The following is a 57,671-nucleotide window of genomic DNA, read 5'->3' on the forward strand; positions in this document are numbered from 1 at the left end:
TGCTGGTGCAGATTTATCTTATCTACTACGGTCTACCGATCCTGGTTCCGGCAACTGGCCGCTGGAGCGAACTGACCCTCGGTATCATGGCGTTGTCGCTGCACAATGCCGCCTATATGAGCGAGATCGTGCGCGGCGGCATCGCGTCGGTTTCGCGGGGGCAGATCGAAGGCGGCAAGGCAGTTGGCATGTCCTATCTGCAGCGGCTGCGGTACATCGTCCTGCCGCAGGCGTTCGCCAATACCCTGCCTCCCCTGCTTGGTCAGACCGCGGTGCTGATCAAGGACACCTCGCTTCTTTCGATCATCGCGGTTTTTGATTTCCTCAGTGCCGGCCTGTTGCTGAATAGCGAAAGGGTGCGGCCCAACGAGAGCTTCCTCACCATAGCCGCCGGCTATCTCGCCATCTACGCCGTGATGCTGGGTTTGTCATGGACGGTCAAGCGCTGGCTCGCCGGCCCCGCATGGAACACCGGGAGGTAGCAATGCAGCATTATCTCGACATAGTCGTCGCGATCCTGCCTTTCCTGTGGACCGGTTTCGTGCAGACGTTCTGGGTCTCGCTCATCGCAATCGTCGTCGGCTCCGTGCTGGGCTTCCTAATCGGCGTCGTGCGAAGCCAGCGGGTGCCGGTGTTCCACCAGCTTTTCGGCCTCTATATCCACATGCTGCGCGGGACACCGTTCCTGGTGCAGCTCTACGTCTTCTATTTCGTGCTGCCCAACACTGGCATTGACCCGCTGCAATGGAGTTCCGAGATGGCGGCGTTCGTCTCGCTCTCGGTCTATACCTCCAGTTATGTCGCCGAGATCGTGATGGGGGCTATCGACGCTGTTCCAAAGGGGCAGTGGGAGGCTGCCACCTCCTTGGGCTTAAGACGTGTCCCGATACTCTGCCTGGTCGTCCTGCCGCAGGCCTTGAAGTTGACAGTGCCGCCGATGAGCGGCGTCTATGTCAACATCATCAAGAACACAGCCATCCTTTCGGTGATCGGCATCTCGGAGCTGACGCGCCAGGGTGAGATTTCGATCATGCGGTTTCCGCGCGACGTGCTTTTCATCTACGGCGTGATCGCACTGGTTTATTTCGCCTACTGCTACCCGGTCCTGCGTTTCACGCGCTGGGCGGAGCGTAAGGTCGGCGGCACCCGTTTCATCAACCTCGATTGAGCCAGCGTGGCCGGCGGATCCAATGACCCCCTATGTCGACACCTACTACAGACGCACGCTGACGTCAGAGGCTTCGTACCCCGTGCTGTCTGGCCGGCATGATGCGAACGTCTGTATTGTCGGCGGCGGCCTCGCGGGATTGACGACTGCGCTCGAGCTTGCCCGGCGCGGGCTTTCGGTGACGGTCCTTGAGGCGCGCCGCGTCGCTTGGGGTGCGTCGGGCCGCAACGGAGGTTTCGTGTCTCCGGGGTGGGCGGCGCGCGGCGACCAGATCCGTAAGCGCGTCGGTACCGACCATGCCAGGGCCCTGTTTCGCCTTTCGATGGAGGGCGTCGCCATGGTCTCCGACGCCATCCGCGACCTGGCCATCACCGATGCGCAGGTCATTCACGGCATCTTGCGGGTATCGCGTTACGAAAATAGCGAGGCACTGAAGGCTCAGCGTGACCAACAGGAGACTGAGTTCGGCCGCCAGTTGCGCTTGCTTTCCCGCGAGGAAGTGCAAAGCCTGCTGCTATCGAGGAAGTACCATCAAGGGCTCCTGGACGACGCCTCGTTCCATTTCCACCCGCTGAATTATGCCCGCGCGCTGGCGCGCGAAATTGTTCGGCTCGGCGGATCCGTCCACGAGGATACGCCCGCGGTTTCTGCCGATCTCGCCGGCGCGGAAAAAAGAATACGCACGCCCGAAGGCGAAGTAAGCGCCGCGAGCGTCGTCTTTGCCGGCGGCGGCTATACCGACCGCGTCCTGCCGGCTCTGCGCCGCGCCTTGCTGCCGATCGCCACATACGTCGTGCTGAGTGAACTGGCGCCCGAACTGATTGCAACCGCGATCCGCACGCAATCGGGGATCAGCGATGGCCGGCGCGCCGGCGACTATTACCGCGTGGTTGACGGCAAGCTGCTATGGGGTGGGCGCATAACTACGCGCACCACCGATCCGCGCGACATCGCTGCCGTGATCCGGCGAGAAATGATCGCGACCTACCCCCAACTAGAGAGCTTGAAGGTCGCCGTGGCATGGTCGGGACTGATGGCTTACGCAAGACATTTAATGCCGCTGATCGGACCGGTTATGCTGGGCGTGTGGGCCTGTACCGGCTTCGGCGGCCATGGTCTCAACACCACCGCGATCGGTGCCCGGGTGGTCGCCGAGGCAATTGCGGGCGAGAGCGACCGCTATCGCGCGTTTGCGCCATTCGGTTTTTTGTGGAACGGCGGCCTTTTCGGCACTGCCGCTGTCCAAATGACTTACTGGGCCTATCAAGGCATGGACCTCGTCCGCGAACGCCGCTCAATGCGCGTTGCTTAGGCGTTTCAGAAGCGGTCAGGCGAATATGGGGCGGGGTCGATATGGGGCCGACTGGCGGTGACGAGTTCGGCGATCAGCCGTCCCGTCGAGCCGCCGCCGATCATACCCGTATGACCGTGGCCCGTCGCGACGAAGAGCGAGCTATGTCCCCGCACCTGGCCAATCGCCGGCACGCTGTCAGGCAGGGATGGGCGAAAGCCCATCCAGATCGTCGGCTCTCCGCCCTTCAGATCGGGAAACAGCGCTCGAGCGTGGGTGAGCAGGATTTCGGAACGCCGTTCGTCAGGTGGGGCTTCCAGGCCGGCAATCTCGACCGTGCCGGCGAGACGGAGGCCGTGTTCCATCGGCGACAGCGCGAAAGCCCGGTTCTTCATCTGGACCGGCATCGGCAATTCGATCGACGGGGAGGGGATCATCAGGTGGTAACCACGTTCCGTCTCGAGCGGCAATTCGGCACCGAGCGGCTCGAGCAAGCGGTTCGACCAGGCGCCAGCGGCGATGATCACGGCGTCCGCCTTTCGGTTGGCCGTGTTCGTCATAAGCGTGTAGCCACCTGCTTCGCGAGGGATGATCTTCAGCACGCGTTCCGCTTCGAACACACCGCCGGCTTGCCGCACCCCGTCAGCAATGGCCATGACCAAGCTATGTGGATCGATCGTATGGGCGTTGTGGGGATAGAGGAGCCCGCGTTTTGCAATGTTTGAAATACCCGGCAACAAGCGCTCCAAATCCGAGCGAGACAACGGTTCGGTGACGACGCCTTGCCGCTCGTTGATTTCAGCAGTGATGCGGTCGGAGAGACCAAGGGCCTCGCTTTCCCAGATCTGGATACCGCCTACCTCGCGGATCAGGGCTGCGAACGTTGGACCGCCGATCAAATCACGATAGCATTCGAGGTTGCCCCTATGAAGGTTGCATAGGGCGTCTGCTGCCCTATTCACGCGGTCCATCCGTCCGGCCCGAATCCATCTGAGCAGCCAAGGCGCTGCCTTCAACGCGTAGCGAGGCCTCAAAACCAGTGGTCCCAACGGATCGGTGAGCCAGCCTGGCACTTGCCGCAGCATTCCAGGGATGGCCACAGGCACGTTGCAATCGTGCCTGACCATTCCGGCATTGCCGAAAGACGTCGCGGTGCCGGGGGGCAACGGGTCAAGGACCGTGACGTTCAGACCTGCCCGCTTCAAATAAAGAGCTGCGCTGACGCCGACGATGCCCGCTCCAATAATTGCCACTTCCTTGACCAATTCCGGCATGTAGACGTTCACCCAATTTTTGAATTTCAAGCGCACGAACGTAAATTCAGGGCCGGTTGTCAAGCATGGACGGCAGGTCCGCCGCCTTCAGGACAGCAATAGCGGAAGCGACAGGGCGCTTCGCAAAGGGCGAGAAGTTTCAGACCGATTGTCGTACCGATGTTTGTCCACGTCCCGAACGCCCCAAAGGCAGAATGCGTCCGCCGCGGCGAAGAGTTCAAAATTGCAAACCGGAGCGGAACATCAGAGCTCTCTAACGGTTCTATCTTGGTCGATTTCCAAGGTAGGGGCGGCCGTGTCAGCGTTTGTGTCGTGTATTTTTCTGGTTTGACGGCGAGTGATCTCTTAGGCGGCGTTGTCTCCTTATTGGCCTGTTGTGTGTTCTACAACGTTATCGCAGAGGGTCGCCCGCACCGGTAGGCGCGGGAGCCGAGCGCCTGGCCCGCTGGCTCCGCTTTTCATGCCGCCGTGCGGGAACCTAGTATCCTTCGGCTGGTTCAAATGGCGACAGCTCCCACGCTGCTGGTCAGATCCCCTTAGACTAGGCCGGCCCGCTTCGCCGTCAGTGAGGCGCCCACTACATGGCAATTCAGGTCTGCCCTAATCGCGAAACCCGCTGCGGAAAGCTGGCGAGCTCACGCCGACGAGGCGCGTTACCTTGCCAAGCAAACCGGGCGAACAGGGTCCTGCTGCACGGATAGAACATAATGAGCTTAGGCCTCTTCGCTTTGCGCGGTGATGGCGTCACGATTTGAGCGCCCAAACGAAACTCTGCATTGGCCGCCTCTTCACTAAACGCGCGATCCTCCCAGAAACAAATTGGAACGGAACTACTCTTTTTCTCATTACAGATGCTGGGCAATGGAAGGGAACCGTGTGATGGAAATCCAGGGTATTTATGCCGCTCTCGCGACAGCAAGCATTGCCAGTGCAGAGAAGTTTTATACCCAACTGTTCGGCCGGGAGCCTGATGATCGCCCCATGAATGGACTGATCCAATGGCGCGGCGTCGCAGGGGCGAACATTCAAATCTTCCAGGACGAGGAAAATGCCGGGTCCGGTAGACTGACCGTCGTCGTGCCGGAAATGTCTAAGGCCCGCATGGCGCTTGAGCAGATTGGTGTGACGTTAGAGGATGAATTACAGGGCGACTACGGCAGGATCGCCCAAATTGTGGACCCTGATGGGAATCGCATCACTCTTGCGGAGCCACCCTCAAAACCCTTCAAAACATAACACCGAAAGCTCAGCCAGCCAAAAATATTTTTGCCGGAGCCGCGTTTCGACGACCGGTCTAGCGCTTGAGCGTTCCGTATCGCATGCTGGACCTTATGTCGCAGCGTTCTATAATTAGTGACCCAGCCTTCTCGTGCTCACTATAGTTGCCGTTAGGGTGGGTAATGTAAGGAATGTCGCGGGCGACAGACGAGTTCGGGGCAATGGTCATGTTGATTCCCGGTTCACTTGTGGCGGGGCAGTAAGGTCAGCTCTTCACGCGTTCGCCATTTGGATCATACCAGGGGGAGATCTGGGCTGATGCGGGATAACGCTTTAGGGCTACTTCGATCTCGACTGGTTTGTCTCTAAGGAAGGCCAGATCCACTCCATCCGCCGATGTCACGTAACCCATAGCTAGCGATGCACCCACGCGGTGGCCATAAGCCCCCGAAGTTATCGCACCTATAATTTTCCCATCGCGCAAAATCGGCTCTTGGTGATAGACTAGGGGCGCATCAGAGTTATCGAGCTTCAGCTGAATCAGCCTGCGCTTCGTCGTTCCTTTCTCTTTCTGCTGGAGAAGGGCATCTCGACCTATAAACCCGTTGGTCTTGTTCCAATCGACCGCAAATCCCAGTCCCGCCTCGAGGGGAGTGTCCTCATCGCCAATATCGTGACCCCAGTGCCGGTACCCCTTCTCCATGCGTAGCGAGTTAATGGCAAAATAGCCGCCATGGCGCAGTCTAAACTCCTCGCCCGCTGTGACCAGACAATCGAATACATGAGTGGCGAACTCGGTTGGCATGTAAAGCTCCCAGCCAAGCTCGCCAACAAATGTTAGGCGGGTGGCGCGCACACGCGCGTAACCGAGTTCGATTTCTCGGCTGGTGCCAAAGGGGAACCCTTCTGCCGAGAAATCGTCGGGAGAAACAGCCTTCAGCAAGTTTCGCGAGTTGGGGCCCATTAGAGCCAGCATCGACAGCCCTGAAGTGACATCTTGTACGAAGACGTGGGCATCTGGAGCGATATGTTTGATAAGCCACGCAAAGTCGCGCCGTTGCGACGTACCCGATGTGGCGACAATGAATTCGATTTCCGAAATTCGAGTCACCGTGACGTCAGCTTCAATGCCGCCATGGGCATTGAGCCATTGTGTGTAAACGACTTTGCCAGAAGGGACATCAATCTCATTTGCGCACAGGTAGTTGAGGGCCTTGCAGGCATCCCTACCGCGTACCAGGAATTTGACTAGGCTAGAGTGATCGAAAAGCGTGACGTTCGCCGCCGTATTACGACACTCCTCACCGCAGAGTTCAAACCAGTTCTGGCGCCCGAAGGAGTAGTCTATTGTTGGCGTGGTGCCCGGTGCTCCAAAAAAGCCGGGCCGTTCGAACCCAGCAGCCTCAGTCATGCATGCACCTGCCGCTAAAAGCCTGTCATGAAACGGGCCGCGCCGGATATCACGTGCAGTGTTATATTGACGATATGGCCAGTGCATCTGAAGCAAGAGACCGAGACTTTCTACGGTTCGGTCATGGAGATACTTTCTATTGGACTGGAAGGACATCGTGCGGCTCACATCAACGTCGATAAGATCCATCGGGGGGCGGCCGTCGCGGATCCATTGAGCAAGCGCCTTGCCTACGCCACCCGATGCGCCGATGCCTAAAGAGTTGAACCCGGTAGCACAAAAAAGACCGGGCACCTCCACCGTCTCGCCAACGTAGTATCGATGATCGGGCGTGAAGCTCTCTGGTCCGTTGAAGAAAAGCCTAATTCCAGCTTCCTTCAGCAAGGGGACTCGCTTTGTCGCTAAATCCAATACTGGTTCAAAATGATCAAAATCAGCTGGCAGTGAATCAAAGCAGAAATCAGGGGATATACCATTATGCCCCCATGGTTTTGCTTTTGGCTCAAAGCAGCCAAGGAGAAGCTTGCCGGCATCTTCTTTATAGTACGCATACTCGTCGCTTAAGATCATTATCGGTAGATTGCGCGGCAGATCAGGGATGGGTTCGGTCACAATGTAGAAATGCTCCGCCGCGTGCAATGGAAGCGTTACACCGACCTGCATCGCGAGATCGCGTGACCACATTCCGCCGCAGATCACGACCGTCTTCGCTCGGATCCTTCCTCTGGTTGTCTCCACGCCCGAGGTTCGACCGTTGTCAACGAGGATGCGGACGACCGGTGTGTTTTCTAGGATCCGAGCGCCGCGGTTGCGGGCGCCCTTTGCATAAGCTTGGGTCAAATCGGTCGGATTGCCTTGCCCGTCGTTTGGCATCCAGATGCCGCCTACAATTCCGTCGATGTTTATCGGCGACCAGCGTTCTTTGATTTCGCCTGGGCTCACATGATCGACCACCAAGCCGAAGTTCCGCCCCATCGAAGCGCCGCGATCCAATTCTTCCATACGTGCGTCCGATGTAGCAATACGCAAACAACCCTTTTGGACAAAGCCCGTCGCCTGGCCCGTTTCCTCCTCCAGCGTAGCGAACAATTCGCTTGTGTATTTTGCAAGCTCAGTCAGTTGTCTTGTCGCGCGCATTTGCGTGACCTGCCCCGCTGCGTGCCATGTCGTTCCACAGGCCAGTTGTTTGCGTTCACAAAGAACGACGTCGTTAATTCCGATTTTGGTCAGATGATACGCGATTGAACACCCCGCTACGCCGCCACCAATAATCACAACCTCGGCCTGCTCTGGAACGTCTGACATCTTTGTCTCTTCAGATACACTGGCGCGATGCGCCGTGAGGGCAATTTGTTCGATTTCACCAGTCTGGCGCGAGTTAATCAATGCACAAACGATTGTTCTTGTCAATGACAGGGCCTTTATCAACCAAAGACAGCTACGGCTGATTAGACGATGATGCCGCCATCTGGGCTTCGGCGCATCTGACGAGCATTACGCGCCGTATCTTTGCAATCGTCTCCATGGCCAACATCCAAAACACAAATGCCTCCGATCAAACCGGAGGCATCTTGATGCCCCCATCGTTAAGGGGTCCAGTTTGGACGAAAATCACCCCTCAAACAGGGTCCTCATTCCACGAAAAATCACAGTATTGGCTGTTTCAAGCGTGATGATGAGTGGTGCCCGTCCTCGCGCAAGCTCGCCGAAACCATCCGCCACGTCCGGCATAGTAGACCTTCCCGGCTTGTTGACGGTCCAGACAGAGCGAGGCTATCCGGCGTGGTTTGGCACCATCCACTCGACAATACCATCGGAGCCCTGCTGGTCCATTTCCGCAGAAGCCCCTGGAATGCACGAGAACAATCGTTTGTGCTTGCTCAAATCCTGCGCTATAGGGAGGTTGTGGCCGTCAGCCGCGGCCGCCACCGCAGGAGAGTTCATGGCGGAACGATTTCTGGGAATCGACCTGGGCTCGGGCAGCCTCAAGGCGACGGTCATCGATGGGCGTGGCGAAGTGATCGACGCTGCCTCCGCCAGCCTTATGACGAGCTATCGCCATCCGGGCTGGGCAGAGCAGGATCCGAAGGAATGGATCGCCGCAATGTCCTCCGCCCTGAAGTGCCTTGCCGAGAAAGGCAGCCTGCAGGGCGTTACCGCGGCGGCGGTCTCTTCCGGAACTCATATCGTGGTGCTCGTCGACGAGAAGGGTGAGATTCTCCGCCCCGCCATCCTCTGGAGCGATCAGCGCAGCGCCGCGGAATCGGCTGAGTTGGTCCGGCTGTACGGCGAGCGCATCCTGCAGGTCGGCTATCAGAAGGCGAATCCGACGTGGACCCTGCCGCAGCTTCTGTGGCTGCGCCGACATGAGCCCCAGATCGTCTCGCGTGTCCACCGGGTCTATCCCGCCAAGGATTATCTGCGCTTCTTCCTCACCGGGCGCTGGGAGACAGACTACGTGGACGCCGCCGGCACGCTAATGCTGGACATGGCGGCAAACGCGTGGTCGCCCGAACTGGCAGAGATGATCGGCTGGGATCTGTCGACCATGCCGCCGATCGGCAGTCCGTTCGCTCTTGCCGGCACGGTAACGCCGCAGGCGGCGACGATGACTGGCCTTGCCGAGGGAACTCCCGTCGTCATGGGGGCTTCGGACAGCTCGGTGGAGATGTTGACCGCGGGCGCGGCCGAACCCGGCCTGGCCGCGATCAAGCTCGCGACTGCGGGTGTCGTCGCCGTGGTGTCAGAGAAGGCGCATCCGCATGCGGACCTGCTGAACTATCGCCATATCGATCCCGACTACTGGTACGTGGTGGCGGCGACCAATTCCTGTGCGTCAGCGCATCGCTGGCTCCAGGAGAATCTGGTCACTGGCCATGATGGCTTCGTCGAGCTCGACCGGCTTGCTGCGTCGGTGGAGCCGGGCGCTGAGGGCCTGATTTTCCACCCGTTCCTGAACGGGGAACGTTCGCCCTACTGGGACACGCAATTGCGCGCCGGCTTCCTTGGCATGTCGATGCGGCACGGCCATGCCCACTTTGTGCGCGCGCTCTATGAGGGGATCGGGTTCTCCCTGCTCGACTGCCTCAACTCCCTGCCGAAGGAGCTCGGGGCCCTGCGCGAGGCGAGGATCATCGGGGGAGGCGCGCGCAGCCCTGTCTGGCGCCAGATCATTGCCGACATCTTCCGCATTCGGGTCGTCTGGCCAGAGAACGACGATGCTTCCTTCGGCACCGCGCTGCTCGCCGCCGTGGGGATCGGCCAGTTTCCTTTCGTGCGGGATGCGGTGCGGACTTGCGTGCGGTTCAGAAAGGTCTGCGAGCCGAATGATGCTGCGGCGGAAGTATACGCAAGTCGGTATCCTTTTTATTGCGAGACAGTGAAAGCACTGCAGCCTTTATACCGAAAATATACGGTGGCGTAGAGTTAGGAGTGGACTATGCTTAAGTCAAAATTGCTTGATATGATGATCCTGAACGAGATCATCGGTATCGTGGGGCGCGACCATACGTTCACATCCGCGTCGGATCGCCTGTCCTACAGCCTGGATACCTACTGGGCCCCGCGCGCGCTGCTCGATCTGGGCGCCGAGCCAGACCTGCCGGATGTCGTCGTGGCGCCTGGGTCTGTGGAAGAGGTGGTGGAGTTGATCAAACTCGCCAACATCTACCGCATTCCCGTGATCCCGTTCGGCGGCGGGTCCGGATCGCAAGGCGCCATACTGCCTGTCTATGGCGGTATGGTCATCGATTTGAAGCGCCTCAAGCGGATCATCAACATCGACGAGGTGTCGGGCACGGTCACCGTGCAGGCCGGAATTGTCGGCTATGACCTGGAGGCCGCGTTGAATGCGCGCGGCTGGACCTTTCCGCACTATCCCGCCTCGGTTCATGCCGCGACGATCGGCGGCAGCCTTGCTTGCCGTGGCTCCGGCACGGTGTCCACGAAATACGGGAAGGCAGAAGATCTCGTGCTTTCGGTCGAGGTGGTGCTGCCCAACGGCGACGTGATGCGGACTCTGCCGGTGCCGAACCATGCGGCGGGTCCGGGCATCCTGCAAAATTTTGTGGGGGCGGAGGGCATCTTCGGCATTGTCACAGAGGCAACGCTGCGGATCACCCCGTTGCCGCAAACGCGTCGCTTCACGGCTTTCCTGTTCCCGGACCTTGCCTCGGGCATGGAGGCAGGCCGACGGATCATGCATGCCGACCTGCGCCCCTGCGTGATGCGTCTCTACGACGAAGTCTCGACGGTCAAGACCGTCAAGAATGTGCTCGATCTCGACGTCAGCAAGGGGGCCTACCTCGTGATCGGCTTCGACGGCTTCGAGGACATCGTCGACGTCTGCGAACGCAGGGCCATCGAAATCTGCAGGGAATTCTCAGCTGCGCCGCTCGGTGCAGAGGCCGGGATGAAATGGTGGGACAACCGCTACAACTTCTATTATCCGCCCAAGGCGCTCGATGTTCCGTGGATGTTCGGAACACTCGATACCGTTACGACCTACAACAACATCATGAAATTATACACGAATAAGCGAGAGCGGCTCACCCAGGCCTTCGCCGAGTACGACCTCTACTATTACGCGCATTTCTCGCACTGGTTTCCTTGGGGCGTCATGGTCTACGACCGCTTTGTCATCGAGAAGCCGCCACAAGACAAGGAAGAGGCCATTCGCCTTCACGACGCTGTGTGGAACATGTCCACCGCGATCAACCTCGAATTTGGCGGGGTCCTCAATGAGCACCATGGCGTCGGACTCAAGCTGGCGCGCCATGTGCGCAGACAATACGGCGCCGGGTTCCAGGTCATCGAGGCAATCAAGGATGCGGTTGACCCGCATCACCTCATGAACCCTGGCAAGATGGGATTTGGGCCGACGCAATGAAGGATCATGCAATGCTGCTGTCTGATTTTCGGTCACAAGTGGCCGCTCTGAGATTTTGTCCGATGCTCGCTCCAGCTGGTGAAGTGGCTGCAGTGTCCGAATGCGACGGACATACGCTTCGTGCGCGAAGTGTGATGCTGTGGCGCGCCCTCGAGCGGGGATGCGCTCTGGACGGCCGCTCGACGGAGCTGCTGTTCCAGTCGACGCTGGACAGCATCAGCCAAGCTTACGACCCGTACCACGCACCGGTCTGGCAAATAATGCGAGCGGCCAGGGCCGATGCGGTCTTGACTGGCGGCGTGCCGGAACCTGTAGCGGCAGCGCTGGCCGAGCTCGCGAAGTTCGCGGCGCCATCCGTGCCGCAGGCGAAGCGAATCATGCTGCTGGGCGAGATAGTCTTGTTCGGCGGTGACGCCTCGCATGGGAAATCATTGGCGGAAGCCCTGCGTGTAGCGGGACATGGGGACGTGGAGCCCTGGCCTGCCCTGACGGGCGCGACGGCCCTTGCGTTCGGAGATCGCGAGCTGGCCCGCCGGCAAGCCGAAGCGATCGCCGGCGGACTCGCGAATTCGGTGGTCGAGGAGGTTATCTGCGACAGTCCCGAGACCTTTTGGGCGCTCAGTTCCATGTTCGCGGATCTGGAAGTGAAGCTTCCCGACACGATACAGGTCAGCCTTTTTTCCCGGCTGCTGGCGGACTCAGGGGTCGCGCCGAAGAAAAGCAACCGCACTGTCTACGTGCATGACTCGCGAGCGTCATATCTGCTGCGCGAGGGTGAGGCCGATTCGGTCACGCTCAAGCCTGGCTTCCGTTGGGAGCCTGAGGCAAGAGAGGAGTTGTGCGGCTCTGGCGCCGTTTATGAGCATGTTCGCGTGGTGGCCGATACTGCCTACGACCGGCGGGAATGGGACCTGTGGACGCGCGGGCTGGCGAAGTCCTGTGGTTCTGACGACGGGCTCTGGATGAGCTATCCGGAGACCGCAAGAAAGTTGGCCCTTGCCCGGCTGGATGATGCCGTGGAATTGCAGGCCGACGTGATCGTCACCGATTCGCCGCTTGCGGCCTGGTGGCTTGCGAAGAACCGTCAGCCGAGACATCCTGCGGTCGCGTGGCTGCCCGAACTGTTCGGGAACTAGACTGGCCGTGTAAGCAGATTGGAGTGAAGAATGAGGAGAGCCACGCTCGCAGATGTCGCGCAACATGCGAGGGTGGACATGTCAACCGCTTCACGGGTGCTACGTGGCGACTCGGAGCAGCGTGTTTCCCAGGAGACACGCGCCCGCATCCTCGCGTCGGCCGAGGCGCTTGAATATGTGCCCAATATGCTGGCACGGGGATTGAAGAATGCCAGAAGCTACACGATCGGCATCACCATTCCCCAGCTCGACAATCCCGTTTTCTATGACGCCATCCAGGGCGCGGCAGCGGCGCTGAAAAATCGGGGTTATTCGCTCGTCATCAACTATGTGAACCCATCGGAGAAAGACGAGAACCTCTACAAGAAGCTCGTACAGCGCCGCATGGTCGACGGGCTGCTCGTCAGCGGGTTCGACACCGGCGAGGACCTGGAAAAGGAGCTGAACGACCTCGGCTTTCCGCATGTGACACTCAACCGCGATGTGCCGGGCGCGCGCTTTTCGGTCTCTCACGACAACCAGACCGCTGCCATGATGGCGGTGGATCATCTCCTGGAACTTGGCCATCGCCGCATTGTGCACCTTGCCGGGCATCAGGGTGGTGTCAACGCCATGGCGCGGCTCGCCGGCTACAAGCGCGCGCTGGAACGCGCTGGCGTCGCCTACGACGAGTCCCTGGTGGAGCTTGCCGGCTATACGGCGGCCGGTGGCGCGACTGCGATGAAACGAATCCTCGAGCGCGTCTCGCCACGGCCCACGGCCATTTTCGCGGCGACCCTGATGAGCGCCGCGGGGGCCTTGCAGGTGATGCACGAGAAGGGAATCGACATACCCGGCGAGATGTCCATGATCAGTCTGCACGACGCTCCATTCGCCAGCCTGGTCTATCCACCCCTGACGACCGTTGCCCTGGCCAATGAGGAGATGGGGCGCGCCGCCGCCGAACTGCTCCTTGAGGTCATCGAGGGCAGCCACAACGTTCCCAGACGAATTGTCCTGTCCCCAGTTTGCTTGACGAGGCGTGCATCGACCGCCGCCGCAAAGGCCTGACGCGTCCCACTGTAGGCGCACGGCTTCCGACGTTTGCTCGACGCCTTTCCGAATACTTCGCTTCCTTTCCACGCAATCGCCGGCCCTGCGCGCTTGACATGGCTCAATATCCACGAATAGGATGAGCCATCGTTTGTTCAAAGCGTTTTTTGCCGCATCTCGAGGGTTCAACAACCGGCGGTAGGCAGAAGTTGACTACGGAGAACCGGTATGGACGGCACACTGCTGGAGTACAGGGGCATCTCCAAGAGCCATGATGGCTCTACGATGGCCGTCCGCGATATCGACCTTCGGGTTCGGCGTGGGGAGTTCCTCACGCTGCTCGGCCCGTCCGGTTCGGGCAAGAGCACGCTGCTCATGATGACGGCTGGCTTCGACGAGCCGACCCGCGGCGAAATCTTCTACGACGGGGCATCAATGCGCAATGTTTCGCCCGGCAGGCGGAACATGGGCGTGATCTTTCAGAGCTATGCGCTGTTTCCGCATATGACGGTGGCGCAAAACATAGCCTTTCCGCTGCGCGTCCGCGGCAACGCGAAGGAGGAGATCCGTCGGCGAATTGAGAGGCAGCTGGCGCTGGTGCACCTCTCTGGCTATGGCGACCGCAAGCCCGGCCAGCTTTCCGGTGGGCAACAGCAGCGCGTTGCCTTGGCGCGCGCCCTGGTGTTCAGCCCGAACCTTGTCCTGATGGACGAGCCGCTCAGCGCACTGGACAAGAAGCTGCGCGAGCACATGCAGGTTGAAATCAAGCGAATCCAGCAAGAGACGGGCGTCACCGTCCTGTTTGTCACTCATGACCAGGGCGAGGCTCTGGCGATGTCGGACCGGATCGCCGTGTTCAATGCCGGCAGGCTGGAACAGGTCGGGACTCCGGAGGAAATCTATCGGAACCCCGCGACGGAATTCGTTTCCACCTTCATCGGCAGCAACGGCACGACCCAGGGAACCGTGCGTGAACGCCGGGGAGACCGCTACGTGGTTCAGATCCATGGCGGCGAACAGATCGAGGTCCGGGACAACTCGCATATCGAGACCGGCAGCCGCGTGAAGGTCATGGTCCGGCCCGAAGATGTCATGCTGGGAAACGAAGAAACGGTGAACCGGCTGACTGCGGTCGTCGACGGCATCAGCTTCCAGGGCGACCACTACAAGGTTCAGCTGCGGGTGGGAAATTCCGACATCCTGTACGGCAAGGTCTCTCCGGAGGACCGGGGCCGGGTTGCTTTTGGGAAGAACGTGCCGATCGCGATCTCGCGTGAGGTTAGAATGTTTCGTCACGACTAGCGCTAAAAAGGGGAGTAAAATGAAACACAGCAGAAAGATGTGCCTGGCCGCCGTGGTTGCATTGGCGGTTTGGAGTACGGGAGCCGTCGCGGAGACTCTTACGGTAACCGCGGGGGGAGGAGCCTTCCAGGACACGCTCAGGGAGGTCTACTTCGAGCCATTCAAGAAGAAGTTCAACGTCGATCTGGTCGAGGATCAGTACAGCTATGAGCTGTCCAAGATCAAGGCGATGGTGGACTCTAACAACGTGACCTGGGATGTCGTGAACACCGACTCCAATATGGTCATCATCGGCTGCGAGCAGGGGCTGTTCGAAAAGCTGGACTATTCGCAGATCGGTCCGAAGGATGACTTCATCAAGTTCGGGGCCATGGACTGCGGCGCGGGCAATGTCGTTGCGTCGACGATCTTCTTCTATGACAAGGAGAAGTTTACGGGCGAAACGCCCAAGACCCTGCAGGACTTCTTCGATCTCCAGAAGTTCCCGGGCAAGCGCGGGATGTGGAAGCGTCCCTACGTGAATCTGGAATGGGCGCTGATGGCTGACGGAGTTCCGAAGTCAGAAGTCTATAAGGTTCTGGCGACCGAGGAAGGCCTGGAGCGAGCCTTCAAGAAGCTGGACACCATCAAGTCGGAGGTCATCTGGTGGGAGGCCGGCGCACAGCCAGCGCAGCTGGTCGGCGCGGGCGAGGCGGTGATGTCCACGGGCTGGAACGGCCGCATCGACAATGCCATCAAGGAAGGCCGGACCTTCCAGATCGTCTGGGACGGGCATGCGATCGACCTGAATTACTGGAGCATCGTCAAGGGCAGCCCGAACAAGGATCTGGCGATGAAGTTCATCCAGTTCGCCTCCGAGCCCGAGGTGATGAAGAACCATTCGAGCGTCGCCTCCTATGGCCCGAGCCGCAAGTCGGTCGGCGAGATGATCGATCCGGACCAGGCCGAGAAAATCCCGACCTCGAGCAAGAACATCGATCTCGGCTACTCCTATGACCCCGAGTTCTGGGCGGAGCACGGCGAGGAGCTTGTCCAGCGCTTCAACAACTGGTTGGCACAGTGATCCAGCAGAAGCCTGATTGGGTTGGTGTATCGCCTCCCCGGATTTCCGGGGAGGCGACCTGTCCGAGCGTGCGTGCATGATGCGCCGTCTCAGGCCGATCTTGCTGTTATCGCCGGCCGCCGGTTTGCTGCTTGCGGCATTCATCCTGCCGATAGCGATGATGCTGACGGCAAGCGTCGATAATTCGGAGAACGTCTCGCGGCTTCCAAGGCTGTCGGAGGTGCTCCGGTCCTGGGACGGCAACGCGCTTCCCGGGCCCCCGGCCTATGTGGCGTTAGCCGAAGACCTCCTTGACTCTTCGCGGACCAACCAGATTTTGCGCCTGTCGGACGACCTGGGTAAGGAGTTTCGGCCTCTGAAACGCCTTGTCCGGCAGACTGCCTCCCAACTGGAAGAGAGCCCGACTGGGGATCCGGTCGAAATCCTGCATGCCATCGACGACAGGTGGGGGGAGGTCGAAACCTGGAAGCAGCTTCAGGTTGCCACCCGTCCCTATACCGACCGGTATCTGCTGACTGCGCTTGATCTCCGCAGGAACGACGCGGTGGAGATCGCCCGGGTCAGCGAAAGCCAGCGGACCTTCGTCACTGTCGCGCTGCGCACGGTTTCCGTCGCGCTGATAGTCACGCTGGCGAGCCTGCTGATTGCTTTCCCGCTTGCCTATTTCATGGTCACCCGATCAGACCGGGTAAGGAAGATCGTCTTTCTGCTGGTGCTGATCCCGTTCTGGACGTCGGTCCTGGTCCGGACCGTGGCCTGGATGGTGATCCTCGGCAACAATGGCCTGCTAAAGACGGTGATCGGCCCACTCTGGCCCGGCGTTGGCGATGTTCCGCTGATCTACACGCGCCTGGGAGCGCTGTTGGCGATGATTCATATCCAGGTGCCTTTCACCCTGCTTCCTATCTATGGAGTCATGGCGGGCATCTCTCCCGCTTACATGCGCTCGGCGCTTTCGCTGGGCGCATCCCGTACCTATTCATTCTGGCGGGTTTATGCACCGCTGACGATCCCCGGCGTGGTTGCAGGCTGCTTCATCTCCTTCATCGTGTCGTTGGGCTATTACATCACTCCAGCCCTGGTCGGCGGACCGCGTGATCAGATGCTGAGCTATTTCATCGCCTACTACATCAATATCGAGCTGAACTGGGGCATGGCTTCGGCCCTCAGCCTTGTGCTCATCGTCATCGCTTCGCTGGCCATGGTTTTCTACGGCCGCTACGCGATGCGTTCCACATTCGATCCGGCGAAGTGATGAGCGCGTCCCTCGAATCCGTGCTGGGTAAGCTGGTGCTTGTCACGAACATTCTGCTGCTGCTGTTCCTTGTCCTTCCGATTTTGGTCATCATCCCCATCTCGTTCAACGACCTGAACCTGGTCGGCTATCCGATCGGAGAGGTTTCGCTGCGATGGTACCGGGGGTTCATTTCCTCCGACCAGTGGCAGCGGGCGCTGAAGAACAGCCTTGTCGTTGGATTGACGACGGTGGCCATCGCGACGCCGCTCGGCTATCTCGCCGCAGTCGGCCTCTATTACATCACCGACAAGCGGCTGCGCTCTCTCGTAAACTTCTTCCTGGTCCTGCCGATCATGGTGCCGGCGGTCGTTTCGGCGGTCGGCATGTACTATGCCTTCAACATGATCGGCATTGCCGGCACGCAGTTCGGCGTGGCGCTTGCGCACACGTCGCTTGCCATCCCCTTCGCGGTGATCGCGTCGACTGCCTCGCTGGTCAATCTCGACCGGAGAATGCTCTATGCCGCCGAGAGCCTTGGCGCGTCGCACCTGCGGACGATCTGGTCGGTCATACTGCCGAATACGATCCCGGGCATTTTCGCCGCGGCGCTGTTCTCCTTCGCGACCTCGTGGGACGAGGTCGTCATCGCGCTGTTCCTGACCGGGCCGGACGGCAAGACGATCCCCGTCCAGATGTACAGCGCGCTACGTGAGGAATTCAGCCCGATGATTGCCGTGGTTGGCACAATCTTGTTCTTCACGACGATCATCGTCGTTGTCGGAATCGAGGTCCTGTCGACGATCCTCCAGCGCCGCGCCCGGGAGGCGAAACCAGTCCCGGCAGAAAAGGACCGTTGAGATGAGCGATGCTAATGGCCAACCCTATGCGAACGGCGCCGCCTATGTCGACGGCCAGTATTACCCGATCGGCGAAGCGAAGATCTCCATCCTCGACTGGGGATACCGCAGATCGGACGTGACGTATGACGTCGTGGGCGTTTGGAACGGAGCCTTTTTTCGGCTGGACGACCACATCCGCCGGTTCCGTGCTTCGATGAACCAGTTGCAGCTGTCGCCACCCGAATCCGACGAGGAGATCAAGCAGGTTCTCACGAAGCTGATCCGCCTGTCTGGATTGCGCCATTCCTATGTCGGCATGGACTGTGTGCGTGGTACGCCCCCCGCGGGCGCGCCGCGGCATCCGAAGTACGCGCGGAACTATCTTGTCTGTCATGCGCTCCCGTGGATCTGGATAGCACCGAAGGAAAAGATCGACGCGGGGCTTTCCCTCTACATCGCTGGCCCACGGAGGATCCCTCCTGAATCCTTCGAGCCGCGGGTCAAGAATTTCCACTGGGGCGACCTGACACGCGGGCAGTTCGAAGCCCTCGAGGCCGGCGCAGACTTCGCAGTGTTGCTGGACGAGGCGGGGAATGTGACCGAGGGCGCGGGCTTCAACATCTTTTGCGTGACGGACGGCGTAGTTGCGACCCCGTCCCGCGGTGGCCTCGACGGCATCACCCGCATGTCAGTCATGGAGCTGTGCCAGGAACTGGGCCTGCCGCTGGGGGTGCGCCCCGTCTCGGCGGAAGAATTCCGCAACGCCGACGAGATTTTTGGATGCACCACGGCCGGCGGAATCCTTCCCGCGACGTGCATCGACGGGCGCATACTCGGCAACGGAAGCCCGGGGCCAATCTCTAGTCTCATCAAGGATCGGTTCTGGAACAAACGCGCCGAAGGCTGGCTTGCCACGCCAATCGATTACGACTCGCCTCTCTAGGGGCGGCATCCGATCAAGCCGCATCGCACCCTGCCGCCTCGCAGCGGTTCGGCGATGCCGCGTGAGTGCAAAGGTCGACCCGGCATCGGACGGCGTCCAGCCTTGAGGTGCTCTGATTTGGCCTTTCTCCGAGGCGACCTGGCGCGAGCGTTACCCCAGGAGCCAACCGGGCCACCCGTCTCGGGGCCCAGCTCGCCAGTCTCAGAGTGTGTGGCCGAACGTCTCGTAGGTATCGTCGAGCGCTCGACACAGGCGCGACACCATATCCTCCACCTGGTCGGCATCGATGATCAGGGGCGGGCTAAGCGCGATGGTGTCGCCGAGGGCACGAAGGATGAGGCGCTGCTCCTGCTGGGCGCGCATCGCCAGATGAGCGCCCACCGCGCCAGCCGGATCGAATGGTCGCTTCGTGGCCTTATCGGCGACGAGTTCGATTCCAGCAATCAGGCCAATCCCTCGTATTTCGCCCACCATGGGATGATCGGCGAACTCGCCAAGGCGCTCGTGCAGCAGGGCCCCCATCCGTCGGGCATTCTCGACCAGGCCGTCTTCCTCGATAATGCGAAGATTGGCCAACGCGGCAGCGGTTGCAACCGGATGCCCGGCCGTCGTGTAGCCGTGCCCGAAACTGCCGGCCCGGTCCGTCTCGTCGGCGACATGCTGGTATATCGCATCGCTGATCAGCAGCGCCGACAGCGGCTGGTATGACGAGGTGATCGCCTTCGACAGCGTCATCATGTCCGGATCGATGTCAAACACATCCGATCCGAACAGCTGCCCCAACCGGCCGAAGCCATTGATCACCTCATCGACCACGACCAGGACGTCATACTTGCGGCAGACCGCCTGGACCTTATCCCAGTAGCCGGTGGGGGGAACGATGACGCCGCCGCCTCCCATCAGTGGCTCTCCCAGAAAGGCTGCGACGGTGCTCGGCCCTTCCCGGAGGATGACCTCTTCCAACTCATTTGCGAGCCTGGTGGAGAATTCCTCCTCGGTCTCTCCGGCTAATGCGTTCCGGTAGTAGTGCGGACAAGTTACATGGATGAAGCCAGGCAAGGGCAGGCCAAAACCGTGATGATTGATGGGGTTGCCGGTCAGACTCGCGGCTGCGACTGTGATGCCGTGGAAGGAAGGAGACCGAGAGATGAACTTCCGCTTCTGGGGCATGCCGCGGGAATGGTTGTAGTACCATGCCACCTTTATGGCAGTGTCGTTGGCCTCCGATCCCGAATTCGCGAACAGCACGTGCTGCAGGCGCCTTGGTGTCATCTGCACCAGCTTTTCTGCGAGATCGATGGCCGGGCCGTGCGACTTGTTCATGAAGGTATGGTAGAAGGGCAACTTCTCCATCTGTTCGGCCATGGCCCGGATCAGGCGTTCGTTCCGGAATCCGACCGCGACGCTCCATAGCCCGGCCAGGCCCTCGATATACTGGTTACCCTGATCGTCGTAGACGTAGATGCCTTCTCCCCGATCGATGACTAGCGGGCCCAAGCTTTCGTGCTCGCGGAAATTGCTGTTGGGGTGGGTAAGGTAGGCGATGTCTCGCGCGGCGGCGGAATTCGGAACGGTGGTCATGACAGGACGCTCGGCCTCGCTTGCTCTTCTTAAGGGAGACGTAGGGAACGAAGGCGATACTACCCTAAAGATAGAGTCTGCACAAACGTTTGTTCGCAGACCGCCAGCGTTCTCAGGCGCGAATTGCGCAGCACAAAATGACGTTTTAGGGTCTCGATGAGGGCGGCGTGAATCGTGCTTGGCATGGGAGGATCCTTTTGGCGAAGAATCCTCTATTCAATCACTCCAAGCCGTCCTCACCCTTGCGTCGTGTACTGTGCTAGAGGCTGGGGGCCGAGGAGCAAGTGCCTGCGCGGCCGTGCTCCGCATGGCCACTGGCGCATGCTGACCTTTCTCGGCTCCTTATGCTGCGACCGGCTTGCTGCGCCATGCGTCTTGGACGGACCGATCAACGGACGGTGCTTCAGAGGCTGTGTCGAGCAGCAGCTCCTGCCCGTGCTCGACCCCGGCGACATCGTCATCGTGGATAATCTCGGCTCGCACAAGGCCGCCGCTACCCGGCAGATGATCCGCGGCACCATTGCCAGGCTCATCCGACCGAAGACTCCAGGGTCTCAGATCACCTGCGCCCTCTGGTTCTCACGTTGGCGGGCGATCGCCTTCTCCAACCAACCAACCTCCATGTTAGGGACCGATGAAAGCAGCAGATCGGTGTATGCATCGAATGGAGGGGTCAGCACCTCGCTATTGGGCCCATAGCGCACGATTTCGCCCCGATACATCACCGCGATCGAGTCCGCGATTGCCTTCACGGTCGCAAGGTCGTGCGTGATGAAAAGGTACGCGGTGTTGTCCTGCTTCTGTAGATTCAAGAGCAACTTCAAGATGCCATCCGCGACCAATTTATCGAGAGCAGAGGTAACTTCGTCGCAGATGATTACCTTGGGTCTGGCCGCGAGCGCTCGAGCTATGCACACACGCTGCTTTTGACCCCCGGAGAGTTCATCAGGGTAGCGGTTTCTGTAGCCTTTCCCGAGTTCGATCTCGTCCAAAAGTTCGATGACGCGCCTGTCGCGTTCAGCACCGCGCATACCGAAATAGAACTCCAGGGGCCGCCCGATGATTGCATCGACGGTGTGGCGTGGATTCATGGCGACATCGGCCATTTGGTGAATCATCTGCAACTGTCGCAGATCCTCCTTCGGGCGGTCGCGCAAATGGGGGACAAGGGCATGTCCGGAGAAGGTCAACCGCCCTTGCTCGGGCGCCAGGAGGCCGGTAATCACGCGCGCCAGTGTAGACTTACCTGAACCCGACTCGCCCACGACGGCGAGCGTCTGACCCTCGAACAGATCAATCGAGACGTCTTTCAGCACTTTCAATGTCCCGCCGCCATACGAGGCGGTCACATTTTTCACGGACAGGAATGGCGTCGCACCAGGTTGCTGCTCCTGGCGTTTGATCTCGGCCGTGGAGACGAGACATCTCGTGTACTCCTGGCGAGGTTCCTTTATGATTTCGTGCGTCGTCCCTTTTTCCACCAGCTTGCCGTGGCGCAGGACAAGGATTTCGTCCGACACTTGAGCGACGACGGCAAGGTCGTGCGTGATGTACAGCGCAGCCACACCGGTGTCGCGGATCGCGTCTTTGATTGCCGCCAGAACGCCGATCTGGGTGGTCACGTCCAGGGCAGTCGTCGGCTCATCGAAAACAATGAGATCCGGCGCCGGACAAAGCGCCATGGCCGTCATCACCCGCTGCAACTGGCCGCCGGAAACCTGATGCGGGTAGCGCTCACCGATCTTCTCGGGATCAGGGAGCTTGAGCTTCCGGAACAGGGCCACCGCTCTTCGTTCGGCTTCTGCTCGGGTGGCAACGCCGTGCACCAGCGATGACTCCACCACTTGGTCCATGAGTTTCTGAGCTGGATTGAAGGCCGCAGCAGCCGACTGCGCAACGTAGCAGACTTCTCGTCCTCGCAGGCCCCGGGTTCCCCCGGTGCCTTCCTTGAGGATGTCCCGGCCGTTCAGGATGATCTGCCCCCCGGTAATCGTGATTCCGTCGCGCGCGTAGGCCAGGGAAGACAGGCCGATGGTTGACTTGCCTGCGCCCGATTCCCCGATCAGGCCCAGAACCCTGCCCTTTTTGAGAGAGAATGAGACATCATCGACCAGGATTGTGGTCCTGGGTGCTTCACCGGAAACGTCCACATTCGCCTCGATGCGCAGGTTTCGGACATCGAGCAGCGTATCGGCGGAAGTGTCTCGCGCAGCCATTTCAATCATCGCGCCGCCCGCCTCTCCGGCTCGTGGTGATGTTGAGGATCCAGTCGGCGACCAGGTTGACCGAAATGGCCAGCAGCGCGATGGCCGTCGCTGGTATCATAGCTGCCGGCACGCCAAACACGATACCGTCCTTATTATCGCCGACGATGCTGCCCCAGTCCGTTTGGGGAGGCTGAACACCAAGTCCGAGATACGACAGGGTCGACAGCAGGAGGACGGCGAATATGAACCGCATGCCCAGCTCTGCAATCAACGGAGGCAGCGAATTGGGAAGGACCTCCCGGAAAATGATCCAGAATATCCCCTCGCCGCGCAGCTTGGCGACTTCGACGAAGTCCATTGCATTGAGATCGGCCGCCACGGCACGGCTAAGGCGGAAGACGCGCGTGGAGTCGAGGATGCCCATCACCAATATGATTGTCGTAATGCTCCCCGGCAAAACCGACAGCACGACCAGCGCGAAAATCAATGTCGGGATGGACATCACGACATCGACGAAGCGGGAAACGAGCATGTCGAACCAGCCGCCGACCACAGCAGCCAGAAAGCCTAATATCGAGCCGAGCGCGAATGACAATCCAGTCGCCACGGCGGCGATGAGGAGCGTTGTCCGCGTGCCGTAGATCATGCGTGAGAACAAATCACGCCCCAGGCTGTCCGTACCCAGCCAGAACCTTGAGGATGAAGGTTCCCAGACACCCCCGACCGCCTCTCCGATTCCGTAGGGAGCGAAAAGCGGACCGAATATCGCGATGATGATGAAGATCACCACAATTATCGCGCCGATCTTCGGTACCGTCGGAATGTTTTTCAGGCTATACATTGCGACGTCTCATCTCGGGTATCTCAGACGCGGGTTGGTGACAATCGCGATCAAGTCGGCAACCGTATTGAGGCCGATATATACGGACGCAAATATCAAACCCGCTGCCTGGACGACCGGCACATCGCGCTTCGATACATGGTCGACCAAATATTGTCCCATGCCGGGATAGCCGAATATTATCTCGACGACGACCACCCCAACGACGAGGTAGGCCAGTTCAAGCACGATCACGGTCGTGATCGGGGCTATTGCATTCGGCAGGGCGTGCTTGCGGATGATTTCGATCGGCCGAAGCCCTTTAAGCTTGGCCGTCTCGATGAAGGGCGATTGCATGACGCTGAGGACCGCCGCCCGGGTCATCCGCATCATGTGTGTGAGCACGATCAGCGCCAGAACGGTGCCGGGCAGGGCGACCGCCTGGATTCGATCCATTACGGGCATTCCGTCGTACACGGCCGCGAGGGCGGGAAATATTTGCCACTTAACCGCAAAGAAATAGACGGCGACATAGCCGAGGAAGAACTCGGGCAATGAGTTCGACGCAAGAGCGACCGTGGAGATGAAGCGGTCCACAAGGCCGTCCCGATAACGTACGGAAATCAGTCCAAGCACGACTGACAGCGGCACCGCGATGGCAGCGGCCCATGCCGCCAGAACCAGCGTATTGAAGAGCCGGCCGCTGATGGCTGGCCCAATGTCGCGGCCGCTGATCAGCTCCTTTCCAAGATCGCCCTGCAGCATCCCCGACAGCCAGGACAGGTAACGGAGATGCGCCGGCTGATCGAGGCCCAATTCCAGTCGCAGGCTGGCGAGGGTTTCGGGCGTCGCCTCCTTGCCGAGGATTTGTTGTGCGACGTCGCCGGGCAGGAGTTCGGTGCCGGCAAAGAGGAGGATCGAAACCGCGAACAATAGGATGAGGCCCAACGCTATGCGCTGGACAACAAGCCTCAAAATTGTCGCTGACATTAGAAGCCTATCGAAACGGGTTGGATCCACTGCGTGGTCGTGGCGGAGAGGGCGGCGGGCCAAGCCGCCACCCTCTCTGTAAGAACCAGGTGTTTCAGGCTGTCAACCAGCACTTCGCCAAGCCGTAGCCATTCATCAACTGCTGATGCGGATCGTCGATCCACCCGCCGACATTGGGACCCGTGCCATCGAGCACGTGCATGAAGGCTGGCATGATTATGCCTCCTTCGTCACGCAGGATCACAGCCATGTCATAATACATCTGCTTGCGCTTGGCTTGGTCGAATTCACCGCGTGCTGCGACGAGCAGGCTGTCGAACTTCTCATTGCGGAAGTTGCTGAAGTTCCAGGCGGCGGTTGACGTGTAGGCGACCGAGTACATGAGATCCTGCGTCGAGCGTCCGCCCCAATTGTCGGCAAAGAACGGCTGCTTCCCAACCACCTCGGCGAAGTAGCTGTCGGCCGGCTCCCGCTTGACCTCGATATTGATGCCGGCCTTGGCTGCGCTGTACTGGAACAGCTGACCGGCATCAACCGCGCCCGTGAAAGCGACGTCCGAAACCCTGAACACAAGCGGCCCTTCGTGGCCGGATTTCTTGTAGTAGAATTTCGCCTGGTCAGGATCATACTTCCGCTGTTCGATCTCGGTGAACAGGGGATAGGAGGCGTTGATCGGGAAGTCGTTGCCAAGCGAACCGTGCCCAAGCAGAACCTTCTCTAAGATCGCCTCACGGTCGATCGCCAACTTCAGCGCCATACGCAGATCCCTGCTGTCGAAGGGCGCCTTGTCGCAGGCCATGTCGAAAACGAAATGCGTCGGACCGGCAGTCTCGCGGACAGTGATCCCCGGCACCTGCTTGATGCGATCAACGATCTTCGGGTCGATGCCGTTGACCATATGGACCTGGCCGCTCTGCAGCGCGGCCATACGGGGCGTGGTATCGCCAATGGCCAGAATCTCGATCTGGTCGGCGAACCCCATCTTGTCGGGCTGCCAATAGTTGGCGAAGCGTTCACCGCCGAAACGCACTCCCGGTTCATTGACGGTGACCTTGTAGGGCCCTGCTCCGATACCAGCATTCGGGTCATCCTTCCCGCCATTCGGCTGCACGACCAGATGATAGTCCGCGAGGAGATAAGGCAGGTCCGCGTTCGGCTCCTTGAGCGTGATCACAACTTCCTTGCCGTCGACCTTTACGGTTTCGACACCCTTTAGATAGCTGAACGCAGCCGACTTCGAGCTGGGATTCATATGGCGCTCAAGGGTGGCGGCAACATCCTCGGCGGTCACGGTCTTGCCGTTGTGGAACTCGATACCGTCGCGGATCTTGAGCGTCCAGGTCTTGGCGTCCTTGGAAGCGTTGGCCTCCTCCGCGATCCTATATTCAATCCCGCCGTCCGGGGCATATTCAACGATTACCTCGCCCCAGGACTTCAGAAAGGTGAGTTGCGTCATCACTTGGGCAAGAGCAGGATCAAGACTGGGGTCCTTTCCGATCAGTCCGGCCTTGAGGATGCCTCCCCGAACCGGACCTGCGGCTTTGACTGCGTTTGTCAGTAGCAAACTGGCAAAGCTTGCAGTGGCGCCCAGGGCGAGGGCCCGGCCTAAGAAATTTCTTCGGCTCAGTTTGCCCGCAGCAACGCTACGGCTAAGGTATTCCAACTCAGTCGGCATTTTCGATTTCTCCTCTTTCGGTCTCCCAGATGGCAGGCGCGTTCGGCCGCCGAAGCGGCAGCGTGCTCTTTTACGATATAAATACCCCATTCGAAGCCTTATATCAATCACTATCGCTCATAGTTGTGCGCTTTTTAATCTTTACTGTGAAATGCGCGGAGGCGGGGGACCATGCCGAGGCGAACCTGACTCGAGTTGGGGCCCGAGTCGGTTGAATGCCGTCCTTGTTCGGTCGGGAGAGTCGCTCCGCTCCGAACACGCCCGCGCTCCCGGTATCCAGCGCGTGGCTGCTCGTTCGAAGAATGTGCGTCGCGGGCAATCTTGTTGCCTTGTCTGCCACCACGGCTTCTGCCGTGAGCGATTCTTGTGCAGGATGCGGCTGCGTCCAGTTGTCGATTCTGTCGCATGCCGCCTCAGCCGAATTTCAATTCGCCTCAAAGCATGCCGGACGGAACAGTCACTTGCTCTGGCTATAAGAATCTGGGATTATGATCGATAGTGATTGTCGATCAGAGTATGTTGAGCTATATTGAGCTATGGGAAAATCGAATCGAGCACCTGGCGTTCGCCGCGCAGAGATAAAGCGGATCCTGCGCACAAGGCAAGCAGCGACCGTCGAGGAGTTGTGCAGCCTTCTCGGCGCATCGCCAGCGACGATTCGGCGCGACCTGATAGCGCTTGAAAAGAGTGACGGGTTGGAGCGGAGCCGCGGCGGCGCGGCGGTGCCCAGCCTGAGGGAAGCTGAGCAGAATTTTGCTCGGCGGGAGGCCAAAGACACGGAAGAGAAGATTTCAATAGCAGAAGCGGTGGTCTCCCGGCTTACACCCGGCAGCGCGTTGTTTTTGAACGACGGTTCAACCGTGATGGCTGTCGCGAAAGTCATCGTGGAACGCAATATCGAGTTTTTCGTCGCTACGCCTGCAATCAATGTAGCGTCTACACTCACGGCAAGCCCAAAGATAACCGCGTGTCTGCTCGGAGGATTCGTCCGAGCGGCCTCGCTCGCGACTTCCGGGCCGTTTGCGGAAACGATGGTCTCCCAAATCAACGCAGATATCGCCATCATTTCCCCAGACGGATTGCACCCGGAGCAGGGGCTGACCTTCGCCAATGCTCATGACGCATCGCTGGCACGCCGAATGGCGGATCAGTCCCGGCATGTGATGGTTGTTGCAACCCGATCGAAGCTTATGTCCATTTCACGTGTTAGCGGCCTCCCCATCAACAGGGTGCATGAACTGGTCGTTGGCTGCCCGCTTGCCGACGTGCCGCTGCCAATAAGCCAGGAGATACGTGACATCGTGTCCGCGGTTGAGGCCCAGTAGTGCATTATCTGGCCAGAAATCCTGCATCGCCCTTTAGCCGCCCGGCCCCCTGATCTCTGTTCCTCCGCTGCCGCCTCAAGCAGCGCGAGACCCCACGTTCGGATTGACAAGACGTATGACACCACCCGAGGCTTTGCTGATCAACCTTCCCATATGGAAAACCACGCCTGAGCTCCGGCGTATCGAAGAAGGCCGCACCAATTCCAACTTCTTTGTTCGTGATGGTGACGCAAGCTATTTCGGGAGGGTTGGGACCGACCTTCCGCACCACGGCATTTCCCGAAGCAATGAAACGCTTTGCGTCCGACTGGCCGCTAAGCGCGATGTAAGCCCCCGCGTCCACTTCGCCGGCGAGGGGGTGCTGATTACCGAGTTCGTCGTCGGCGAAACGCTGTCTCCCGGTGCCATGCACAATGCGGCGACGCTGCGACAGACGGCAGATGTATTGCGGCGTCTCCATGCCGAGCCGGCTAACGATAGACGGCTGTTGCCGCGGTGCGGCGTCGCCATGTCGCTCGCCTATCTGAAGGGCATTCCGGATGCCGATCTGCCGGTGCCGCGCGACAGGATCATTTCGCGTATAGGCTCACCAAGCAGTGGCGGGGACCGACTGGTGCATTGCGACATAATCCCGGAGAACCTCATACGCGTGAATGACCGGTTGCTCCTCATCGATTGGGAATATGGGGGCGTGGGCATTCCGGAGATCGATCTTGCTTCCGTGATAGCAAACGCGGACCTGAATCGAGAGGAGGCTGCCGAGCTACTGTCTGCCTATGGCCCTCATGACAAGGAGAAGGTGGAGCAGCAGCGGATTGCGCTCGTGGTTCGGGAAGCACTCTGGTGTCTGACGCAAATTCGCCATAGCGGGCCTAAAGGTGACCTGGTGGCCTACACGCAGCTTTGCGTTGAACGAATGCTGAGCGAATTCTGATGAGCTCCGCGTTTGACATCGCGATCATAGGCGCCGGTGTGGTGGGGACTGCCATAGCACGCGATTTCTCGCGCTATCCGTTAAAAGTCGCGCTGCTGGAGGCCAACCCGGATTTCGGAGACGAGTCCAGCAAGGGCAACTCGGCTCTGATGACCCAGGGACACGATACGCCCGCTGGCACCTTGGAGCGCCAGCTCGTCATTCGAGGCTATCAACGGTATCTGGCAGAAGCGCCCGGGTTAGGGCTTCCAATGCGCAAGACCGGCGCTCTCATGCTGGCTTGGACAGCTGAGCAGCGAGCGATGGTAGAGCACTTCGTGCGCGAGGCGAACGATGATGGTTTTCACAACATCCATCTGATCGAGGGCGAGGAGGTCCTGCGCCGCTGGCCCCAGTTCCGGCCAGGCGTGTTGTGCGCGCAGTGGATGCCGGACGAGATCATCGCAGATCCGTTTTCCACCCCTTATGCCTATGTTCTCGATGCCGTGTCCAACGGAGTCGAATTCTTGCGCCCCTGGCGCGTCACACGCGCCGACCGTAGCTCGAATGGCTGGCAGCTCTGGAATGATCGGGGCGACTCCATCACGGCCGGCCTTGTCGTCAACGCGGGCGGCTTGCGCGGCGATATCGTTGATGGACTGGCCGGATATCACGACTTTTGCGTGCGGCCTCGCCGCGGTCAGTACATGCTTCTCGACAAGCCGGCCCGGGCTATTCACGACGTTATCGCCTATCCGACACCGACGCCCACGTCGCGCGGTATCCTCATCGCACCCACTATATTCGGGAACGTGCTTGTAGGGCCAACGGCGGAGGATGTCACTGATCGTGATGACCGCGCCGTGACAAAAGAGGGTTTGGCGGCTCTGCGCCAGGCGATCGATCAGATGGTGCCCGCGCTGAGAACTGTGTCGGTGAACACGATCTATGCCGGGATGCGTCCGGCGACAAACCATAGCGAGTATCAGATTAGGCCGCGCTTTGCGGAAAGTTGGCTGACTGTTGCCGGCATCCGTTCGACCGGTTTCTCCGGCGCGCTCGGTATCGCGGAGTACGTCACATCGCTCGTTTTTCCAGCCGTCTTCGATTGCGAGCGGACGAAAGCCGTGCGCGGAGTCAGAGTATCTGACCTCTCGGAAACCAGCGTCCGGCCTTGGGCCGATCCCAGCCGCATCGCCGCGGATTCCTCCTATGCCGAGATCATCTGCCATTGCGAGCGGATCAGCGTCGGGGAAGTCCGTGACGCGTTGAACTCCCCGATACCGCCGGCCTCGATCAAGGGATTGAAACGGCGCACGCGCGTGATGTTCGGCCGCTGCCAGGGCTTCTATTGCGGAGCCCGAGTGCAGGCCATGTTCATGGAAGCTCAAAGGAAGCAAAAGAGTGATGCGTGATCCAGCAGTAATTGTCGTCGGTGCCGGTCCCGCAGGACTTGCCGCAGCTACCGAAATGGCGCGCCGGGGAGTTCGGGATATTCTCGTCATCGACCGCGATGACGCACCCGGTGGCCTGCCCCGATTCTGCTCCCATCCAGGATTCGGACTAGGTTATCTCACGGTCCCTCGTTCCGGCCCCGGTTTCGTCAGAAGTCTGCTTCGGCCGCTCGAGTCCTCTCAGGTGCGCATCCTGTGCGGCACGACCCTGATTAGTCTGGACGAAGGACCCGTCGCAACCCTCACGGGTCCCGAACTCGGCTACCGTACACTTCGTCCGCGCGCGATCATTCTTGCTACCGGTATCCGTGAAGCCAACCGCGGCAACCGTCTCGTTCCTGGCGATCGGCCGGCCGTCGGAGTGCTTACGACAGGGTTGCTGCAACAGATGGTGGCTCGGAATGTGCCCTTCCCGGCGGACATGAAATCGCTCGTCGTGGTGGGAACAGAGCACGTCTCCTTCTCCGCGGTGTTAACGGCGCGCCACGCAAGACTGAAAGTTCGTGCGATGATCGAAGAGGAGCCGAGGATCTCCTCTTATTCTCCCTTGGCCTGGCTCGCGCGTGTCGCCGGTATCGACATTCGCCTCAAGACCCGCGTCGCCGCGATCAAGGCGAAGGACAATCGCGTCTCGGGTGTCGAAGTCGAGCGCAACGGCGTGATCGTAATCATTCCTTGTGACGGAGTTGTGTTCACCGCCGGGTGGATCCCGGAAGTCTCGGCCCTTCTGAACGGACCTTTGGACATCGATGCGGCAACCGGCGGCCTGGCTGTCGATGACCAGAACGCGACCAGTCTTGCGGGGGTCTATTCGGCTGGCAACGTGCTTCATCCGCTGAAGGCCAGCGGGACTTGTGCCAGACAGGGCAGGCAGGTTGGAACGGTCGTCGCCGGCTATTTGTCGACCGCGCGGGGATGTAGCAACCGTTCGATCGGGTCGAGCCGGAAGGAGCGTGTCATGTGGCGATAGCGATCATTAATGATCACATTTATGCCGTATACGCGCATTATAGACCTTTGTAATGGACACTTGCATTGACGCCGTTTGGACCATCAGTTACCGTGCAGCCGGATGGTTCAGGTTGAACCGATGGTCACGCGTTCGGGTGAATGGTTGGGAAAGCTGCGCGTCCCATCGGCGTGGCGCAGGTTTCGGATTATTGCGCAAGGGCTTGCTTCGCGGTCACCCGCATTGCGCCGCCTTTGCAGGCCGCGTCTCAGCGGCAGCCATTTCAGAACAGGGGTCAGCCGCCGGAGAGTTGGAATGAAGTTGTTGCGCTATGGTCCTGCTGGCTCCGAAACGCCGGGAATTGTCGATCAGCAGGGCTCCATCCGGTCGCTGTCTTCGGTCGTTTCCGATATCGACAGCGACATGCTGGCCGGCGGCGGCATAGACCTTCTCCGGAACATCGATACCTCCGGCCTGCCGCTGGTCGCGCCTGGTCGTATCGGGGCATGCGTCGGCAACGTCGGCAAGTTCATCTGTATAGGCCTCAACTATACGGATCATGCTGCGGAGGCGAATCTCGCGCTCCCGACCGAGCCGATCATCTTCCAGAAGGCCGTCAGCGCCATTTGCGGCCCCAATGACGACATCGAGATTCCCCGCGGCGCTTCTCGAGTGGACTGGGAAGTCGAACTCGGGATCGTCATCGGGAAAGAAGCGAAATATGTCACTGAGGCGAAGGCTCTCGACCATGTCGCCGGCTATTGCGTGCTCAACGACCTTTCCGAGCGTGAGTTTCAGATGCATCGCCAGGGACAGTGGACCAAGGGCAAGAGTCACGACACCTTCGGGCCCATCGGCCCCTGGCTTGTAACGGCGGACGAGGCCGTCGGAATTGAAGACCGCGGCATCTGGCTATCCGTGAACGGCGCTCCCAAGCAGCACAGCTCGACGGGCAAGATGGTGTTCAAGCCCGCCTTTCTGATCAGTTACGTCACCCAATTCATGACGCTCAAGCCCGGAGACATCCTCGCCACGGGAACGCCTGCGGGCGTGGGCTTGGGCATGAACCCTCCACAATATCTGCAGGAAGGCGACGTGGTTACCCTGGGCGTCGAAGGACTGGGTGAGCAGCGCCAGCTCTGCAGACGCGTGCAATAGCCATCATTGCTTCGATTGATGCAGACAACTCGTCTGCGCAAGCACCCAAAGGCCGGAAAATGGACAAGTATCCAACCTATATAGCACCCAAGACACTGACAATTGCGCATGATCACACCACAGAGGGGTGTATCGGCACCTTCCGTAACGCGGAATACGAAGGCACGGACGCATATGGCATTATGATCAACACACTTGATCTCGCCGAGCGCTCGGAAGAGAAGCTTCGCGCCCTGTTCAACTACGCTGGCGACAAGCCGGTCCTTGCAATGAACTACAGGGATCAGCGGCCCGATCTCCCGCCGATCACGGACGAGGAGATCGTCGAAAGCCTTATCGCATCGGTGCGTGCCGGGGCGGATATGGTGGACCTTATGGGGGACCTCTACGACCCGTCCCCCATTGAACTCACGAGCGATGTGGCGGCGCTTGCCAAGCAGAAGGCGCTGGTCGAACGCATCCACGGCATGGGCGCGAAGGTCCTCGCATCCTCTCACACGTGGAAATTCATGACCACCGAAGAGACCATCGAGCACTTCCGCGCGCTGCAGTCGATCGGTGCCGACATGGTCAAGATTGCCATGTGCGCCAACAGTGAAGAAGAGGCGGACAGCGTCTTCCACACGACGATCTCTCTGCGCAGTGCTTTGAATATACCGTACATCTACATCTGCATGGGGCAATACGGCAAACGGCATCGCATGATGGCGCCGATGCTCGGCGCGGAATATGCGCTGTGCGTTCAGCAGTTCACGGCGGGCAGCCACAGGGAGCAGGTTCTGCTCCGAAGCGCTCGCGCCGTTTATTCCAATGTCGACTGGACCATGGCGCGGGACCCCGCGACCTCGACCATCGCGCCTTTCTGAGCAAGCCGACGCTGGCGTGAGGGATAGGGAGTTGAGTTCTCATGGCCTTCGCATTGGCGGAGCCGGGCGGGCAAAACAATGATGTCGAGACGCTGCGATCCCGCCTTCGGGCAATCGTCGGCCCACGGCATGTGCTTGTCGCGCCCCGTAAGCAGCGCCCTTTCGTCCGTGGCTACCGGTATGGAGACGGCATCGTAAACGCGGTTGTGCGTCCAGGCTCGCTTTTGGAGCTCTGGCGTGTCTTTAAGCTCTGCGTCGAGTTCGACCAGATCATCATCATGCAGGCGGCCAATACCGGGCTGAACGGCGGGTCGACGCCTTTCGGCGAGGGGTATGACCGCGGTATTGTCTTGGTCAGCGGCATACGGATCGATCGGATCGACCTTCTCGGAGGATGCCGCCAGGCACTCTGCTTCCCGGGTTCACGGTTGCGATCGCTGGAACAACTGCTGGCCCCAGTGGGGCGGGAACCGCACTCCGTGCTCGGGTCGACGTCCATCGGTGCGACTGTCGTCGGGGGCATATCCAATAATTCCGGTGGCGCGTTGCTGCGTCGAGGTCCCGCCTATACCCAACTGGCCCTGTACGCCCGAATAAACGAGAAGGGTGAGGCGGAACTCGTAAACGAGCTCGGCATCCGGCTGGGCGACAGCGCTGAAGAAATTCTGGCGCGGCTCGACAACAAGGATTATTGCGACGACAATGTCATTTGGGACGATGGTCGGTTGGCATCGGATCCCGACTATGCGCGGATCGTCAGGGAAATAGACGAGGACACGCCGGCGAGGTTCAACAACGACCCACGCCTCCTCTTCGGAGCATCCGGTGCCGCAGGCAAGGTCTGCACCTTCGCCGTTCGGGTCGATACTTTCGAAAAGGCCACTGGCGATAGCGTTTTCTGCCTGGGCAGTGACGATTATTCCGTGCTGACGGACCTGCGGCGCTATCTTCTCACAACGTTTTCGCCGCTGCCCATTGCCTGCGAATATCTGAGCCGCGACGGCCATCATTTCGCGGCGAAGTACGGGAAGGATGTCTATGCCTACCTCAAATATGTCGGCGCCAAGCGGATTTCACTCGCGCTCGACGCAAAGCGCTGGTTCGACGGGATCACCGAAAAGATGGGAATCGGAACCGCTATCTCCGATCGCATTTTTCAGTTCTTGTCTGATATCGCTCCGCCTCATCTCCCCGCGCGTCTGGCAGAGCTGTGCGGCAGATATGAGTATCATCTCTTCCTGCGGATCGAAAAGAATGCGGCGGCCGAGCTTCGTGGGCATCTGGCCGGGCTTCGCGCCTCTTCACGTCTGGACTTCTTCGAATGCACACCGAACGAGGCTGCATCCGCTTTCCGGCATCGATATGTGCTGGGCGCGGCCGCGGTTCGCTATCGGGCCGTTCATGCAGACAGAGTCGAGAATCTTGTGGCCCTGGATGTTGCCTTCCCCAGGAACACCCAGGATTGGCGAGACAACATCCCTACAGCGCTTAAAAGGGATATCGTCGCGCGGTTCCCCTGCGGGCATTTCCTGTGCCACACATTCCACTACGACTACGCGGTCCGCACAGGTGCAGACTGGCTGGAGGTGGAGCGCGGCCTCGTCCGGCATTTCACCGAACGTGGCGCGGAAGTGCCGTCCGAGCACAATGTCGGGCACATGTACGTCGCGAAAGCCGCCTTGGTCCGGCACTACCTGAGCCTGGATCCGACCAATTCGATGAACCCGGGAATCGGCGGGGCAAGCAAGAAGCGAAACTGGGCGTAGGTGGGAGTTCCCTGTGCCGGAGCGGGCGTGCGTCCCCGCTCATCATTCTAGAACGATGCCATTGTCAGACAGCAGGTACCAAGGAGTGTCACAAATGAATTTCGCCAACAGAACCGCAGTCATCACCGGAGCATGCGGGGGCATCGGGAGGGCACTTTGCAGCCAGTTTGCAGCAGCGGGAGTTCGCGTGGCTGCCACCGACGTCAATTCGCAGGTTCTCGAGAAGGCACAATCTGAGTGGCGCAAGGGCGGCCTGGATATTCAGGGGTACGTTTTGGACGTCACATCTCGCGAGAGCGTCGAATCGGTCGTTGGCGCGATCGAACGTGACTTTGGAAAGATCGACATCCTCATCAACAACGCCGGCGCATGGGAACATCTGGATTCGCAGGGCCAGCATTTTCTGGAGACGATGCCGGAGGAACAGTGGTTACGAATCATCGAGATCAATCTCTACGGAACGATCCGCTGCATGCAGGCTGTTCTGGCAGGGATGGTAGCCCGGCGATACGGACGCATCCTCAACATCAGCTCGATAGCGGGTCTGGTCGGGCTACCCGGATATGCGGACTATTCGGCGGCAAAGGCCGCGATCACCATGCTCACTAAGACGGTCAGTATGGAAAATGCCAAGCGTGGCATTACGGCCAACTGCGTCTCCCCCGGTATGATTGCGAGCGGTCCGGTCGCTCCCAACGATGGCACATGGCTTGGTCGTGATGGAGCGCCTGATGAAGTTGCGCGCGCTGTCCTGTTCCTGGCTGCAGATGAGTCAAGCTACATAACGGGAGTTGATTTCCCGGTAGATGGCGGGCGGGTCCTCGGTCCGCACGGAGCGACGATGTAAAGCGGCCGCTGTCGGACGGTCCCCCGTTTGGGCGAAACGCAAACCCAAGACGCCACTCCGTCGCAGTCGGACACGCACAGCACGTTCCACTGTTCGTATCCGATCACTAACGCGCGATATATTGATCGATAACAGAATGTGAGCTAGGCTGCCCAAGCTTTGATGAGAGAGGGACGATGGCAGGGTACAAGCGCCGCGTGGTTACGATCACGGGAGGAACGAGTGGCATCGGCCTGGCCATCGCGAAGCGCCACCTGTCCGCCGGAGACAGCGTGGTCATAGGCAGTCTGGACGTGACGGAGTTCACCCCGGGCAGTCTCCACCTCGCCCCGAATCGGGCACGCTTTCTTCGTGTCGACGTCGGCCGCGCCGAGGACGTGGAAGCCTTGGTAAGTTACACGCTCGCGGAATTTGGTCGGCTTGACGTCATGGTCAACAATGCCGGGATAGGCGATGGCGGACTGCTGGTTCGCGATTTCGACCACGAACGCATGCGGCGGGTGAACGCTGTGCTGTTCGAGGGCGTCGCGCTCGGTATGAAGCACGCCGCGCGCGTGATGGTTCCCCAGGGCTCTGGATCCATCATCAACATTTCCAGCATAGCCGGGATAGCGACCCACATTAATTCCGACCACATCTACAGCGCGGCGAAAGCAGCCGTCGTGCATCTGACAAAGACGGCCTCGCTCGAGCTGGCCGCAGCAAACGTGCGTGTCAACTGCATCTGCCCCGGATACATCGCGACACCTCTCTTCGGACGGGATTTGGGGCTGACAGGCGAGGCGCTTGAGGGATCGGTCGAGGTCGCGCTCGAGGTGTTCTCCGACATGCAGCCCCTGCGTCGCGCAGGACGGCCGGAGGACATAGCTGCGGCATGTTTCTGGCTCTCGTCGGGCGAGGCGAGTTTTGTGACCGGCCATGCCCTGGTGGTCGACGGAGGCGCAAGTGTGGGAAACTGGGAACCCGAACGCGGGCGCGGTCACGCGATCGATCTTGCGATGGAGAAGATCAACAAGAACAAGCGGGAAGGCAGCGCCGGCATTGATGCGAAAATGCGCAGCTAGAGCATTTGGCACGGGGTGGAATCACCTGCTGTCGCACATCCTTCCTGGAGATAAGCTGGAGGAAAAATGGCCGAAGGTCGCGTAAGCCTTGAAGGAAAGGTCGCATTGATCACCGGTGCGGTGGGTGCAATCGGCACTGCGTCCGCCAGGCTTCTTGCAAAAAGGGGCGCGCGTATCGTCGCGGTAGATCGCCCCGGCACCGATTTTTCTTTGTTCAGATCCGCCCTGGCAGGCGCGAGCATCGTCACGTTCGAGGCGGATGTGACGGTGGAGGAGCAGGTGGCGGCCTACGTCGCATACGCGATCGGGTCTTTCGGCGGCCGCATCGACATCTTCTTCAACAATGCTGGCATAGAGGGCCCGGTGAAACCGATCCATGAACTGTCGCTGGCGGAACTCCGACGGGTGATGTCCGTCAATGTCGAAGGCGTGTTCCTGGGCCTCAGACACGTGATGCCGGTCATGATCGCTCAGCGCTCCGGGAGCATCATAAACTCGTCGAGCGCGGTCGGACTCGCAGGAGCGCCGGACATCTCGGCCTATGTGGCCAGCAAACACGCAGTTCTCGGGCTCACGCGCAGTGCCGCTCTTGAGGTCGCCGGCAAGGGCGTGCGCGTCAACTGCATCAACCCGGGGCCAATCCGCAGCAGAATGATCGACTCACTCGATGGCAGCTACGGGACCGACGAGGCGCAAGGCGCTGCCAACATTCCCCTCGGTCGCTACGGTTTGCCTGACGAAGTGGCAGGGATCGTGGGCTTTCTGGCATCTGACGAAGCCAGCTACGTCACCGGATCGCATCACCTCATAGATGGCGGACGCCACGCGCGAATCTAGAATCTCGTCCCTGTGGATCCAGAATGAGACTTAAGCTCCCCAGCGGCACTATCAAGGAACGGTTCAATGGCATTGGCAGGCGACGGTCTTCTGGGGCTTTGGTTTGATATTGCTCCCGATCGGCTTGACGACTTCTATGAGTGGCACAATCGCGAGCACATTCCTGAACGTCTGGGAAACGCAGGCTTTCTGTCCGGTCGCCGCTTCAAGGCTCTGCGTGCCGAACGTCAATTCATGGTTCTCTACGAAACGCGCAGCCCAGATACCGTTTCAGGCCCGGAGTACATGAACTGCATCCGCTTCGAAAGCGAATGGTCCCTGCGCCACGATCTCATCAACAATAGCCGAGCAATCTTTCGAGTGCTCTGTGCCTATGGGCATGGCCAGGGCGGCTCAGCCCTGTCGATACGATTCACGGTGGAGACCGGACGGGAAGCAGAAATGCGGCGCCTGCTGGCGCACGGGATTCTTCCAGCCTTGGCCGATGTGCCCGGAATTGCAAGCGCGCGCCTTCTGCGTATCGACCAGCGCGCAATGCACGCGTCTGCCAATCAGGGCATCCAGTTCAAAGTTGAACCCGGCCAGGAAATTGGACCTGACTGGTTGATCGTCATGGAAGGCAACCAAGACCCGGAGCCGCTGGACAGCGTGGGCGCCGCGGAAATCAGCGACGAACTGCTTGCTTCAGCAGGAGCCGAAGGCCGCGCTCGTAGGGGCCTTTACTCATTCCAATACGGACTGACGCGCCATGGTTGAGCGCTCGAGGCCGACAATCGATCCTCTGGCGTGGAAGTGACAAAGACATGCCCGACCGCGACACAGCCGACATGCTCGCCGTTGAGATTTCGCAATCCGGCCCGCCTGAAGTGTTGAAACCTGTGCGACGCCCCCGGCCCCACCCGGGCGCAGGCGAAGTGCTCATCCGCGTCGCAGCAGCTGGTGTAAATCGACCTGACGTCCTCCAGCGAAAGGGGTTGTATCCACCTCCCGACGGAGCATCCGATTTGCCTGGTCTCGAGGTTTCAGGCGAGATAGTTGCCGTGTCGCCGGGCGTCGAGTGGCCGCGCGTGGGGAATGCGGTCTGCGCCCTCGTCAACGGAGGCGGCTACGCGGAGTACGTCTCCGCCCCGGCCGTCCAGTGTTTGCCAGTTCCAGCGGGTCTCTCGCTGGTCGAAGCGGCAGCCCTTCCAGAGACATGCTTTACGGTTTGGGCCAACGTGTTCCAGCAGTGCGCCCTGCAGCCGAAAGAAGTGTTCCTGGTGCATGGCGGCGCAAGCGGTATCGGTACGACCGCGATCCAGATTTGCACTGCGATGGGTGCCCGAGTGTTCGCTACGGCTTCGACGGATGAAAAGTGCGCGACCTGTGTTTCCCTTGGTGCAGAATACGCAATCAACTATAACAAAGCTGACTTTGTTGAAGAGATTCTGTCACGCACGTGCGGAGCTGATGTGATCCTGGATATGGTCGGCGGCGATTACACCGCTCGGAACCTGAAGCTTCTCCGAAGAAAAGGCCGGATGTCCCAGATATATTTTCTTAGAGGTAGCCGAGTTCAAATAGATCTTACGGACATATTGTCGAAGCAACTGGTTGTGACTGGCGGAACTCTGCGTGTGCGCAGCAGAGAGGACAAGCGAGTCCTCGCAACCGCTCTGAAAGAGAACGTCTGGCCGATCATAGAGCGTGGGGATTTCAAGCCTCTCATTCACGAAGTATTTCCTCTTGCCCAAGCTAGCGATGCACACCGATTTATGGAATCGGACAAGCATATTGGCAAGATTGTACTCAACGCTGGTTGATATCCGCGTGTGTCCTATGCGGTCAAGGGATGAACAATGCCAAATGATGAGTTGCTGACTTGCCAACCGCATTGATCACGGGAGCTTCTTCGGGGCTGGGGCAACACTTCGCAAGGTTGCTCGGGTCCAGAAGCTTCACTGTTGTGGTTGCGGCCCGGCGCACGGATGAACTGCACACCTTGGCTGCCGAGATCGAGGCTCGTGGAGGCGTCGCCCACCCTGTCTCGCTCGACGTAACGGATCCGCGGTCCGTCAACGCTGCCTTTTCGGTGATTGACGATTTGGGGTTGCACATCGATGTCGTCGTCAACAATGCGGGTCTTTCCGACATGAAGCCAGCGTTGGACGTGTCGGCCAACGAATGGGACGTGGTCATGGCCACCAATCTCAAGGGTGTGTTCCTGGTGGCCCAGGCAGCCGCCCGAAAAATGGAAGCGCACGGGAAAGGCGGTTCGATCATCAACATCGGCTCCATTCTCGGGCACCGCGTTGCAGGCTCTCTGGCGAGCTACGCCACGAGCAAAGCGGGCGTCGTGCACCTCACCGAGGCTCTCGCCCTCGAATGGGCACGCCACGGCATCCGGGTGAACTCCCTATGCCCCGGGTATATCGAAACCGATCTCAACCGAGCATTCTTCGCAAGCGAAGCCGGGCTGGCCCTCCTCAAGCGGATACCCCAGCGCCGCCTGGGGAAAATGGAAGATCTCGACGGAGCACTGCTTCTGCTGGCGACGGAGGCGGGCCGATACATCACAGGCTCATCGATCGTCGTCGACGGCGGCCATCTCGTCTCATCGCTTTAGGATTGGACATGGATTTCAAGATCAGCCCTCATATTGAAGACTTTCGGAGCCGCGTCGCGACTTTCATTAATCAACATGCTGTTCCACTCGAGGCTGATCGCGCCAGCTACGACGCGCACGACAACATCAGAATCGACGTTCTGGATCGCTTGCGTGTGAAAGCGCGCGCCGAAGGGCTCTGGTGCCTGCAGCTCAAGCCGGAGACCGGCGGGCAAGGTCTTGGAAAAGTCGGTATAGCAATCTGCTACGAAGCGATGAACAGGTCGATTTTCGGACCGGTGATCTTCAATTCGGCCGCGCCAGATGACGGCAACATGATGCTTCTGGAAGCGGTCGCAACCGATGCGCAGAAGGAGCGGTGGCTGAAGCCGATCGTCGAGGGACGTATCCGCTCGTCGTTCGCAATGACCGAGCCGATGCCTGGTGGCGCTTCCGATCCCGCGATGATTCGCACAACAGCGCAGAAACGGGGCGGCAAGTACACGATCACCGGCGGGAAATGGTTCATCACCGGGGCCGAGGAGGCGCAGCACTTCATTCTCATAGCTAAGACTTCGGACGATCCCCGTAAAGGCCTGACGGCTTTTCTGTTCGATCGGGATCAGCCGGGCTGGCGCATCGAACGTCGCATCCCGATCATGGGGCCTGAGGAACACGGTGGCCACTGCGAGCTCGTCTTCGACGCTCTGGAGGTTCCAGAGGAGAACATCTTGATGAAAGAGGGCGACGGGCTCAAGGCGGCCCAGATCAGGCTCGGGCCTGCACGGCTCACACACTGCATGCGATGGCTCGGGCTATCGAAGCGCTGTGTCGAGATCGCCCAGGCCTATGCAGCCTAACGGACAGGATTCGGTGTCCGCCTCGCGGATCGGGAATCAATCAAGATGATGATCGGCGATCTTGCCATGAAGATCGAGATCGGACGGATGCTGGTGATGAAGGCAGCATGGGCCCTCGATCAGGGTTCCTTCGCCCGCAAGGAAGTCTCCATGGCGAAGATCCACGTCGCCAATCTCCTTCACCAGGCCGCAGACGCGGCAATCCAGATCAACGGGGCCCGTGGCTACTCCAAGGACACCGTGCTTGAATGGATATACCGCTATGCGCGGCAGGCACGTCTCGTCGATGGCGCCGACGAAGTCCACAAGATGGTGCTGAACAACCACTTCGTCGCGGAGGGCAATAACTTCTGGAGCTGGCCCGTAGCCGGATAGGGAGAGCAGCATGCAGGTGGAGGAGTATCTGCGGCCACGTGTCGCCAATCACGTTCCGCTGACCCCGTTGGAGTTCTTCAGGCGCGCTGTCGAAGTCTTCCCGGCGCGACCTGCCATTGCCTGGAACGGGCGCCTGTGGACATATCGCGAGTTCGACCGGATCGTGGCACGTCTGGCAGTGTTCCTTCTGGAAAAAGGTGCCCAGCCGGGCGAAGTCATATCTGTCAGGGCGTCGAACCGGCCCGAGATGCTGGCTGCGCACTATGCAGTCCCGATGATCGGTGCGGTGTTGAACACGATTAACACCCGTCTCGATGTCGAGACGGTCGGGTATATCCTGAAGCATTCGCAATGCCGGCTCATGATATCCGAGCAGGCGTTTTGGAAGGTCGCCCAGGCCGCCGCGACCTCGGCTTCCGTCGAGTTGCACTGGCTGGCCGATTGCCTTGAAAACTTGGCCGAAGGGCTCGACGTCCTCACTGATGGGGGCAACCCGCACGAGCTTCCTGTCGGTGCCGTATTCGATGAATGGCAGCCGCTTTGCCTCAACTACACCTCGGGAACCACGGGCAAGCCCAAGGGCGTCGTCTATCACCACCGCGGGGCGTACCTGAATGCCATCGGCAACGTGCTCGCGCTTGGTCTCACTCCGAGATCCGTTTATCTCTGGACCCTGCCCATGTTCCATTGCAACGGCTGGTGCCACACCTGGGCCGTCACCGCGGCGGGTGGGCTACATGTCTGTCTCGATCGACCGGAACCGGCCCTGATCTTCCCGGCGATCGCCGAGCACAAGGTCACGCATCTCTCCTGCGCGCCCGTTGTCCTCTACATGATGCTGAACCATCCGGCCCGTGAAATGCGGCTGGCGGGAGACAGGGTAATGGTCGCGACCGGAGGCGCGGCGCCGACGAGCGCTCTCATCGCCGAACTCGACGCGCTCGGTTTTGACCTCACGCATTTGTATGGCCTTACCGAATCCTACGGGCCGGAAACGCTGCGTCAGCTGGACGAATACGAAACAGGATTGTCTGCGGTGCGGAAGGCCGTCGAACTTGCGAAACAGGGAGTTCGCCATATCACTGCGAACCGCATCAAGGTGATCGACGAGCAGGGTCGCGAAGTGCCAGCCGATAGCATCACCATGGGAGAGATCGCGCTCGCCGGCAACACGATGATGGCAGGGTACTACCGGGATGCGGCCGCGACGGAGAAGGCGTTCGAGGGCGGGGTGTTCCGAACGGGAGACCTCGCCGTTTGCCATCCCGATGGCAACATCGAGATTCGGGATCGTTCCAAGGACATCATCATCTCCGGCGGTGAGAACATCTCCAGCCTTGAGGTCGAAGGCGTCCTCCATCGCCATCCCGCTGTGCTGTTGGCTGCGGTCGTGGCCGCGCCACACGAAAAATGGGGCGAGACACCGGTCGCGTTCATCGAAGTACGCGACGGGTTGATGGTCACGGTCGAGGAACTGCGAGCCTTCTGCAAACATGAACTGGCAGGCTTCAAGGTGCCGACGCTGTTCATGTTCAGCGAGCTTCCGAAGACCGCCACCGGCAAGATCCAGAAATTTCTCCTGCGCGAGGAGGCTCGCGCATTGGCAGACCGGGACGGAGTTTCATGACTGCCGAGTTCTCGGAAGCGCGGCTCGGCACGTTTCTGAACCAACAGTTCGGACGAGGAGAGCTTGTCATCGAGAGGATCGGCGGCGGCCAATCGAACCCGACCTTCTTGCTAGATCACGGCAGTCAACGCATGGTCCTGAGGAAACAGCCGGCGGGCGAGATCCTTCCGGGCGCGCATGCCATCGACCGGGAATTCACGGTGATGAAAGCTCTCGAGAATACGGAAGTTCCGGTGCCGAAAACCATCCTGTACTGCGACGATACATCGGTCGTCGGCACGCCGTTTTATCTGATGCAGCGTGTCGCCGGGCGCGTGTTTCACGACGCTTCGCTGGCTGACGTTTCGCCTGTTGACCGAAAGCCGCTCTACTTTGCGATGGCCGACGCGATGGCGAAGCTGCATGCAGTCGAGCCCGCGCGAATTGGCCTCTCAGGCTTCGGGAAACCGGGCAACTACTTCGCGCGCCAGATCGCGCGGTGGACGCGGCAGTACGCTGAGTCCCCGTCCGACAGGATCCCCGCGCTCGACCGAGTCATTGCATGGCTAAAAGCCAACCAGCTGGACGACGACGGTCGAGTTTCGATTGCCCACGGCGACTTCCGTCTTGGAAACATCCTCTTCCACCCGCAGCGGAATGAGGTCGTTGCGATCCTCGACTGGGAGCTTTCGACACTTGGGCACCCTCTGGCAGACCTTGCCTTCTGTTGCATGCCATGGCGTACGGCACCGGACGAGTATGGCGGCATACTTGGCGGGGACTGGCGGGCACTCGGTCTGCCCGACGAAGAGCAATTCGTGCGGGCCTACTACCGGAGTGCTGTTCCAACGGCCGAGCTGACGGCCTTCCACGGCGCCTTCGCGCTCTTCCGTTTCGCGGTCATATTCGTGGGAATTGCCGATCGTGCGCGAGCGGGGACCGCTTCAGATCACGACGCCACTTCTCTCGCTCCGCTGGCCGCCCATTTCGCTGCTAGGGCCGAATCCGTTATTCCGAGTTGAAATAGCGACGCCCCCAGGCAGTGGGCTAAGAGCAGTTCGCTCATACGTTGGGTGTGCGAAGTCCGCTCAAAGAACCCTTCACTTGTCGTCCGTGAAGAAAGCGACTTCCAAACATTGGTCGTGGGAAGGGTGGCGTTGGAGCCGGTTATGCCAGGTGATCTGCGGCGTCAGGCTAATCGCTGCCGGAGGGGGTGGCGTTGCTGTGGTTGCGAGCATCGCCGTGATGAAGGCGCACAAAAGCCCCAGCCAGTTGAGCAGAAGGCTGAAGTTACAGCCTACGGCGGCGAGCACGGCGTTGTTGGCGTCACCTTGGGCGAAGGCCAGGAAGTTGCGGCCCATGCGATGGTCGCTCTTGAGGTGACCGATGACGGTTTCGATGGCGGCCCGCCGCGCCCGCTTGACGGTCCTGATGAGGCCGCGCTTGTAGCCGGCGACACGGACCTTGAAGGTCTTGTCCTTGGGGGCGTTGTGGCTTTGTGGCCACGATAGCCGGCATCGGTGATGATCTTGTCGAGATTGGCGCCATCGAGCTCTCGATGGCCGGAAGGATGGTGGCCAGCGTATGGCCGTCATACGGATTGCCGGGCAGCGCCTTGACGTGGGCGACGAACTGGCGACCGCGGCTGCGCTTGAGGTTGTGGCGACCGCGCAGTTACCACTTGATCGGCCGGCGTCGCGCCCCAAATGGAAGGGACGTTTCTTGATCTGAATTTATAGGGCCCAGCCGGAATAATACGGGTGTTGCTTTCCAATCGGCAAGACAACCTCAGATCCTGTTCTTGAGGAGAAATGCATTGCCGTGGCCAGCTCTATTGATGCACGGGCATCATGTAGCGTTACAGGAGGCTGGGTATTCTCAATAAAAGTATCGTAATACTCAAGCAACTGCCCAGAGAAGCCGTGTTCATACTCCTTTGTCTCCGAAACTATACGGCCGACATCGCCAACTATGCTGTCTTTGCGAGCGAGGATCCTCCAAGGCGCCCCGCCCGGATTATATGGGGAATGATCACTTTCCATCGTGACATGCTCAAACACCAAGCGAAGCCGCGTTATTTCATCTGCAGAGGCGACAGTTGCGGTCATCGACGCCGGCACGCCCGATTCGAGCAGCGCCGTGGCGGAGAGCGTGTCTTCGATCTCCATGTCGTATTGGCGGTTGTCCGTTCGCGCAAAGACAGAGCGGACCGGGCCCATCAAGTGCGTCAGCAAGTCGTGGGCGTGGATTGCCTGGCTGGTCAGTACACCGCCCAGCTCTGTCTTCCACTTTGCGCGCCAAGGCACCTGATAATATTCAGGTGGGCGGTTCCACATGGTCTCAATGCTAGCGATCTGCGGCTTTCCGATGATTCCGCTCTCGATCAAAGCCCGAGCTTGAGCAATGCCCGTGCCATAGCGCATCTGAAAAATCGGCATCACACGGCGTGCGGACCGGCCTTCCTCACGGATGATCTCATCCACGTCCTTAAGCGATCCAACCAGCGGCTTCTCGCATATGACCGACTTGCCTGCGGCAAGCGACTGCAGGATCATTTGATGGTGAGTGAATGGTGGAGTGCATATGTCCACGACTTCCACGTCCGGATCAGCCAGGACCTCTGCAAAGTCGGTACAGCTTTCCCTCGCCCCGAATTCCTTTCGAGCCCTTTCGAGGAGGGCGGGATTCGTGTCGCAAATACGGACCAACCCAAATTTGTCGCGATGCTTGACATAGGCCTCGGTAATATGATCGGACCCAATACCTAATCCCACGACTGCTACTGCGATCTTGCGACTCACATTGCCCCCAGCTGTCACCTGAAGTTCGGTTCCGCGGCGCAGCGTCAAGCTCGCCACGCTTCGGCTCGTAATGCATGATCATCATAAGGGGGTGAGACCGTCAATGAACAATTATCACTTTTCTGGTTATTAGTGAGTGTTTTGGGAGTTACTGCGATTTTTAATGATTGACGTAGAGAAGCAGTTGCTTGCAGCCCGCCGGCGTTGACAAACGCCCGCAACTTCTAGCTCGCGCCTGAGTGGAAGCAGGTAGTTGCGCCGCTACCGTTCAAAAGCGCCAGGATCTCAGCGGTTCGCCGGTTTCTGCACACTTAGGCACCGGTACATTATTGGGACACGGATATACGGTTGGCATGGCGTCATACCTGATTGCTACGCAGGGGCAGATATCCGTCGGTGTCGGGCCAGCCCCGGCCGATTGGTTTTCACACCGATGCTTTGTTTTCGAAGAGCGTCTCGCAGCCAGCTTTGCGCAGGGCATCAAGTTGCAGCGCCGTATGACGAAACCGGAACCACTACGAAGATTACACGCCTGCGCGGCCGCTGCCTTAAGGGCCAGCGGCTGCGGACCAGGGTTGCGCTGTCCTGGGCTCACTGCCCTTTCGTCATCGACTGCCGATGAACCGGGGCATCTTCGAAACCTACGTCGAAACGCCGCTCGCTCCGACGCTGGCAAAGGGTGCTGTAGTGCCTCGACAACCTTGCTGCCCAGAAGAGCCCGCCGACAGGCTATGGACAGATGAGAGACGGCATTCAGAGTCGAATCGATCTTCGGCATACCTGAGTAGCGATAGTACGCCCTAATGGTCGACAAATGTCGACCATAGCCACTCAGGTGTGGCACGCATTCTCTTCGGTTAATGAGATGACTACTCAAAAAACGGTACCAAAAGGGTCGATTTTGGCTTGACACTGGGCGCAACAGCGGTAGGTTTATCGTTAAATTCGCTCCCCCGAGGCGCTACTAGAGCCGAGATGGGTCGCGGATTGAGTAGTGAAGCTGGATGGATCTGCGGGGCCGCTTTTGTTGATTCGCGGAGTGATTTCGTCCAACCGTTTGAGCCAACCCTACCGCTCCTAGGGAAGCGTCCCAGTAGGTGCTAGCCGATCCTCTAGCGTGTCGGCGTCCAATGGTGGGTGACTAGTCTCTGCTGCTCATAACAAATTCAACCTGACAGGCTTGACGTATGCCAATAACCAACAAAAAATTTGGCGAACTGGACGGTCGGATTATCAAGGCGTATTCCATTGCAAATGCGAGCGGACTTAGTGCCGAACTGATCACATTCGGCGCCCGTCTTATCGGCCTGAAGGCTCCTGACCGGCAGGGCAACTTCGAGGACATCGTTCTCGGATTGGATGACGTGGCGGACTACGCAACCACCGATCACTATTTCGGGGCCTCATGCGGCCGCTATGGAAATCGCATCAAGAACAGCGAAATCAAGCTGAACGGCAAGACCTATGCTCTGAGCGCCAACGAAGGGGGCAACCACCTCCATGGCGGTCAGAAGGGCATAGACAAGCACGTCTGGGCCGCGTTCCCGGACGAGGTAACGAATGCCGTCACCTTCACCCATGTGTCGCCTGATGGTGATCAGGGTTATCCCGGCCAGGTCCTTGTCAAGGCTCGCTATGAACTGACCGATGACAACCGCCTGATCATCACCATGACCGGTACGACAGACAAGCCGACCGTGCTTAATCTGGTCAATCACGCGTACTGGAACGCGGCAGGTCACGCCTCTGGCGGGTTGCATGATCAGCTCCTGGCGGTCGAAGGGGACTTCTATACGCCTGTTGCCGAAGAGCTTCTCGCAACTGGAGAAATCCTGACCGTTGAGGGAACGCCATTCGATTTTCGCGTGGCAAAGCCAATAGGCCAGGACCTTGATGCTGTGCCGAACGCCGGCGTTGCCGGATTGAGCGGAGGCGGCTTCGATCACAACTGGGTTCTGCGCGACCTTGAAGGCGAACTTCGTCCAGTGGCTACTCTCTACGATCCGAAGTCGGGTCGTGGCCTCTCTCTGCGTTCAACTGAGCCAGGTGTGCAGATTTACACAGGCGGCTATATCACCCCGATGATCGTGGGTAAGGGTAATCATCCCTACTGTCCGTATGCCGGCCTGACATTCGAGACCCAGAAGTTCCCGTGCGCTCCTTCGACTCCGCACTTCCCATCAACTCGCCTGAACCCCGGCCAGGTCTACGAGCACGTGATGGAATACCAGTTTTTTGCCCGATAATGAGGGTCGGTTATGGGACGCACGAATAAATACGACGTTGCAATCGTAGGCGCCGGGCACAATGGTCTGGTCTGCGCGAACTATCTCACCCGCGCAGGTCTATCAACGATCGTGCTAGAAGCGCGTCATGTCGTCGGTGGCGCATGCGTAAGCGAGGAATTGATTCCGGGTTCAACTTGGTCTTCCTGCTCCTTCGTGCAGGGTATGCTGCGTCCCGAGATCATCGGCGACCTCGAACTCGCCAAATACGGTCTGGTATCCAAGTCCCCCGACGTGCAGGGTTTCGCCCTCTGGGACGACGGCGATCATTATTTTATGTACAAGGATCTCGATCGCACGCTCGCCTCGATCGAGAAACACAGCAAGGGCGATGGCGAGAACTTTTTGCGTTTCGCTCAACGCATGAAGCGTTTCGGCGACATCACCCGCGATGTGTTGCTGTCGGAGCCGTTGTCTCGCTCCGAGTTCATCAAGTTGTTCGAGGATGAGGGAGAGCACGACCTCCTGCAGGAATTCGTGTTCTCTTCCTCGCTGGAACTGACGCAGAAGTACATCAAGTCCGAGCGGATGCGCGGACATATGAACTTCCTCGGCATGGTCTCAACCTGGGGAAGCCCCTCCACGCCAGGCACCTCCTATGTGTATGGCTATCACTCCCAAGGCGAATTCGAAGAGGTGCTTGGGCGCTGGGCTCTGCCCGTTGGAGGCATGGGTGCGATTACCCGCGCGCTTGCCGCCGGCGCGATCGCCCATGGCGCGGTAATTCGAACAGAAGTGGCGGTCGACAAGGTTCTGGTCTGGGGTGGGGCAGCAGTTGGCGTGGTGCTCAAGTCCGGTGAGGAAATCGAAGCGGACATCGTTGTGTCGAATGCGGACCCAAAGCGGTCGCTAACCAAGCTCCTCGACCGCAAGCATCTGCCTGATCGTGTCATGAAGGCTGCGGCGGCCATCGACCAGAGGGGGTCGATGGCGCGTATTCACCTGCTGATTGACCAATTGCCGGGATATGTCGGCTTCGGTAGCAGCAAGCAGGGACCGGAACATGAAGGTCACGCGATCTTGGGCGGCAGCGTCGAGCTATACGAGAAAGCTTGGGAGGCCCAGCGCCGGGGCATCTTCGCAGAGGAATATGTGATCGAGGCTCTGATCCATTCGGTCACCGATCCGAGTGTCTGCAACCCCGGACACCATACGCTCGCCCTTGGTGTTCAACAATTGCCGTATGAACTCGCTGACGGCACGTGGGATGACCACAAGGAAGCGTGGGTCGACAGCGTCTGCGAAATGCTGTTCCGATACGCGCCAAACCTGCGCAATCACATCGTGGGCCGCAACGTCATCACTCCGCTTGATTTGGAAAAGAACTATGGCCTGACCGGTGGAAACATCTTCCAGGCCTCGATGGTCGGCATGCAGCAGCTCTTGGATGCCCGTCCACTTTGGGCGGCAGGGCATTACCGGACGCCGGTTGCCAACTACTACCTCTGCGGCTCGGGATCGCATCCCGGCGGTGGCGTGACCGGCGCGCCGGGACATAATGCAGCTATGCGCATCCTCGCCGACCTTCGTGGCGATCGGAATGTCCGTCAGGTCCGCATGCGCGCCGGCGGCAAGACGCTCGTAGACAGCATCATGGATACCGGTATCGGTCAGAAGGTCGGCTTCCAAGTTGCGAAGTCGAGGGGGCTGCGCGCCATCACTAAGCGCTTTTCGAAGACGAAGCGCTGACGAAAAACCCGAACTAAACCAGCTTGCGAACGGCGCCCGCGCTGTTCGATCGATCTCAGGAGTAAGGCGTTGGAACGTGAAATTCTACCGAACGGGGCTCGTTATCCAAGCCTGAAGGACAAGGTTGTTTTCATTACGGGCGGTGCGTCGGGCATCGGCCGCAGTCTCGTCGAGCATTTTCACGATCAGGGCGCCAAGGTCGCGTTCGTCGATATTGCCGAAAGGGCCGGCAATGACGTGGCTAGCGAACTTGCCGCCCGCGGCGGACACAAACCCTATTTCGAAGCTTGCGACCTGCGCGATGTCGCCAGGCTCGGGGAGGTGATCGACAGGGTCGGAAAGGACATCGGCCTAGTCACTGCGCTGATCAACAATGCCGGCAATGATGACCGCCATAGCCTGGATGCGGTCACGTCGGAATATTTCGATGATCGCATCTCCGTAAACCTTAAGCACCAGCTGTTTGCCGCCAAGCACGTCCGCCACCAGATGCGTAGGGCTGGCGGCGGATCGATCATCAACTTTAGCTCCATCACCTGGATGCTCGCGGAGGGCGATTGCCCGGTCTACGTCACGTCGAAGGCGGCCGTTGTCGGCCTCACCCGCGCGCTGGCCACCGAACTCGGCACCGAAGGTATCCGGGTTAACGCCATTGCTCCGGGCTGGGTGCTCACCGAGCGGCAGGTTGCCCTATGGCTCGACGAGAAAGGTGAGCAGCAGATCAAGGAACGCCAGGCGTTGAAGCGTCACTTGCACTCGCCGGAAATTGCGCGCATGGCGCTGTTCCTTGCCGCAGACGACAGCCGGATGTGCTCGAAGCAGACGTTCATCGTTGATGGCGGCTGGGTCTGATTTACCAGCGGTCCGGTCTGCGGGACGTGGGCTTGCCCTCAGCCCATCTGGCGAGTGGACTTCCCCGGCTGGAGGGTAACCGGAAGGGTGATCTTTCGCCTGCGGAACTGTCCAGTCTGGAGGCGCGACATGAGTTCCCCTGCGGCCCGTTCTCCTAGGTCGTGTGCTGCCGAACGGACGGTCGTCAGAGTAGGCTCTACATAACGCCAAGTATCGAAAGCATTGAAGCCCATCACCTGCACATCACCGGGGATGCGAATCCCCGTGTCGATGCACGCCTTCATTGCCCCGATGGCCATGCGATCGTTGCCGCCGACAATTGCGTCAGGACGACGACCATGGCGCAGCGCGTCAAGCGTGGCCAAATAGCAAATATCGAAACTCTCGTCTTTGCAGCGGATAATTGTCGGGGATTGCAGTCCCGCCTCCGCAAACATTGACGAGAGGCCTTCCAAACGCGAGCGCATTGCAGCCCACTCGACGCAAGGCATGAGCATCCAGCAATCGCGCGCCCCATTTTCAACAAGATGGAGCCCGACCTGGCGCCCGCCGTCGAAATCGTCCTGCCGGATGACGATACAGTCCATGTCGTCCGGTGCTTCCTGTTCTTGCAGGAAGACCAGCGGAATCCGTAGTGCGGAAAGCTCACGAACGAACCATTCGCGCTGCATCGGTTCGCCGGAGAGGATCGCCACCATCCCATCAGCCTCGATATCCTGGAAAACGCGGGCCGTCCGGAAGTCCGAGGGACGCATGCCGCGCAGGATAAGACTGTAAGAATTGGCCGTGAGATAGTTGGTCAGTCCGGTCACCTGCGCGGTAATGAACGGATCATTGAGGAAATCGGCATCATCGACGACGATCAGCATCCCAATCGTCCATTGCTGAGACAGCCGCAACCGTCGCGCGGCCACGGATGGCCGGTAACCTAGTCGCTCTACCGTGCGGCGTATGCTGTCGGCAGTGGCCTCCGAAATGCGCCCGCGCCCGTTCAGAACGTTCGAGACCGACATCGCAGACACGCCAGCTTCACGGGCCACATCCTTGATGGTGACAGCGCGCTGCGTCAAGCGCTTTATGGATTTCATAAAATGGCCTCCAATTCGAATGCTGCCGAGACAATCGGAAACCCCGCGATGTGGGCAACATAGCCTTCGGCGGGATTATAGTCACATCCTTTGCTTGTCGTCGCAATTTCAGGGGAGGGGCGCCTTATATCACGCAATTTCGGATTGACTTAACGTTAAATCTACGTAATCTGATACGAGGATCCAGGTCTCGGCGTCGCCCTGTTTGCGCGCAGCCGATGAAAGAAACGAAGGACAATTGAATGTCAGAAAGCCTGAGCGATACCGTCGAGAGGCAACGTCAATTCATTGCCGGCGGTACGATGTCACTGAACCGCGCCATCAATCCTTCGAAGCTTTTCGTACGCGCCAAAGGCGCTTATCTCTACGATGTCCACGGGCGGGAATATATCGACTACCACGCGGGCTTCGCGCCCTATCTGTTCGGCCACGGGGATGCCGAGGTGGACGAGGCGGTTATCGAGGCGATCCGTTCCGGCGCATCGCTTATCGGGGCCGGGACCATGCCATGGGAAGCCGAGATTGCCGAGCTGCTGGTCGAGTGTGTGCCGGGCCTGGAACAGCTCCAGTTGACCAGCACCGGATCGGAGGCGGTGGGCTATGCGCTGCGGTTGGCGCGTGCGCACACCGGTCGTGATGTCGTTGTCGTTATGCAGGGTGGCTACAACGGCTGCCTCGACTATGTCAGCTATAATCTCATGGACCCGGCGTCGTTCGTCGAGCCGCATGTTGTCGGCGAAGAATATCCGCTGAGCGTTATGAGTGCGGGCGTGCCGAAGGTGATCGACCAAGTAGTGCGGGCGATCGAATATAACGATCTCGAGGCTGCCGAGCGCACCCTTGCGAGGGGTGATGTCGCAGCGATGATCCTCGAACCGATCCTGCAGAACATCGGCATCGTGAAGCCGCTTCCAGGCTATCTTGAGGGCCTGCGCGCGCTCTGCGACAAGTATGGCACGGTCCTGATTTTCGATGAAGTGAAGACCGGGTTCCGCCACGCCCTTGGCGGCTACCAAGCGCTGTCGGGCGTGATCCCAGACCTTTGCACCTTCGGCAAGGCCGTTGCCAATGGCTATCCGATGGGCGTTGTGGGTGGCAAGCGCGGTATCATGAAGCTTTGCAGCGATCCGTCGCCGTCCAAGCGCGTCGCGGTTGCGGGTACCTACAACGGACATCCGGTCAACGTTGCGGCGGCGAAGGCTTGCCTGACCCGTTTGAAGACCCGTGAAAAGGAAGTGTATAGCGAGCTCGAACGCCTCGGTGCGCGTCTCGAAGGCGGTCTGAAGCAGGTCTTCTCAGCGCGTGAATATCCGACCACGATCGTGCGCCAGGGTTCGGCCTTCACCGTTTATTTCATGGACCATGTACCGGTGTGCTGGCGCGATATCGCCACGAACCACAACGCCGAGCGCGACATCGCCTTCCGCCGTGCGCTTATCGAAGAGGGCGTGTTTCTGTTTCCCGTGATTACTAAGCAAGGGAGCATTTCGCTCGCCCACACTGATGCAGACATCGACCGTACGATCGCAATCGCCGGGAGGGTCGTCGAGAAGCTCGACTAAGACCCGCGAACCGCTTAACTCCTCGGCCGATCGAGTGATGGGTCCAACGAAGGTGCAGATGGTACACACATTTCCACCAGATGGACTGGCGATCGCAGCCAACTACGGCCTCGCATGAAGTTCAATCGACTACGCTGTCCTAAGAGATTCCAACGATGACCAGCGATAAGAAATACCGAAGTCGGCAGTGGTTTGGTGGTGCCGACAAGGATGCCTTCATTCATCGCAGCTCGATGAAGATGCAAGGCTTTCCCGACCACGTCTTCGACGGCCGCCCGGTCATTGGAATCTGTAATACCTGGTCGGAGTTCAACCCGTGCAACTCCAGCCTGCGCACGCTGGCCGAAGGGGTTAAGCGCGGCGTGTGGGAGGCTGGCGGATTCCCTCTTGAATTTCCGGTAAGTTCACTCGGTGAGGACCAGCTCCGTCCGACGGCCATGCTTTTCCGCAACCTCCTTGCGATGGACGTCGAAGAGGCAATCCGCGGCAATGGGATGGATGGGGTCGTGCTCTTAGGCGGCTGCGACAAGACGACGCCAGGCCAGTTGATGGGAGCCGCCAGTGTGGACCTTCCGACGATTGTCCTGTCTGCCGGACCAGCTCTCAATGGAAAGTTCCGCGGCAAGAGCATTGCCGGCGGGACGGATGTGTGGCGCTTCTCCGAGGACGTGCGCGCCGGCACGATGAGCATGCAGGATTTCATGGCCGCAGAGTCTGGCATAAGCCGGTCGGTCGGCGTTTGCAATGTCATGGGCAGCGCATCCACGATGGCATCTCTCGCCGAAGCGATGGGTCTTTGCCTGCCCATGAATGCAACACTTCCTGCGGTCGATGCTAGGCGCATGGCGTTGGCGCACATGACAGGTATGAGGATTGTGGCAATGGTTCGCGAGGACCTGCGTTTGTCAAAGGTGCTGACGCGGGCAAGCTTCGAGAATGCTATCGTTGCCAACGCGGCGATGGGCGGCTCTTCCAATGCAGTCGTGCATCTTCTCGCGCTGGCCGGCCGGCTTGGCATCCCACTAGCTCTCAAGGATTTTAACCTCGGCTCGGACACCCCGCTGCTAGTTGATTGCCTACCGTCAGGCCAGCACATGATGGAAGAGTTCTGCTATGCAGGCGGTGTCCAGGCGGTGCTCAAGGCAATGGCACCGCTATTGCAGGAGGCGAACTCAGTCCTAAACCGTTCCATCCTGTCGATCTGCGCCGAGGCCGAATGCTATGACGCATCGGTCATCCGCTCGATGGACAAACCGGTAAAGCTTGCGGCAGGCATCCGGGTGCTGACTGGAAATCTCGCGCCGGACGGGGCGGTTATCAAGCCATCGGCGGCCGCCGAAAGCCTGCTCGAACATGAGGGTCCGGCCTATGTCTTTGAGTCCGTGGAGGATATGCATAACCAGATCAACGATCCCAACCTCCCCGTGACCTCGGACACCGTGCTTGTGCTGCAGGGCTGCGGGCCGAAAGGATATCCGGGCATGGCCGAGGTCGGGAACATGCCCATTCCGGCGAGGCTCGTGCGGGCCGGCGTGCGGGACATGGTCCGCATTTCGGACGCAAGAATGTCGGGCACTGCCTTCGGCGCTGTCGTCCTGCATGTGGCTCCTGAAGCCGCGGTCGGCGGTCCGCTGGCACTGGTCCGCACCGGCGACCGGATCCGGTTGAGCGTGAAGGAGGGAAGCATCCAGCTTCTCGTCGACGAAGCCGAGCTGGCCGCCCGCAGGGAGGGATGGCAAGCCCCGGCGCTGGCCACCGATCGCGGATACGTCAAGATGTATCTCGACCACGTCCAGCAGGCGGATCGAGGGGCTGATCTCGATTTCCTTGTCCGCGGTAGTGGAGATAGAGTCAGTCGTGAGGCCCATTGAAGGAGGATGGGAAAGTCTGGAGCGTCCCGACCGATGGGCTCGGTCGGGCCATGCCCTCGGTACCAAGCGGCCCGAGCCTGGAATTGGGGTCGCGCAGAAGAGTCCTAATGCGCCCGTAGAAGTTCTCCGATCAGTGCCAGCTGGCGTTCACGCTGGGGCGTCCATTCGTATGACAGGTTCAGCGCGATGAAGTTGTTGAACCACCGGGTCACTGAGAACAGCGGACCCGGCCCGAAGCCTACAGCGTTCGTGCGCGCCTTGGCTGCGGCGTTCAGGGCGTCGAATTCTTTGGGACCGCGGACCCAGCAGACATATCCGCCATGGGGTCGGGAAACTGTGCAATTATCGGGAAAAGTCTGGAACATCAGGGACAGTCCCCGTCGCATCCGAGTGGATAGACTCTCTCTGAGTTTCCGTAGGTGACGATCATAACTCCGTTTTACCAGGAACTCGGCCAACGTGGTCTGAATGGCCCTGTCCCCGGCCAGGACGACGTCGGCTTCCACCGTCGCCCTGATCTCCTGCAGGTCTCTTGGCGAGCTGACAATCCAGCCAAGTCCGAAGCGCGCGCCGAGCGTTTCTGCAAATCCCCCCACGCGGACCACGAGATTGCGTGTATCGAACTGTGCGAGATCGAATGCGGGTGGACCGGTATAGTACAGGTCGCGCCCAGCCATGTTCTCGATGATCTTCACGTTCTTCCCAGTGGCGGCCTCGACAATCCGCTGTGCGACGTCGACCGAGTATGACACGCCGGTAGGCGAATGGTTAATCGGCGACAGCACGCAGGCGGCGACATCGTTGTGATCCAGCAGATATTGGAATTGTTCCGGATCCACGCCATACCGGGGATGCGAATAGATCTCGACGAGTTCGCGCCCTGAGGCGAGCACCGTCGAAACCCAGTCGGAAGCCATCGGCGTCTCCACAATGACCTTTCCCTTCTCCTTGCGCAGGTGATTGAGCGTCAGTTGAAGTGCTGTGCAGGTGCCTCGCGTAATCACGATGTTTCTACCGTGCGTTCGCGAGGACGTATCGCCGATCTGCCTTGCGACCACGTCTCGCAACGCTTCAAGTCCGTTCCAGGGAAGTGAGTTCCGGTAGCAGGCCTCCTGCCGGAGGTTTTTCCCCAGAAGGCGATAGAGTTCAGCAAGGGGCAGCAGGTCTTCGCTGACGGTCCGCGCGCCAAAGCCGTCGAGGTCTCTTGGCAGCGAGATCGGGGCTATATCCACGTTGCCGGTCTGGCTGACGCTGCCCGTGTCCCAGTCGGGCCGCATCTTGCCGAATTCCGCGAGCGGTTTGGCGCCTGTGGATACGAAGAACCCAGAGCGGCTCCGTGTTTCCAGGGTTCCATCGTCTTCTAGCATTCGGTAGGCCTGGTAGACGGTGACGGTACTGTATCCGAGCTTCGCGCTCATGTCCCTTATTGAGAGCAGACGGTCGCCCGGCTTCAGGACGCCTGTCGATATCCATTCCTGCACTTGTCCAACGACGGCTTCGTAGCGGTACATGATCTGTGTTGCTTCCTGATGCCAATTTTCCACACAAATGACACCGAGGGGTGCTCCTCGGCTTCCAAGTCCCGCCATCGGCAGAGCCCACCCGCCTGAATCGAAGCTTCCTCATAGTTAACCGAATTAGGCAGCGAACGGAGAATCTGTGCTGAAAAAATCGTACTATTCTGTGCATATAAATACAGAAGGCGCAATGCTAGATCTGAAGCAGGCTCGGATAAGCGAGTTCAAGTGACTGGTTGGAAATGAAGCACATAGTAGCTAAGGCGGCTGATATCGCACCGGGAAGCAGGCTGGTCGTGTCCGTGAAGGGTCGCTCAATCGTTCTGTTCAATCTGGGTGGCGAGTACTACGGGCTGCTGAACCGATGTCCGCATCAAGCTGCTGCGCTTTCGGCGGGTCTCAGCTCCGGCATAGCCGTTGCAGATGAGCCGGGCCAGGTTCGGTGCCTTCGCCCGGGCGAATTTATCCGTTGCCCCTGGCATGGATGGGAGTTCGACATCCGGACCGGTCAGTCCTATTGCGATCCCAGCAAGCTCGCCGTTCGCCAGTTCCCCGTGACAGTCGAGGCCGGTGCCCAGCTGGTCGAGGGCCCTTACAAGGCAGAGAGAATCGAAGTCACCCAGGAAGACGACTACTTGGCGGTCGAGGTATGAAGGTCGGAACGGTGGTCGCGGGTCCCGCACGCGGGTTGGTTTCGGCGCGGCCATCCCGCCGGAAGCCTCGCCTAGGTGTTTGGTTTGAGCATCAGTTTCACGTTTTTGCATTGGCTCCCACTGTCATCGTGATGCTGATCATTTTCGGTCTGCCGCTGGCTTTCTCGTTCTTTCTGAGTCTGAAGGGCTGGACGCCGTCCCGAAGCATCTATGGCGGTGATTTTGCCGGGGCCGAAAACTACCGGCTGCTGTCTACGGATCCGGTATTCGTGCACAGTCTCGTTCTCACGATCGCCTACACGATCGTTACCGTGACGATCGAGATGTTGCTCGGGCTCGGCGCTGCGCTTCTCCTGAACAAGGATCTGCCATTCGTACGGTTCATCCGGACACTCATCCTGCTTCCGATGATGATGACGCCGATTGTCGCTGCGCTGTGCTGGAAGCTTCTGCTCGATCCGGAATACGGCTTCGTCAACTTCCTTTTAGGCCAGAAGCTCGCCTGGGTCGGTGATCCGCAGCTTGCCCCAATCGCGGTGACGCTCGTCAATGTCTGGCAGAACGTCCCCTATGTCGCCGTTCTGCTCCTGGCGGGCCTGCGCTCGCTGCCAACCGACCCGGCAGAGGCTGCATCCATCGATGGTGCAAGTCGCTTGCAAACGTTCTGGTACGTG

Annotated in this window: 46 protein-coding genes and 3 pseudogenes (2 of these 49 only partly in view); 37 read left to right on the forward strand and 12 right to left on the reverse strand. The window is 59.6% G+C overall.

Features of this window, described 5'->3' with window-relative positions:
- The 3 genes in view from FJ970_RS33095 to FJ970_RS33105 are tightly spaced (at most 22 nt apart) and all read left to right on the forward strand, a layout consistent with a single transcriptional unit that may run on beyond the window.
- Positions 1-482: the 3' portion of an amino acid ABC transporter permease gene (locus FJ970_RS33095; protein WP_140758446.1), read on the forward strand. The gene continues 214 nt to the left of window position 1, outside the view; 482 of the gene's 696 nt are visible here — the last part of the coding sequence; the start codon falls outside the window, past its left edge; its stop codon occupies positions 480-482.
- Between the two features lie 2 nt (positions 483-484).
- On the forward strand, positions 485-1,168 hold the full coding sequence (locus tag FJ970_RS33100; RefSeq protein ID WP_140758445.1) for an amino acid ABC transporter permease: 684 nt from the start codon (positions 485-487) through the stop codon (positions 1,166-1,168).
- 22 nt (positions 1,169-1,190) lie between these two features.
- The gene (locus tag FJ970_RS33105; protein WP_140758444.1) at positions 1,191-2,480 is read left to right on the forward strand and encodes an NAD(P)/FAD-dependent oxidoreductase; all 1,290 of its coding nucleotides are present in this window, start codon (positions 1,191-1,193) and stop codon (positions 2,478-2,480) included.
- A 5-nt stretch (positions 2,481-2,485) separates the two neighbouring features.
- Here the strand turns inward: FJ970_RS33105 and FJ970_RS33110 are convergent, their stop codons facing one another.
- Positions 2,486-3,796, reverse strand: a complete 1,311-nt coding sequence (locus tag FJ970_RS33110; RefSeq protein WP_140758443.1) for an NAD(P)/FAD-dependent oxidoreductase — start codon at positions 3,794-3,796, stop codon at positions 2,486-2,488.
- 816 nt (positions 3,797-4,612) lie between these two features.
- On the opposite strand from FJ970_RS33110, the gene FJ970_RS33115 reads away from it, so the two are divergent.
- Positions 4,613-4,969: a VOC family protein gene (locus FJ970_RS33115; RefSeq protein WP_140758441.1), complete on the forward strand. Its 357-nt coding sequence runs from the start codon at positions 4,613-4,615 to the stop codon at positions 4,967-4,969.
- A 247-nt stretch (positions 4,970-5,216) separates the two neighbouring features.
- Here FJ970_RS33115 and FJ970_RS33120 read toward each other — a convergent pair whose 3' ends face one another.
- A complete protein-coding gene (locus FJ970_RS33120; RefSeq protein ID WP_140758459.1) occupies positions 5,217-7,667 on the reverse strand; it encodes a GcvT family protein in 2,451 nt (816 codons plus the stop codon).
- A 637-nt stretch (positions 7,668-8,304) separates the two neighbouring features.
- Between FJ970_RS33120 and xylB the strand changes: the two genes are divergently transcribed.
- From xylB to FJ970_RS33165, 9 genes are all read left to right on the forward strand, one after another.
- On the forward strand, positions 8,305-9,786 hold the full coding sequence (gene xylB / locus FJ970_RS33125; protein ID WP_140758440.1) for a xylulokinase: 1,482 nt from the start codon (positions 8,305-8,307) through the stop codon (positions 9,784-9,786).
- A 15-nt stretch (positions 9,787-9,801) separates the two neighbouring features.
- On the forward strand, positions 9,802-11,250 hold the full coding sequence (locus FJ970_RS33130; protein WP_140758439.1) for an FAD-binding oxidoreductase: 1,449 nt from the start codon (positions 9,802-9,804) through the stop codon (positions 11,248-11,250).
- A gap of 11 nt (positions 11,251-11,261) precedes the next feature.
- The gene (locus FJ970_RS33135; RefSeq protein WP_140758438.1) at positions 11,262-12,386 is read left to right on the forward strand and encodes a hypothetical protein; all 1,125 of its coding nucleotides are present in this window, start codon (positions 11,262-11,264) and stop codon (positions 12,384-12,386) included.
- Positions 12,387-12,464: 78 nt separating this feature from the next.
- Entirely contained in the window at positions 12,465-13,436 is a 972-nt protein-coding gene (locus FJ970_RS33140) for a LacI family DNA-binding transcriptional regulator (protein WP_415752061.1), read from the forward strand.
- Between the two features lie 210 nt (positions 13,437-13,646).
- Complete coding sequence (locus FJ970_RS33145) at positions 13,647-14,720, forward strand: ABC transporter ATP-binding protein (RefSeq protein WP_140758436.1); 1,074 nt, start codon at positions 13,647-13,649, stop codon at positions 14,718-14,720.
- Positions 14,721-14,739: 19 nt separating this feature from the next.
- Positions 14,740-15,783, forward strand: a complete 1,044-nt coding sequence (locus FJ970_RS33150; protein WP_140758435.1) for an ABC transporter substrate-binding protein — start codon at positions 14,740-14,742, stop codon at positions 15,781-15,783.
- Between the two features lie 76 nt (positions 15,784-15,859).
- Positions 15,860-17,038 (forward strand): ABC transporter permease, encoded by a 1,179-nt coding sequence (locus FJ970_RS33155; protein ID WP_140758434.1) that lies wholly within the window; start codon positions 15,860-15,862, stop codon positions 17,036-17,038.
- Positions 17,038-17,877, forward strand: a complete 840-nt coding sequence (locus FJ970_RS33160) for an ABC transporter permease (protein ID WP_140758433.1) — start codon at positions 17,038-17,040, stop codon at positions 17,875-17,877. Before FJ970_RS33155 ends, FJ970_RS33160 begins: the two co-directional genes overlap by 1 nt.
- A gap of 1 nt (position 17,878) precedes the next feature.
- Positions 17,879-18,802, forward strand: coding sequence for an aminotransferase class IV (locus FJ970_RS33165; RefSeq protein WP_140758432.1), 924 nt, complete (start codon positions 17,879-17,881; stop codon positions 18,800-18,802).
- Positions 18,803-19,003: 201 nt separating this feature from the next.
- Here FJ970_RS33165 and FJ970_RS33170 read toward each other — a convergent pair whose 3' ends face one another.
- On the reverse strand, positions 19,004-20,383 hold the full coding sequence (locus tag FJ970_RS33170) for an aspartate aminotransferase family protein (RefSeq protein ID WP_140758431.1): 1,380 nt from the start codon (positions 20,381-20,383) through the stop codon (positions 19,004-19,006).
- A 261-nt stretch (positions 20,384-20,644) separates the two neighbouring features.
- Between FJ970_RS33170 and FJ970_RS33175 the strand changes: the two are divergent.
- Positions 20,645-20,914 (forward strand): annotated as a pseudogene (locus FJ970_RS33175) (transposase); the annotation flags it as partial.
- A 23-nt stretch (positions 20,915-20,937) separates the two neighbouring features.
- On the opposite strand, the gene FJ970_RS33180 reads toward FJ970_RS33175, so the two are convergent.
- The 4 genes from FJ970_RS33180 to FJ970_RS33195 form a co-directional block, all read right to left on the reverse strand.
- On the reverse strand, positions 20,938-22,599 hold the full coding sequence (locus FJ970_RS33180; RefSeq protein WP_415752066.1) for an ABC transporter ATP-binding protein: 1,662 nt from the start codon (positions 22,597-22,599) through the stop codon (positions 20,938-20,940).
- A 1-nt stretch (position 22,600) separates the two neighbouring features.
- Positions 22,601-23,422 (reverse strand): ABC transporter permease, encoded by an 822-nt coding sequence (locus FJ970_RS33185; protein WP_415752067.1) that lies wholly within the window; start codon positions 23,420-23,422, stop codon positions 22,601-22,603.
- 18 nt (positions 23,423-23,440) lie between these two features.
- Entirely contained in the window at positions 23,441-24,400 is a 960-nt protein-coding gene (locus FJ970_RS33190) for an ABC transporter permease (RefSeq protein WP_140758428.1), read from the reverse strand.
- A 94-nt stretch (positions 24,401-24,494) separates the two neighbouring features.
- Positions 24,495-26,075, reverse strand: a complete 1,581-nt coding sequence (locus FJ970_RS33195) for an ABC transporter substrate-binding protein (protein ID WP_140758427.1) — start codon at positions 26,073-26,075, stop codon at positions 24,495-24,497.
- Between the two features lie 536 nt (positions 26,076-26,611).
- On the opposite strand from FJ970_RS33195, the gene FJ970_RS33200 reads away from it, so the two are divergent.
- From FJ970_RS33200 to FJ970_RS33275, 16 genes and pseudogenes are all read left to right on the forward strand, one after another.
- Positions 26,612-27,400 (forward strand): DeoR/GlpR family DNA-binding transcription regulator, encoded by a 789-nt coding sequence (locus tag FJ970_RS33200; protein WP_140758426.1) that lies wholly within the window; start codon positions 26,612-26,614, stop codon positions 27,398-27,400.
- A 115-nt stretch (positions 27,401-27,515) separates the two neighbouring features.
- Positions 27,516-28,334: a choline/ethanolamine kinase family protein gene (locus FJ970_RS33205; protein ID WP_140758425.1), complete on the forward strand. Its 819-nt coding sequence runs from the start codon at positions 27,516-27,518 to the stop codon at positions 28,332-28,334.
- Complete coding sequence (locus FJ970_RS33210) at positions 28,334-29,728, forward strand: NAD(P)/FAD-dependent oxidoreductase (protein ID WP_140758424.1); 1,395 nt, start codon at positions 28,334-28,336, stop codon at positions 29,726-29,728. Before FJ970_RS33205 ends, FJ970_RS33210 begins: the two co-directional genes overlap by 1 nt.
- Positions 29,721-30,737, forward strand: coding sequence for an FAD/NAD(P)-binding oxidoreductase (locus tag FJ970_RS33215; protein ID WP_140758423.1), 1,017 nt, complete (start codon positions 29,721-29,723; stop codon positions 30,735-30,737). Before FJ970_RS33210 ends, FJ970_RS33215 begins: the two co-directional genes overlap by 8 nt.
- Before the next feature lie 294 nt (positions 30,738-31,031).
- A complete protein-coding gene (locus FJ970_RS33220) occupies positions 31,032-31,874 on the forward strand; it encodes a fumarylacetoacetate hydrolase family protein (RefSeq protein ID WP_140758422.1) in 843 nt (280 codons plus the stop codon).
- Between the two features lie 59 nt (positions 31,875-31,933).
- The gene (locus FJ970_RS33225) at positions 31,934-32,740 is read left to right on the forward strand and encodes a type I 3-dehydroquinate dehydratase (protein ID WP_140758421.1); all 807 of its coding nucleotides are present in this window, start codon (positions 31,934-31,936) and stop codon (positions 32,738-32,740) included.
- Between the two features lie 41 nt (positions 32,741-32,781).
- The gene (gene dld, locus FJ970_RS33230; RefSeq protein WP_140758420.1) at positions 32,782-34,506 is read left to right on the forward strand and encodes a D-lactate dehydrogenase; all 1,725 of its coding nucleotides are present in this window, start codon (positions 32,782-32,784) and stop codon (positions 34,504-34,506) included.
- A gap of 94 nt (positions 34,507-34,600) precedes the next feature.
- The gene (locus tag FJ970_RS33235) at positions 34,601-35,353 is read left to right on the forward strand and encodes an SDR family NAD(P)-dependent oxidoreductase (RefSeq protein ID WP_181178533.1); all 753 of its coding nucleotides are present in this window, start codon (positions 34,601-34,603) and stop codon (positions 35,351-35,353) included.
- Positions 35,354-35,529: 176 nt separating this feature from the next.
- A complete protein-coding gene (locus FJ970_RS33240) occupies positions 35,530-36,417 on the forward strand; it encodes an SDR family NAD(P)-dependent oxidoreductase (RefSeq protein ID WP_140758418.1) in 888 nt (295 codons plus the stop codon).
- A gap of 66 nt (positions 36,418-36,483) precedes the next feature.
- Entirely contained in the window at positions 36,484-37,254 is a 771-nt protein-coding gene (locus FJ970_RS33245; RefSeq protein WP_140758417.1) for an SDR family NAD(P)-dependent oxidoreductase, read from the forward strand.
- Positions 37,255-37,320: 66 nt separating this feature from the next.
- Entirely contained in the window at positions 37,321-38,010 is a 690-nt protein-coding gene (locus FJ970_RS33250) for a DUF4286 family protein (protein ID WP_140758416.1), read from the forward strand.
- Between the two features lie 47 nt (positions 38,011-38,057).
- On the forward strand, positions 38,058-39,056 hold the full coding sequence (locus tag FJ970_RS33255) for an NAD(P)H-quinone oxidoreductase (RefSeq protein WP_227792284.1): 999 nt from the start codon (positions 38,058-38,060) through the stop codon (positions 39,054-39,056).
- A gap of 59 nt (positions 39,057-39,115) precedes the next feature.
- Positions 39,116-39,859: an SDR family NAD(P)-dependent oxidoreductase gene (locus tag FJ970_RS33260; RefSeq protein ID WP_140758415.1), complete on the forward strand. Its 744-nt coding sequence runs from the start codon at positions 39,116-39,118 to the stop codon at positions 39,857-39,859.
- 8 nt (positions 39,860-39,867) lie between these two features.
- Positions 39,868-41,073 (forward strand): annotated as a pseudogene (locus tag FJ970_RS33265) (acyl-CoA dehydrogenase family protein).
- Positions 41,074-41,083: 10 nt separating this feature from the next.
- Positions 41,084-42,700 (forward strand): AMP-binding protein, encoded by a 1,617-nt coding sequence (locus FJ970_RS33270; RefSeq protein WP_140758414.1) that lies wholly within the window; start codon positions 41,084-41,086, stop codon positions 42,698-42,700.
- Positions 42,697-43,701 (forward strand): phosphotransferase family protein, encoded by a 1,005-nt coding sequence (locus tag FJ970_RS33275; RefSeq protein WP_140758413.1) that lies wholly within the window; start codon positions 42,697-42,699, stop codon positions 43,699-43,701. The genes FJ970_RS33270 and FJ970_RS33275 overlap by 4 nt, the downstream gene beginning before the upstream one ends.
- A gap of 78 nt (positions 43,702-43,779) precedes the next feature.
- On the opposite strand, the gene FJ970_RS33280 is transcribed toward FJ970_RS33275, so the two are convergent.
- The 3 genes and pseudogenes from FJ970_RS33280 to FJ970_RS34060 all read right to left on the reverse strand — a co-directional run.
- Positions 43,780-44,040, reverse strand: coding sequence for a hypothetical protein (locus tag FJ970_RS33280; protein WP_181178537.1), 261 nt, complete (start codon positions 44,038-44,040; stop codon positions 43,780-43,782).
- A 372-nt stretch (positions 44,041-44,412) separates the two neighbouring features.
- Positions 44,413-45,528 carry a Gfo/Idh/MocA family protein gene (locus FJ970_RS33285; RefSeq protein WP_227792287.1) on the reverse strand — a complete coding sequence of 372 codons (1,116 nt, stop codon included), beginning with the start codon at positions 45,526-45,528 and terminating at the stop codon, positions 44,413-44,415.
- Between the two features lie 354 nt (positions 45,529-45,882).
- Positions 45,883-45,971, reverse strand: a pseudogene (locus FJ970_RS34060) (recombinase family protein); the annotation flags it as partial.
- A 696-nt stretch (positions 45,972-46,667) separates the two neighbouring features.
- On the opposite strand from FJ970_RS34060, the gene FJ970_RS33295 reads away from it, so the two are divergent.
- The 3 genes from FJ970_RS33295 to FJ970_RS33305 all read left to right on the forward strand — a co-directional run bounded on the left by FJ970_RS33295 (position 46,668) and on the right by FJ970_RS33305 (position 50,306).
- Complete coding sequence (locus FJ970_RS33295; protein WP_140758411.1) at positions 46,668-47,726, forward strand: aldose epimerase family protein; 1,059 nt, start codon at positions 46,668-46,670, stop codon at positions 47,724-47,726.
- 12 nt (positions 47,727-47,738) lie between these two features.
- Positions 47,739-49,454, forward strand: a complete 1,716-nt coding sequence (locus tag FJ970_RS33300; RefSeq protein ID WP_140758410.1) for a phytoene desaturase family protein — start codon at positions 47,739-47,741, stop codon at positions 49,452-49,454.
- 69 nt (positions 49,455-49,523) lie between these two features.
- Complete coding sequence (locus tag FJ970_RS33305; protein ID WP_227792289.1) at positions 49,524-50,306, forward strand: SDR family NAD(P)-dependent oxidoreductase; 783 nt, start codon at positions 49,524-49,526, stop codon at positions 50,304-50,306.
- Between the two features lie 38 nt (positions 50,307-50,344).
- Here FJ970_RS33305 and FJ970_RS33310 read toward each other — a convergent pair whose 3' ends face one another.
- Positions 50,345-51,394 (reverse strand): LacI family DNA-binding transcriptional regulator, encoded by a 1,050-nt coding sequence (locus FJ970_RS33310; protein WP_140758409.1) that lies wholly within the window; start codon positions 51,392-51,394, stop codon positions 50,345-50,347.
- A gap of 242 nt (positions 51,395-51,636) precedes the next feature.
- On the opposite strand from FJ970_RS33310, the gene FJ970_RS33315 reads away from it, so the two are divergent.
- Together FJ970_RS33315 and FJ970_RS33320 are read left to right on the forward strand one after the other, a co-directional pair.
- Positions 51,637-52,956, forward strand: a complete 1,320-nt coding sequence (locus FJ970_RS33315) for an aspartate aminotransferase family protein (RefSeq protein WP_140758408.1) — start codon at positions 51,637-51,639, stop codon at positions 52,954-52,956.
- Between the two features lie 155 nt (positions 52,957-53,111).
- Positions 53,112-54,827, forward strand: coding sequence for an IlvD/Edd family dehydratase (locus FJ970_RS33320; RefSeq protein ID WP_140758407.1), 1,716 nt, complete (start codon positions 53,112-53,114; stop codon positions 54,825-54,827).
- A 104-nt stretch (positions 54,828-54,931) separates the two neighbouring features.
- Here the strand turns inward: FJ970_RS33320 and FJ970_RS33325 are convergent, their stop codons facing one another.
- Positions 54,932-56,338, reverse strand: a complete 1,407-nt coding sequence (locus FJ970_RS33325; RefSeq protein WP_181178531.1) for a PLP-dependent aminotransferase family protein — start codon at positions 56,336-56,338, stop codon at positions 54,932-54,934.
- A 248-nt stretch (positions 56,339-56,586) separates the two neighbouring features.
- Here FJ970_RS33325 and FJ970_RS33330 point away from each other — a divergent pair, with 248 nt between their 5' ends.
- Together FJ970_RS33330 and FJ970_RS33335 are read left to right on the forward strand one after the other, a co-directional pair.
- Positions 56,587-56,997: a Rieske (2Fe-2S) protein gene (locus FJ970_RS33330; protein ID WP_140758405.1), complete on the forward strand. Its 411-nt coding sequence runs from the start codon at positions 56,587-56,589 to the stop codon at positions 56,995-56,997.
- Positions 56,994-57,671, forward strand: the 5' portion of a protein-coding gene (locus FJ970_RS33335) for a carbohydrate ABC transporter permease (RefSeq protein WP_140758404.1). The gene runs 264 nt beyond the window's last position; only the first 678 of its 942 coding nucleotides appear in the window; the start codon lies at positions 56,994-56,996; its stop codon lies beyond the right edge, outside the window. The genes FJ970_RS33330 and FJ970_RS33335 overlap by 4 nt, the downstream gene beginning before the upstream one ends.

The sequence above is a fragment of the Mesorhizobium sp. B2-1-8 genome (assembly GCF_006442545.2).
Classification (GTDB): Bacteria; Pseudomonadota; Alphaproteobacteria; order Rhizobiales; family Rhizobiaceae; genus Mesorhizobium.

Bases quoted from the DNA above. Each gene is read 5' to 3' on its own strand.
- FJ970_RS33100 (WP_140758445.1), top strand. From the start codon at position 485: ATGCAGCATTATCTCGACATAGTCGTCGCGATCCTGCCTTTCCTGTGG.
- FJ970_RS33105 (WP_140758444.1), top strand. From the start codon at position 1,191: ATGACCCCCTATGTCGACACCTACTACAGACGCACGCTGACGTCAGAG.
- FJ970_RS33115 (WP_140758441.1), top strand. From the start codon at position 4,613: ATGGAAATCCAGGGTATTTATGCCGCTCTCGCGACAGCAAGCATTGCC.
- FJ970_RS33120 (WP_140758459.1), bottom strand. From the start codon at position 7,667: ATGTCAGACGTTCCAGAGCAGGCCGAGGTTGTGATTATTGGTGGCGGC.
- xylB (WP_140758440.1), top strand. From the start codon at position 8,305: ATGGCGGAACGATTTCTGGGAATCGACCTGGGCTCGGGCAGCCTCAAG.
- FJ970_RS33130 (WP_140758439.1), top strand. From the start codon at position 9,802: ATGCTTAAGTCAAAATTGCTTGATATGATGATCCTGAACGAGATCATC.
- FJ970_RS33135 (WP_140758438.1), top strand. From the start codon at position 11,262: ATGCTGCTGTCTGATTTTCGGTCACAAGTGGCCGCTCTGAGATTTTGT.
- FJ970_RS33140 (WP_415752061.1), top strand. From the start codon at position 12,465: ATGTCAACCGCTTCACGGGTGCTACGTGGCGACTCGGAGCAGCGTGTT.
- FJ970_RS33145 (WP_140758436.1), top strand. From the start codon at position 13,647: ATGGACGGCACACTGCTGGAGTACAGGGGCATCTCCAAGAGCCATGAT.
- FJ970_RS33150 (WP_140758435.1), top strand. From the start codon at position 14,740: ATGAAACACAGCAGAAAGATGTGCCTGGCCGCCGTGGTTGCATTGGCG.
- FJ970_RS33155 (WP_140758434.1), top strand. From the start codon at position 15,860: ATGATGCGCCGTCTCAGGCCGATCTTGCTGTTATCGCCGGCCGCCGGT.
- FJ970_RS33160 (WP_140758433.1), top strand. From the start codon at position 17,038: ATGAGCGCGTCCCTCGAATCCGTGCTGGGTAAGCTGGTGCTTGTCACG.
- FJ970_RS33165 (WP_140758432.1), top strand. From the start codon at position 17,879: ATGAGCGATGCTAATGGCCAACCCTATGCGAACGGCGCCGCCTATGTC.
- FJ970_RS33170 (WP_140758431.1), bottom strand. From the start codon at position 20,383: ATGACCACCGTTCCGAATTCCGCCGCCGCGCGAGACATCGCCTACCTT.
- FJ970_RS33180 (WP_415752066.1), bottom strand. From the start codon at position 22,599: ATGGCTGCGCGAGACACTTCCGCCGATACGCTGCTCGATGTCCGAAAC.
- FJ970_RS33190 (WP_140758428.1), bottom strand. From the start codon at position 24,400: ATGTCAGCGACAATTTTGAGGCTTGTTGTCCAGCGCATAGCGTTGGGC.
- FJ970_RS33195 (WP_140758427.1), bottom strand. From the start codon at position 26,075: ATGCCGACTGAGTTGGAATACCTTAGCCGTAGCGTTGCTGCGGGCAAA.
- FJ970_RS33200 (WP_140758426.1), top strand. From the start codon at position 26,612: ATGGGAAAATCGAATCGAGCACCTGGCGTTCGCCGCGCAGAGATAAAG.
- FJ970_RS33205 (WP_140758425.1), top strand. From the start codon at position 27,516: ATGACACCACCCGAGGCTTTGCTGATCAACCTTCCCATATGGAAAACC.
- FJ970_RS33210 (WP_140758424.1), top strand. From the start codon at position 28,334: ATGAGCTCCGCGTTTGACATCGCGATCATAGGCGCCGGTGTGGTGGGG.
- FJ970_RS33215 (WP_140758423.1), top strand. From the start codon at position 29,721: ATGCGTGATCCAGCAGTAATTGTCGTCGGTGCCGGTCCCGCAGGACTT.
- FJ970_RS33220 (WP_140758422.1), top strand. From the start codon at position 31,032: ATGAAGTTGTTGCGCTATGGTCCTGCTGGCTCCGAAACGCCGGGAATT.
- FJ970_RS33225 (WP_140758421.1), top strand. From the start codon at position 31,934: ATGGACAAGTATCCAACCTATATAGCACCCAAGACACTGACAATTGCG.
- dld (WP_140758420.1), top strand. From the start codon at position 32,782: ATGGCCTTCGCATTGGCGGAGCCGGGCGGGCAAAACAATGATGTCGAG.
- FJ970_RS33235 (WP_181178533.1), top strand. From the start codon at position 34,601: ATGAATTTCGCCAACAGAACCGCAGTCATCACCGGAGCATGCGGGGGC.
- FJ970_RS33240 (WP_140758418.1), top strand. From the start codon at position 35,530: ATGGCAGGGTACAAGCGCCGCGTGGTTACGATCACGGGAGGAACGAGT.
- FJ970_RS33245 (WP_140758417.1), top strand. From the start codon at position 36,484: ATGGCCGAAGGTCGCGTAAGCCTTGAAGGAAAGGTCGCATTGATCACC.
- FJ970_RS33250 (WP_140758416.1), top strand. From the start codon at position 37,321: ATGGCATTGGCAGGCGACGGTCTTCTGGGGCTTTGGTTTGATATTGCT.
- FJ970_RS33255 (WP_227792284.1), top strand. From the start codon at position 38,058: ATGCCCGACCGCGACACAGCCGACATGCTCGCCGTTGAGATTTCGCAA.
- FJ970_RS33270 (WP_140758414.1), top strand. From the start codon at position 41,084: ATGCAGGTGGAGGAGTATCTGCGGCCACGTGTCGCCAATCACGTTCCG.
- FJ970_RS33275 (WP_140758413.1), top strand. From the start codon at position 42,697: ATGACTGCCGAGTTCTCGGAAGCGCGGCTCGGCACGTTTCTGAACCAA.
- FJ970_RS33280 (WP_181178537.1), bottom strand. From the start codon at position 44,040: ATGGGCCGCAACTTCCTGGCCTTCGCCCAAGGTGACGCCAACAACGCC.
- FJ970_RS33295 (WP_140758411.1), top strand. From the start codon at position 46,668: ATGCCAATAACCAACAAAAAATTTGGCGAACTGGACGGTCGGATTATC.
- FJ970_RS33300 (WP_140758410.1), top strand. From the start codon at position 47,739: ATGGGACGCACGAATAAATACGACGTTGCAATCGTAGGCGCCGGGCAC.
- FJ970_RS33310 (WP_140758409.1), bottom strand. From the start codon at position 51,394: ATGAAATCCATAAAGCGCTTGACGCAGCGCGCTGTCACCATCAAGGAT.
- FJ970_RS33315 (WP_140758408.1), top strand. From the start codon at position 51,637: ATGTCAGAAAGCCTGAGCGATACCGTCGAGAGGCAACGTCAATTCATT.
- FJ970_RS33320 (WP_140758407.1), top strand. From the start codon at position 53,112: ATGACCAGCGATAAGAAATACCGAAGTCGGCAGTGGTTTGGTGGTGCC.
- FJ970_RS33325 (WP_181178531.1), bottom strand. From the start codon at position 56,338: ATGTACCGCTACGAAGCCGTCGTTGGACAAGTGCAGGAATGGATATCG.
- FJ970_RS33330 (WP_140758405.1), top strand. From the start codon at position 56,587: ATGAAGCACATAGTAGCTAAGGCGGCTGATATCGCACCGGGAAGCAGG.